This window comes from Streptomyces violaceorubidus (genome assembly GCF_000717995.1).
GTDB classification, from domain to species: domain Bacteria; phylum Actinomycetota; class Actinomycetes; order Streptomycetales; family Streptomycetaceae; genus Streptomyces; species Streptomyces violaceorubidus.
Genome location: NZ_JODM01000010.1, coordinates 57039 through 113767 on the forward strand (window position 1 = coordinate 57039; position 56729 = coordinate 113767).

The 56729-nt window shown below is 70.1% G+C and carries 53 protein-coding genes, 1 tRNA gene and 1 pseudogene (2 of these 55 cut by a window edge); 29 read left to right on the forward strand and 26 right to left on the reverse strand.

Annotated features, from left to right (window positions below):
* The 3 genes from IE94_RS0115240 to IE94_RS0115255 all read right to left on the reverse strand — a co-directional run.
* A protein-coding gene (locus tag IE94_RS0115240) for a hypothetical protein (protein ID WP_051777513.1) crosses the window boundary here: on the reverse strand, window positions 1-82 show its 5' portion. It extends 626 nt beyond the left edge of the window; only the first 82 of its 708 coding nucleotides appear in the window; the start codon lies at window positions 80-82; its stop codon lies beyond the left edge, outside the window.
* 220 nt (window positions 83-302) lie between these two features.
* Window positions 303-1120, reverse strand: a protein-coding gene (locus IE94_RS38075; RefSeq protein WP_425337967.1) for an IS5 family transposase whose coding sequence is annotated in 2 segments (ribosomal slippage) — window positions 303-788 and window positions 791-1120 — 816 coding nt in all. Because the reading frame shifts where the segments join, the coding sequence is not laid out codon by codon here.
* 60 nt (window positions 1121-1180) lie between these two features.
* Window positions 1181-1969 carry a DUF1883 domain-containing protein gene (locus tag IE94_RS0115255; RefSeq protein ID WP_030183884.1) on the reverse strand — a complete coding sequence of 263 codons (789 nt, stop codon included), beginning with the start codon at window positions 1967-1969 and terminating at the stop codon, window positions 1181-1183.
* 897 nt (window positions 1970-2866) lie between these two features.
* Here IE94_RS0115255 and IE94_RS0115260 point away from each other — a divergent pair.
* A complete protein-coding gene (locus IE94_RS0115260) occupies window positions 2867-3280 on the forward strand; it encodes a hypothetical protein (RefSeq protein ID WP_030183887.1) in 414 nt (137 codons plus the stop codon).
* Window positions 3281-4148: 868 nt separating this feature from the next.
* Window positions 4149-6014 carry an ATP-dependent nuclease gene (locus IE94_RS0115265; protein WP_030183890.1) on the forward strand — a complete coding sequence of 622 codons (1866 nt, stop codon included), beginning with the start codon at window positions 4149-4151 and terminating at the stop codon, window positions 6012-6014.
* Between the two features lie 355 nt (window positions 6015-6369).
* Here IE94_RS0115265 and IE94_RS0115270 read toward each other — a convergent pair whose 3' ends face one another.
* Window positions 6370-7953, reverse strand: a complete 1584-nt coding sequence (locus IE94_RS0115270; RefSeq protein ID WP_245235261.1) for a restriction endonuclease — start codon at window positions 7951-7953, stop codon at window positions 6370-6372.
* A gap of 186 nt (window positions 7954-8139) precedes the next feature.
* Entirely contained in the window at window positions 8140-8397 is a 258-nt protein-coding gene (locus IE94_RS0115275) for a peptide deformylase (RefSeq protein ID WP_245235262.1), read from the reverse strand.
* Between the two features lie 129 nt (window positions 8398-8526).
* Here IE94_RS0115275 and IE94_RS41060 point away from each other — a divergent pair, with 129 nt between their 5' ends.
* Complete coding sequence (locus tag IE94_RS41060) at window positions 8527-8667, forward strand: hypothetical protein (RefSeq protein ID WP_245235263.1); 141 nt, start codon at window positions 8527-8529, stop codon at window positions 8665-8667.
* A 20-nt stretch (window positions 8668-8687) separates the two neighbouring features.
* Here the strand turns inward: IE94_RS41060 and IE94_RS0115285 are convergent, their stop codons facing one another.
* The 5 genes from IE94_RS0115285 to IE94_RS0115305 form a co-directional block, all read right to left on the reverse strand.
* Window positions 8688-9521 carry a hypothetical protein gene (locus IE94_RS0115285; protein WP_030183898.1) on the reverse strand — a complete coding sequence of 278 codons (834 nt, stop codon included), beginning with the start codon at window positions 9519-9521 and terminating at the stop codon, window positions 8688-8690.
* Window positions 9522-9609: 88 nt separating this feature from the next.
* Window positions 9610-10299 carry a DUF488 family protein, N3 subclade gene (locus IE94_RS0115290; protein WP_030183903.1) on the reverse strand — a complete coding sequence of 230 codons (690 nt, stop codon included), beginning with the start codon at window positions 10297-10299 and terminating at the stop codon, window positions 9610-9612.
* A 243-nt stretch (window positions 10300-10542) separates the two neighbouring features.
* A tRNA-Pro gene (locus IE94_RS0115295) sits at window positions 10543-10616 on the reverse strand.
* Window positions 10617-10683: 67 nt separating this feature from the next.
* Window positions 10684-11433, reverse strand: coding sequence for a Pr6Pr family membrane protein (locus tag IE94_RS0115300; protein WP_030183905.1), 750 nt, complete (start codon window positions 11431-11433; stop codon window positions 10684-10686).
* Between the two features lie 167 nt (window positions 11434-11600).
* Entirely contained in the window at window positions 11601-12530 is a 930-nt protein-coding gene (locus IE94_RS0115305) for a metallophosphoesterase (protein ID WP_030183909.1), read from the reverse strand.
* A 289-nt stretch (window positions 12531-12819) separates the two neighbouring features.
* Between IE94_RS0115305 and IE94_RS0115310 the strand changes: the two genes are divergently transcribed.
* From IE94_RS0115310 to IE94_RS0115325, 4 genes are all read left to right on the forward strand, one after another.
* Window positions 12820-13284 (forward strand): GatB/YqeY domain-containing protein, encoded by a 465-nt coding sequence (locus tag IE94_RS0115310; protein WP_030183917.1) that lies wholly within the window; start codon window positions 12820-12822, stop codon window positions 13282-13284.
* A 417-nt stretch (window positions 13285-13701) separates the two neighbouring features.
* A complete protein-coding gene (locus IE94_RS0115315) occupies window positions 13702-15942 on the forward strand; it encodes a glycoside hydrolase domain-containing protein (RefSeq protein WP_030183922.1) in 2241 nt (746 codons plus the stop codon).
* A 5-nt stretch (window positions 15943-15947) separates the two neighbouring features.
* Complete coding sequence (locus IE94_RS0115320; protein ID WP_030183926.1) at window positions 15948-16427, forward strand: hypothetical protein; 480 nt, start codon at window positions 15948-15950, stop codon at window positions 16425-16427.
* Between the two features lie 4 nt (window positions 16428-16431).
* Window positions 16432-17184 carry a hypothetical protein gene (locus IE94_RS0115325; protein ID WP_030183929.1) on the forward strand — a complete coding sequence of 251 codons (753 nt, stop codon included), beginning with the start codon at window positions 16432-16434 and terminating at the stop codon, window positions 17182-17184.
* 16 nt (window positions 17185-17200) lie between these two features.
* Here the strand turns inward: IE94_RS0115325 and IE94_RS0115330 are convergent, their stop codons facing one another.
* A complete protein-coding gene (locus IE94_RS0115330) occupies window positions 17201-17422 on the reverse strand; it encodes a helix-turn-helix domain-containing protein (protein ID WP_245235264.1) in 222 nt (73 codons plus the stop codon).
* On the opposite strand from IE94_RS0115330, the gene IE94_RS40370 reads away from it, so the two are divergent.
* Window positions 17369-17575 (forward strand): hypothetical protein, encoded by a 207-nt coding sequence (locus tag IE94_RS40370; protein WP_167343960.1) that lies wholly within the window; start codon window positions 17369-17371, stop codon window positions 17573-17575. The genes IE94_RS0115330 and IE94_RS40370 overlap by 54 nt on opposite strands.
* Before the next feature lie 88 nt (window positions 17576-17663).
* Here the strand turns inward: IE94_RS40370 and IE94_RS0115335 are convergent, their stop codons facing one another.
* Both IE94_RS0115335 and IE94_RS0115340 read right to left on the reverse strand, forming a co-directional pair.
* A complete protein-coding gene (locus IE94_RS0115335) occupies window positions 17664-18170 on the reverse strand; it encodes a hypothetical protein (protein WP_030183934.1) in 507 nt (168 codons plus the stop codon).
* A 201-nt stretch (window positions 18171-18371) separates the two neighbouring features.
* Window positions 18372-20621 carry a transglycosylase domain-containing protein gene (locus IE94_RS0115340; RefSeq protein WP_030183936.1) on the reverse strand — a complete coding sequence of 750 codons (2250 nt, stop codon included), beginning with the start codon at window positions 20619-20621 and terminating at the stop codon, window positions 18372-18374.
* Window positions 20622-21081: 460 nt separating this feature from the next.
* Here IE94_RS0115340 and wblA point away from each other — a divergent pair, with 460 nt between their 5' ends.
* The gene (gene wblA / locus IE94_RS0115345; protein ID WP_011029097.1) at window positions 21082-21420 is read left to right on the forward strand and encodes a transcriptional regulator WblA; all 339 of its coding nucleotides are present in this window, start codon (window positions 21082-21084) and stop codon (window positions 21418-21420) included.
* Between the two features lie 32 nt (window positions 21421-21452).
* On the opposite strand, the gene bagB is transcribed toward wblA, so the two are convergent.
* Complete coding sequence (gene bagB / locus IE94_RS0115350; protein ID WP_030183938.1) at window positions 21453-22814, reverse strand: ATPase BagB; 1362 nt, start codon at window positions 22812-22814, stop codon at window positions 21453-21455.
* A complete protein-coding gene (gene bagA / locus IE94_RS0115355; RefSeq protein ID WP_030183940.1) occupies window positions 22811-23788 on the reverse strand; it encodes an ATPase BagA in 978 nt (325 codons plus the stop codon). The genes bagB and bagA overlap by 4 nt, the downstream gene beginning before the upstream one ends.
* A 129-nt stretch (window positions 23789-23917) precedes the next feature.
* Between bagA and sp36 the strand changes: the two genes are divergently transcribed.
* From sp36 to IE94_RS0115380, 5 genes are all read left to right on the forward strand, one after another.
* On the forward strand, window positions 23918-24079 hold the full coding sequence (sp36, locus tag IE94_RS39200) for a Sp36 family protein (RefSeq protein WP_003975360.1): 162 nt from the start codon (window positions 23918-23920) through the stop codon (window positions 24077-24079).
* Window positions 24076-24543, forward strand: a complete 468-nt coding sequence (locus IE94_RS0115365) for a RidA family protein (RefSeq protein ID WP_030183941.1) — start codon at window positions 24076-24078, stop codon at window positions 24541-24543. The genes sp36 and IE94_RS0115365 overlap by 4 nt, the downstream gene beginning before the upstream one ends.
* A gap of 252 nt (window positions 24544-24795) precedes the next feature.
* A complete protein-coding gene (locus tag IE94_RS0115370; protein WP_030183943.1) occupies window positions 24796-25827 on the forward strand; it encodes an alpha/beta fold hydrolase in 1032 nt (343 codons plus the stop codon).
* A 59-nt stretch (window positions 25828-25886) separates the two neighbouring features.
* Window positions 25887-26825, forward strand: a complete 939-nt coding sequence (locus tag IE94_RS0115375; protein WP_030183945.1) for an NUDIX hydrolase — start codon at window positions 25887-25889, stop codon at window positions 26823-26825.
* The gene (locus IE94_RS0115380; RefSeq protein WP_030183948.1) at window positions 26822-27664 is read left to right on the forward strand and encodes an MBL fold metallo-hydrolase; all 843 of its coding nucleotides are present in this window, start codon (window positions 26822-26824) and stop codon (window positions 27662-27664) included. Before IE94_RS0115375 ends, IE94_RS0115380 begins: the two co-directional genes overlap by 4 nt.
* Before the next feature lie 10 nt (window positions 27665-27674).
* On the opposite strand, the gene IE94_RS0115385 is transcribed toward IE94_RS0115380, so the two are convergent.
* Complete coding sequence (locus IE94_RS0115385) at window positions 27675-28349, reverse strand: Crp/Fnr family transcriptional regulator (protein WP_003975365.1); 675 nt, start codon at window positions 28347-28349, stop codon at window positions 27675-27677.
* Between the two features lie 369 nt (window positions 28350-28718).
* On the opposite strand from IE94_RS0115385, the gene nth reads away from it, so the two are divergent.
* The 3 genes from nth to IE94_RS0115400 are packed head-to-tail and all read left to right on the forward strand — an operon-like array spanning window position 28719 to window position 31809.
* Entirely contained in the window at window positions 28719-29762 is a 1044-nt protein-coding gene (nth, locus tag IE94_RS0115390; RefSeq protein WP_030183951.1) for an endonuclease III, read from the forward strand.
* Window positions 29763-29814: 52 nt separating this feature from the next.
* A complete protein-coding gene (locus IE94_RS0115395; protein ID WP_030183953.1) occupies window positions 29815-30558 on the forward strand; it encodes an NUDIX hydrolase in 744 nt (247 codons plus the stop codon).
* 45 nt (window positions 30559-30603) lie between these two features.
* Window positions 30604-31809 carry a MarP family serine protease gene (locus IE94_RS0115400; protein ID WP_030183955.1) on the forward strand — a complete coding sequence of 402 codons (1206 nt, stop codon included), beginning with the start codon at window positions 30604-30606 and terminating at the stop codon, window positions 31807-31809.
* Between the two features lie 21 nt (window positions 31810-31830).
* On the opposite strand, the gene IE94_RS41065 is transcribed toward IE94_RS0115400, so the two are convergent.
* The 6 genes from IE94_RS41065 to IE94_RS0115425 form a co-directional block, all read right to left on the reverse strand.
* Entirely contained in the window at window positions 31831-32016 is a 186-nt protein-coding gene (locus IE94_RS41065; protein ID WP_078606495.1) for a hypothetical protein, read from the reverse strand.
* A 182-nt stretch (window positions 32017-32198) separates the two neighbouring features.
* Window positions 32199-33167: an alpha/beta fold hydrolase gene (locus IE94_RS0115405; protein ID WP_030183958.1), complete on the reverse strand. Its 969-nt coding sequence runs from the start codon at window positions 33165-33167 to the stop codon at window positions 32199-32201.
* A complete protein-coding gene (locus IE94_RS0115410) occupies window positions 33164-33652 on the reverse strand; it encodes a phage holin family protein (protein WP_030183961.1) in 489 nt (162 codons plus the stop codon). Before IE94_RS0115410 ends, IE94_RS0115405 begins: the two co-directional genes overlap by 4 nt.
* A gap of 64 nt (window positions 33653-33716) precedes the next feature.
* A complete protein-coding gene (gene nhaA, locus IE94_RS0115415) occupies window positions 33717-35141 on the reverse strand; it encodes a Na+/H+ antiporter NhaA (protein WP_030183963.1) in 1425 nt (474 codons plus the stop codon).
* A 176-nt stretch (window positions 35142-35317) separates the two neighbouring features.
* Window positions 35318-37273: an acetate--CoA ligase gene (gene acs, locus IE94_RS0115420; protein WP_030183965.1), complete on the reverse strand. Its 1956-nt coding sequence runs from the start codon at window positions 37271-37273 to the stop codon at window positions 35318-35320.
* 259 nt (window positions 37274-37532) lie between these two features.
* Window positions 37533-40019: a SulP family inorganic anion transporter gene (locus IE94_RS0115425; RefSeq protein WP_030183969.1), complete on the reverse strand. Its 2487-nt coding sequence runs from the start codon at window positions 40017-40019 to the stop codon at window positions 37533-37535.
* Between the two features lie 255 nt (window positions 40020-40274).
* Between IE94_RS0115425 and IE94_RS0115430 the strand changes: the two genes are divergently transcribed.
* Window positions 40275-41570, forward strand: a complete 1296-nt coding sequence (locus tag IE94_RS0115430; RefSeq protein WP_030183971.1) for a polysaccharide deacetylase family protein — start codon at window positions 40275-40277, stop codon at window positions 41568-41570.
* Window positions 41571-41646: 76 nt separating this feature from the next.
* On the opposite strand, the gene IE94_RS0115435 is transcribed toward IE94_RS0115430, so the two are convergent.
* Window positions 41647-42627, reverse strand: a complete 981-nt coding sequence (locus IE94_RS0115435; RefSeq protein WP_030183973.1) for an ATP-binding protein — start codon at window positions 42625-42627, stop codon at window positions 41647-41649.
* A gap of 111 nt (window positions 42628-42738) precedes the next feature.
* Here IE94_RS0115435 and IE94_RS0115440 point away from each other — a divergent pair, with 111 nt between their 5' ends.
* Window positions 42739-43563 carry a Fic family protein gene (locus IE94_RS0115440; protein WP_030183976.1) on the forward strand — a complete coding sequence of 275 codons (825 nt, stop codon included), beginning with the start codon at window positions 42739-42741 and terminating at the stop codon, window positions 43561-43563.
* Between the two features lie 356 nt (window positions 43564-43919).
* Here the strand turns inward: IE94_RS0115440 and IE94_RS0115445 are convergent, their stop codons facing one another.
* Window positions 43920-44777: an HAD family hydrolase gene (locus tag IE94_RS0115445; protein ID WP_030183980.1), complete on the reverse strand. Its 858-nt coding sequence runs from the start codon at window positions 44775-44777 to the stop codon at window positions 43920-43922.
* Between the two features lie 614 nt (window positions 44778-45391).
* On the opposite strand from IE94_RS0115445, the gene ssd reads away from it, so the two are divergent.
* The 7 genes and pseudogenes from ssd to IE94_RS40620 form a co-directional block, all read left to right on the forward strand.
* On the forward strand, window positions 45392-46603 hold the full coding sequence (gene ssd, locus IE94_RS0115450; protein ID WP_030183983.1) for a septum site-determining protein Ssd: 1212 nt from the start codon (window positions 45392-45394) through the stop codon (window positions 46601-46603).
* 386 nt (window positions 46604-46989) lie between these two features.
* Window positions 46990-48165 (forward strand): TadA family conjugal transfer-associated ATPase, encoded by a 1176-nt coding sequence (locus tag IE94_RS35645; RefSeq protein ID WP_037922713.1) that lies wholly within the window; start codon window positions 46990-46992, stop codon window positions 48163-48165.
* Window positions 48166-48197: 32 nt separating this feature from the next.
* The gene (locus IE94_RS0115460; RefSeq protein WP_030183988.1) at window positions 48198-49142 is read left to right on the forward strand and encodes a type II secretion system F family protein; all 945 of its coding nucleotides are present in this window, start codon (window positions 48198-48200) and stop codon (window positions 49140-49142) included.
* Window positions 49139-49933 (forward strand): type II secretion system F family protein, encoded by a 795-nt coding sequence (locus tag IE94_RS0115465; protein WP_030183990.1) that lies wholly within the window; start codon window positions 49139-49141, stop codon window positions 49931-49933. The genes IE94_RS0115460 and IE94_RS0115465 overlap by 4 nt, the downstream gene beginning before the upstream one ends.
* 105 nt (window positions 49934-50038) lie before the next feature.
* Window positions 50039-50278 carry a DUF4244 domain-containing protein gene (locus tag IE94_RS0115470; RefSeq protein WP_030183992.1) on the forward strand — a complete coding sequence of 80 codons (240 nt, stop codon included), beginning with the start codon at window positions 50039-50041 and terminating at the stop codon, window positions 50276-50278.
* Window positions 50265-50693 (forward strand): TadE family type IV pilus minor pilin, encoded by a 429-nt coding sequence (locus IE94_RS0115475; protein WP_078606497.1) that lies wholly within the window; start codon window positions 50265-50267, stop codon window positions 50691-50693. The genes IE94_RS0115470 and IE94_RS0115475 overlap by 14 nt, the downstream gene beginning before the upstream one ends.
* A gap of 179 nt (window positions 50694-50872) precedes the next feature.
* Window positions 50873-51250, forward strand: a pseudogene (locus IE94_RS40620) (Rv3654c family TadE-like protein); the annotation flags it as partial.
* A gap of 79 nt (window positions 51251-51329) precedes the next feature.
* On the opposite strand, the gene IE94_RS0115480 reads toward IE94_RS40620, so the two are convergent.
* Entirely contained in the window at window positions 51330-53831 is a 2502-nt protein-coding gene (locus IE94_RS0115480) for a DEAD/DEAH box helicase (protein WP_063829712.1), read from the reverse strand.
* A gap of 82 nt (window positions 53832-53913) precedes the next feature.
* On the opposite strand from IE94_RS0115480, the gene bldG reads away from it, so the two are divergent.
* Window positions 53914-54255: an anti-sigma factor antagonist BldG gene (bldG, locus tag IE94_RS0115485; RefSeq protein ID WP_003975386.1), complete on the forward strand. Its 342-nt coding sequence runs from the start codon at window positions 53914-53916 to the stop codon at window positions 54253-54255.
* A gap of 110 nt (window positions 54256-54365) precedes the next feature.
* Window positions 54366-54797: an ATP-binding protein gene (locus IE94_RS0115490; RefSeq protein ID WP_030184005.1), complete on the forward strand. Its 432-nt coding sequence runs from the start codon at window positions 54366-54368 to the stop codon at window positions 54795-54797.
* Window positions 54798-54915: 118 nt separating this feature from the next.
* Here IE94_RS0115490 and IE94_RS39915 read toward each other — a convergent pair whose 3' ends face one another.
* Complete coding sequence (locus IE94_RS39915; RefSeq protein WP_157849359.1) at window positions 54916-55059, reverse strand: hypothetical protein; 144 nt, start codon at window positions 55057-55059, stop codon at window positions 54916-54918.
* Between the two features lie 124 nt (window positions 55060-55183).
* Here IE94_RS39915 and IE94_RS0115495 point away from each other — a divergent pair, with 124 nt between their 5' ends.
* Window positions 55184-56729 carry the 5' portion of a sodium-translocating pyrophosphatase gene (locus IE94_RS0115495; protein ID WP_030184006.1) on the forward strand. 860 nt of this gene lie beyond the right edge of the window, so only the first 1546 of its 2406 coding nucleotides appear in the window; its start codon is at window positions 55184-55186; its stop codon lies off the right edge, out of view.

The window sequence follows — 56729 nt, forward strand, 5'->3', positions numbered from 1 at the left end:
GCCCGCCGGTCTGGCTGATCGAGTACGCGGCGATACCGATCACACTGCCCGTGACGCCGGCTAACACCGCTCGCAAAGCCATGCGCACCGCGTTGCTGCTCCCACGTCCACTCCACCTGGCCACCGGCCCCCCCCTTGTCGCGCTGCCGCTCTGTCGTGTCCGGCGGCCCCCGAACCTGAACGGCGGCCACCTCCTGCCCCCCGGAGTTCGTCGGGCTCTGCTCCGGCGAACGTGGTCACGCCACTCTAGAGGGGGCACCGCGGTAGCTGACTCGGCGACAGCAGTTTGGGCCTAAGAGGTCCTAACAAAGGCGTCGAACGTGGCGGTGGGTGATGAGGCAGGTGGCGAGGCCGAGGAAGGCCTCGTGGATGTCGTCTCGTTGTTCCCCGCGGATGCGCAGGCGGCGGAAGCCGTGGGGCCAGGTGATGGTGCGTTCGACGGCCCAGCGGAAGATGCCCAGGCCGGAACCGTGCGGCTGGCCGCGTTCGGCGATCACGGGCCGGATACCGCGCTGCCACAGCAGGCGCCGGTACTTGTCGTGGTCGTAGCCGCGTTCCGCGAAGAGCATGTCCGGTCGTCGCCGTGGCCTGGCGACGAGGCCGGCGACCGGTGGGACCTTGTCGAGCAGGGGCAGGAGCTGGGTGACGTCGTTGCGGTTTCCACCGGTCAGCGACACCGCGAGCGGGATGCCCTGGCCGTCGGTGAAGACGTGGTGCTTGCTGCCCGGCCGTGCGCGGTCGACCGGGCTGGGACCGCTTTTGGGCCCCGCCGGGCCGCCCGCACATGGGAGGAGTCGATCACCGCCCTCGACCAGTCCAGCTGCTTTGCCGACCGCAGCTTCTTCAGCAGCACCAGGTGCAGCTTCTCCCACACACCGGCCTCGTTCCGGGCCGCCAGGCGCCGCCAGCAGGTCATCCCCGAGCCGAAGCTCAGCTCCTGCGGCAGGTACTCCCACTGGATGCCCGTGTGCAGCACAAACAGGATCCCGCACAACGCCTGGCGGTCCGGCACCCGCGGACTGCCCGCCACCAGCTTCGGACCCGGCTTCGGCAGCAACGGCTCGATGAGCGACCACAGTTCGTCCGACACGATCCACGGCCGCGACTGACGCTTCCCCACGACCCGACCGACGAGCAGACAAGCGGATGGTTACTTGATCAACAACTTCTGTTAGGACGTCTAAGCGGCATCTTCCTCTCGCACCACGTCAGCGATCTGCTGGGCGATTTCTTCGATGGAGTATTCGCTGGTGCTCATCGCGACCTTGTCCGCGAGGGAGGGGCTGTAGCGCCGAACGTCTTCAGCACTCAGGTTGTGCCAGATCGGCAGGAGGGACTGTTCCCCGGCAACATTGCGGGTGACGAGCCCGTCGAGCTCGTGGTTGGGCCAGCCTTTGGTGATGAAAGACGTCGAGAGAACGACGACGCCGAATCGGCTTGCCCCGATCCCTTCGTCGATCTTGCGCCGAAGGCTGTGACCGATCCGCAACTGGGCTTCGTCGAGCCATACCGCCACGCCCAACTTGGTCAGCGCGTCCCGGAGAGGGCGGGCAACGGCTGCCTTGTCCTCCGAAGCGTGAGAGATGAAGACGTCCCAGGTCTGACCGCCTAGCACATCGCCAGGAGGTTCCTCCGGCTCATGGACCGCCACGGACCGTGCCGGGTTGCGCTGAGGATCACGGACCGGAGGGAGGAAACCCCGCGGGGGCGGCTCCACCCGGACAGACGCGTCGATGCGGCCGGCGTACCCGCCGAGGTCGATGGCAACGACCCAGTGTCCGTTGCTGGGGATGGTGACCTGGAACGGGGATCGCGTGACACGACCACCCAGGTACCGGTACCGCCTCCCCGACTTGTAGTTGCTGTACTCGCTGCGCGTCATCACCTGGACGTTGGCTTGCTTGCGCAGGGTCACGACGACCGTGGAGCCCTTCTTGATGCTGCCGAGGTCTTTGTAGAGGTGTTGCACGAGCTCTCCTAGGGGACGCGCGGTACAGCACGTCTCAGCCTAAGGACGGGCACTGACAGTCCGGGGCTCGCGAACAGGAGCTGGGTTGCACGGCTCCGTCGTCTCGCACTCGCTACCCACTGGTGCTGCCCGCGCTCTCGGTGCGGCTTCAGATGGGAGCCGCCCTGGGGCCGGAGTCCGGACTTGCTCCCAAGATGGCCCCACAGACCACTCAGGGGCTTGACCCGCTAAGCGGATCAAGCCCCTGACCTGGTAAATCTCTGTCGGGGTGGCGGGATTTGAACCCACGACCTCTTCGTCCCGAATGAGGTTCGGGCAAGATCGAGACCGGCAGTGATGGGTATCTGTGCTGGTCAGCGGCTTGGTGTGAAGTGGCCCCGCGTGGCCTCGGTGGGCCTCCGTTGGAAGATCATCTCCCAGATTTCTCCCAATGGGGAACGGCTACCCGCGGGATCGGCGCGGACCTGTGTGGTTGCCGCAGCAAGTTTGCGTGTCAGGTGAGCCTCTTGCGGGCGCGCCGGGTGTACGTCGTCGTCCCGTTCCACCGGGACTCGCGCCCCGCCGCCCTGTTCTCGCGCACGTGACGTCCGGCATGCGCCGGTGCCTCGGGGCTGCCCAGCACGCTTTCCGAATGTTCGTACGGGGGGTCGGCGACACCCGGGGGCGTCCTGAACTGCAGTGGAGCACGTGGATCGGGGTGGGGCGAACTGCGCCGAACGTCGGTGAATGCAGCCAGAACTGCGACCAGGCGGTCGGCGCCTCGCTGACTGAGGAGCGCCCCAGATTCGTGGCCTCGGTTGCCCCAGATCGTGTATGCGCATTGTCCCCTCGGAGTGTCAGTGGTGCCCGGTAGGTTCTGCTGGTGCACGTCACCACGAACGGGGAGATATATCGATCATGTACGACGCCGAATTAATGGCCGTGGCCACGGGTGCGGCCAGCACGCTCGTTGCGGCCATAGCCGCGTCGGGCGCCGAGAAGATGCGCCTGAAGGTGGCCTATTTCTTCCGCCGTGCCACCACGGAACAACAGAGATCGGCTGCTCAGGCAGTGGATAACACCGCTACCCAGCTCACTTCGCCCTCTCCAGAGACCCAGGCGCTCGCAGCGACCGCCTGGGCGCATCTCATCGCCCAGTACCTTGCCGAGCACCGAGATGCCCTGAGCGAGGTGGACGAACTCGCGGGGCCCACCCCGCCGGCCTCGAAGGTCTGGAACCAGCACAACACCGGCACTGGAACGTTCATCGGTGGTGACGTCCATGGTGGCCTGACCTTCAACTACGGCGGGGCGTCAGATGGCGGACGCTGAGCACCGGGATCAGCACAACCACGGGTCTGGCACGTTTGTAGGCGGCGACGTCCACGGTGGCCTTTGGCAGGTCTTTCTCCCGCCGTACGGGAAGAAGGCGTCCGACGATGCCACGCCGACGAAGCGACAGTCAGAGCAGGACCACGACGGTGGGGATGACTATGAGGGCGTTCTGGAGTCTCTGATCGGGGCTGCATGGATTGCCGCTTCGGCTGGTCTGGCTGTCGTCTATGCGGTCATGGGCTGGCCTTGGACCGACCACGATCCGGATCCGGGCGTCGCTGCGCGGATTGGAGGAGGGCTCGTCGCCTTCTACATCTGCTTGGCCGCGGCGGCTGCCTTCTTCGCCCGTCTCGCTCAGGTCTTCGAGCTCTGGTCGGAACAATGTGCCATCACGGCTGCTCAAAGCCGAGGTCGGTTGGTTGCCAGGCCCCCTGCGTCCATGTCCAGGGCTACAGCTGGCTTGACGGCAGCGGCAGCTGTCGCAGCCGAACTGCTCGCGTCCTTGTACGGCTGGTCCTCTATCGGGGGCGAAGTATCGCAACGCGCGCATCTGGCCCGTCTCAACGCCACTGCAAATGCGGAGTCGGCTCGTGCTGCGGCGAAGACGCGCAGGGCATAGGCATGTGCGCCGCCGACCGGCCATCCCCGGTGCGTGCCGGGTTCGGTTGCGCGACCAACTGGGGGGTGCCCAGATGCGGATGATGCCTGCACGTCTGTACGGGCGCCTGCCCTGATACGGGCCGTATAGCAGATGTCTCGTGTATCCAATTATGAAAAGAAACTGACCACACATCACATCTGGCGCTAGCGTCACAGATGTCCCTGTGGGCCTAGCGGCCCCGTACCCTTGCATCCCAGGACGCTCGTGAAGATCAAGCGCATATGTATCGAGAACTTCTGCTGCCTGCGCACGCTGGACGTCTCCTTCGATGGCATCACCTCTCTCATTGGCCCCACGGGCGTTGGTAAGTCGACTGTGCTGCGCGCTCTTGACTGGTTCTTTAACGGAGACAAGGGCGGAGAGATTGCGGAAGAGGACGTTCACTCGGCGGCGGAGGGCAAGCGGATCCGTGTGGAAGTGGAGTTCGACGGGCTGACGGCTTTCGACCGCGCCGCGTTGGGCTACTACGCGCCCGACGACGTTGAGACGGTACGGATCTGGCGTACCTGGGAGGACGGGGACGATCGGATCACTGGGAAGGCCCTGGCCTACCAGCCGTTCGACGAGATCAGGCGGCATGAGGGGAAACGGGAGAAGCACAACGCGTACAAGGCTCTGCGGGAGAGCGACGCCGGACTTGACCTGCCCGCCACAAAGAGCTGGGACGATGCAGACGCCGCGATGCGCGTCTGGGAGTCGAAGAACCGCGGTCGGCTCGCTGAGACGGACGTCGAGGGCACACAGTTCTTCGGGTTCGCCGGCCAGGGGCTGCTTGCCAAGCTGATCGACTTCGTGTTCATCTCCGCCGACCTCCGCGCATACGAGGAGGCGGACGACGGCAAGGCCACGGCGGTGGGTCGGATCCTTGAGCACGCGGTGGACCGATCCGAGGCCGACGCTCGGTTCACATCGATCGAGGACGCCGCCCAGACGGCTCGCGAGAAGGTGCACGAGGAGGTGTACGGGCCGATGCTGAAGAGGCTGTCGGGTTCGCTGTCCGACGAAGTCGCCAAATTCAGCACGGGGCGGCACATCGTCGTGAAGCCTGTTGCACAGACTCCGAAGCCGGCCAAGACGACTTTTGCGGTCAGCATCAGGGACGGCGCGGCTATGACCTCGGTGCGTCGCCAGGGGCACGGCTTCCAGCGAGCCCTGATCATCGCCGCGTTGAAGTACCTTGCGGAAACTCGTCGGCCTGAGGACGGGACCCGGTCGCTGTGTCTGGCGATCGAAGAGCCGGAGCTTTTTCAGCATCCCGCGCAGACAAAGGTCTTCGCCCAGGTTCTGCGCGGCCTCGTCTCTTCGGCAGCGGACCGAACTCAGGTGATGTACGCGACTCACAGCCCGGTGTTCATCGACCCGCGCAACTATAAGCAGATCCGTCGACTGGTCAGGGTGGGCAGTGGGCAACACCCCGATGTCAGCGTGCGACAGCTCTCCGAACAGGATTTGATTCAGTCCCTCATCGGCCGAGTATCAGACAGGTCCATCCGGCGTCATGCGACCACGCGTTACGTCAAGGACCTAGCGGAGGGGCTTTTCGTCGCGGCTGCTGTGCTCGTCGAAGGGGAGGCAGACGAGGCGGTCATCCTCGGGTTTGCCGAGCAGCAGGGCCTCAGTTTGGGCGCGAACGGCATTAGCGTGATCAACGTGGAAGGCAAGGACAATCTCATCCTCGCCCACGCCATCCTGAGGGGGTTCGGCGTCAACTGCTACGTCGTCTTCGATGGCGACGCGGGCCCCAAGGCGTTGGTCGGAAAGGCAGAGGCAGTCCGCGCGGCGGGCGAGAAGAACATGAACATCCTTGGCTATCTCGGCGCTTCAGCGAACGCTCGGCCAGCTACCGCATGCGAGGCGACTCATACGGTGTTCGAGGATGACCTGGAGACGTATCTCGCTGAGCACTGGCCGGCGTGGACTGAGCGTCGAAAGGAGTTGGCGAAGCAGGGCGATGGCTACGTGGCCGACTGCAAGCACGCTCCGACGTACGCCGAGGCCGCTCGTACTGCCAGCGGGGAGCCGAAGCTCCTGTACTCGCTTCTGGAGAACGTGATGGCGCTGGCCAGTTAAGAGGTCGTTGCATTTGGCAGGATCGATATCCTGTGCGAATGGAGAGCGCGGTTGAGACCGCTTGCCGCATCTGTGGGCTGGATGACGGGAATGCTCTACGAGCACGGGTTCCCTCGGCATGTCGTCTGCGAGTGCTGCTACAACGAGTCCGGCATCGGTGATGACACCGTGACGCAAGTTCGCGAGCTGCGCGCTGGGTGGGCACGGTGCCCCATGGCGCAAGCCGCAGCGGAAACCGGCAGACTGCGATCTGCTGGGTCAATTGGCCAACATCCCGCAGCCATGGCGCTGACCCGCCCCGGTACCAACCGTCACCTCACTCGGTGACGGTTGGTGCCGGGCCGGGGTGCCTGCTTCACGTCGGCCGGCGCTTCGGCGGGACCGCCCCTGGGATCACGTCAAGGCTCAAGTGCTCCTTGAACAGATGGACTAGGTTGGCGCCGTCGAGCAGTTCGAGACGTCCGTGCTCATTGGCGAACGCCTCGCTGGCCCGACCGAACCATGAGGTCGTCACCAGGATGCCCTTGGCAGCGCGTTTGTGTTCCACGACGCCGGCCAGGGCAGAGACGGTCTCGAACGGCACCACGTTCTTGGTGCGTTTCGCCTGGATGATGCACAGGCCCTTCATCACCGGGTCGGTGTTCATCGCGATGGCGTCGACACCCTCGTCCTTGGAAGGTTGGGTGTTCACGCTGTCCAGACCGATGGCTTCGAACAGCTGCCGGATCAAGTGCTCGAACTCCGTGGGCGTCAGGTCCATGAGCACCGGGCGGCTGTCCAGCCCTGCCACGACGTCCAAGCTGTCCATGAGCCGGAACTTGCTGAGGTCGAACGTGACCAGAGGTCGCACGGGTTCCAATTCGTACGGGTTCGGCGAGATCAGTGAGCGCAGCCGCTTCAGGCAGGCCCGAGGGTCCACCTGTGTCAGGACCAGCTGCGCGAATTCCTCCCGGTCCGTCTGGAGGGTGATCAGGCAGGGATGTACTTCGCGCCCGGTGGCCCGGTCGATGGTGGCCACATGCCCGTTGAGGGCGATCGATTTGACGGTGCCCTCAGTGTCAGCGGCGAACAGCTCGTGCACTGTGCGCAGCGCGGTCTGGGCAAGGACAGAAGCGTAGAGCTCCTTGCGCTCCTTGTCGGGACGGGGCACGGGATTGATCTCGTCGCGCGACTTCACGTAGCGATATGCGCGGGCCGCGGGAACGACGTCCTCCAGCGGGAGGTCGATCTCGACGAGCAGGTCACCGGTGTCTGCCTGATACGAAACCCGGTGTGCCTTGGGGAAGCCATGTGGGTACGTGGAGGCGGCGAGTGCCTGGTCGATGAACCACTCCACGGCCTCGACGTCCCGCTCGCGGTAAGCAGCCCGGCGTTCCTCGACGCGGGCGTTCCACTCCTCGACTCGGGTGGCCTTCTGCTGGTTCTGCTCCGCGTGCCTGGTGCGGAGCTTGTCCAGCTTCTCGACGCGCTTCGTCTCGTCCCGCGCATGGTCGCGCAGTGCCTTGTCGAACCGCACGCGAGCCGATTCGACTTCGGCGTCGTATCCCTTGCGCCCGAAGCCGAGCGCGCCGAGGAATCCGCGTGGCGGTTCCGGTTCGTACTCCTCCCAGCGGGGCTGCGGGGCAGCCTTGGTCCGACCCTTGGGAGGGCTGAAAACTGTCGGCGTGAACTCCTGCTTGAGCCGGTCGAAGGTCAAAGGGCTGCCGCCCAGCACAGCTGTTCGCAGAAGATTCGCCAACTGCTCGGTGTCGTTCTCGACCACGTAGGTGCGGTCAGCAGCCTCCTGCGCGCGGGCCGTCTCGTGCGCGAGCTTCTCCTCGCGCGCCTTGCGTTTGGCCTCGGCCTCGGCGGCCCTGCGTACCTTCTCGGCCTCCCTGGCCTGCCGCGCGCGTTCCCTGGCATAGGGATCGTTCCCGCCCGCCACATTTCTGCCTGCCACTGCGCCCCCAGGTCAGTGCATGATCCTTCTGTCGAACCTCCGCAGTATTGCCTACCCATCCGACAGCGTCAGGAGGCTCTAAAAGTCTGGTGACGCTGTCGCTGGAGAACCAGCCGGCCGACGGCCGGGCTCTGCCTGGCACCGGAACAGGGTGTTCCGGAGGATGGATCGCCGATCAGCCGGAGGTCAGGACCGCTCGTATGCCCACGCCTGACCAGTCTGGCGGTACTCCTCGACCGGGATCGGGACGACCCCGTCCTTCATGCGGGCTGTGTAGACGAGGCCGTCGAGGTGGTCGATCTCGTGGTGGATGAGGCGGGCGAGGCCGCGCTCGTAGACGGTGGTGACGGTCTCGCCGGTGAGGGTCGTGGTCTCGACGGTGATCGTCAACGGTCGGCTCGCCTCGTCGAAGACCAGGTGCCCTTCGAATTCAGCGCCAGCCACGAGCATGCGCTGATGTGGCGACGTTTCGGAGTCAGACCTGCCACCGGGGCCCCCGATCCCTGTGCCACGGACGCGAAGTACTGCATCTACAGCGAGGCGTTCGGCGCGTATGTCTACACACCCGCGTGGGTGAAGAAGATCGTCAGGGAGATCGGCACGATCGAGAAGTACCGTTCGGTCTTCGGTAGGGAGCCTCGCATGAAGAGGGTTACCCAGTTTCCGAAGCAGCCGAAAGCGAGCAGCCCGCAGCAGCACAGCAAGTCCGCCTGAGTACGCAGCAGGAGCGTTACTCACTCGCCGAACAGACCGTCCTGCACGTACTCGACGACCTTCCGCTCCGGGTAGAAGACGGCCAGCAGCATGAACGTCTTGGGATGGGCCGCGATGTTCCCGACGAAGAAGTGAACGGCTCTGTTCGGGGCACACATCCGCGTGTACCAGCGCTCGCGGAGCGCATCACGGACCCCGTGCTCGCCGTACTTACGCAGGAACTTGCGGTACGACTGACCTGCCTCCCAGTCCTTCAACCCCATGTCGTGTGTCGGGCAGTCGCCATCGGCGCAGCGAAGGCTGTAGCGGAGGTCGAGCGGTACCCACTCCAGCGGGTTCAGCTCCTGCTCGAACAAGTCGAGTTGGTCGGCCAGCGCGGCCTTGGAGACAGACCATGGCTCGGCAGCCTCCAGCCGGAAGCGGGTGATCTCGGCGGGGCGAAAGACACCGAGAGACGTTCCTCGTTTCTCCTGATCCCTCTTGATGGCGCAGAGCGACGGGGCGACCAGGGGCTCCACGTGCCGATATCGCTTCTGCCAGCCGCCGTCGGGCGGTACCTCGCCCACAATCTCCAACGTGTCGAGATACGGACGGAGACTCTCTGGGCGGGAGTCACGCTCAAGGCGGTGTGGCTCGACGTCGACTTCGATGATCGAGTACTTGGAGAACTGCGCCTCTTCGCTGAGGAGCCGGAAGGGCACAGGGAAAAGCCGCACGTGCTGCGGCTCGCCTTGATCGAGGCGTATGCCGGCCACACAGCTTGTCTCGCGGTATTTGCTGGACAGCTCCGGGTACGTCTTGACCGTGATCATGATCCGTGCGCGCTGACGCTTCCCGAATGCCGACGACGCCATGGTGTGCCCCCTCCATCGATCTCCCCGATCTGATTGGACGAGAGGCATGCACCGCTGGCAAGGGCACCTGCGAAAGCCGAGGACGAAGTCAGGCCAAGGGATTCACTGGCACTTGGACCCGGTTGCGGACTGTCTCCAAGACGACCTGCCGGTGACAGCGACTCTCGTCCTTCTCGAAGCACAGCACCGCGACCCGCGACGCTCGGGCGTGTTCTGCGAGGCGGTCAAGGTCGGCCTGGGCCTGTTCGGATCGCAGTAGGCCACGGAAGCGCGCGCACCCCATTGCCACACGGCCGTCCCAGAAGGGCTCCCGATTGTCCTTCGGATTGCCCAGGCCACGAAGGTGCGTGTACTCGATGCCGGCTTCGGCCAGAGCCTCCCCGAGACGGGTCTTATTGAAGCCCTTCTTGCGGCTGATCGGGGTGAGCCGTACGTCCGCTACGACACCGATGTGACTGTCGACGAGAGAGGCGACGAATGAGTCGATGTCTCGACCTTCGTATCCGGCTGACCAGAGACCGGGGGTAACAGGCGGGGCTTGAGTGACCCGAAAAAGATCATCGAGGGAGACGGAAAGAGCCTCAGCCACCGCGCCGACGGTGAAGAAACCTGGCTGGATCGCTCCCTCACTCTCAAGTCGGCGCAGCGTCACGGCGGCGATGCCTGCCTCTTTAGCCAGCCGTTCACGCGTCCACCCACGGTCCTCCCGCAAAGCCCGCACTCGCTGGGCCAGCGCATGGGCGGGGTCGTGGGGAGGTGCTGAGCGATGACCTGCCATGGACGGTGTTCCTAACGACCGTTGGGGCGGCCCGCCGCGGCGTTCCTGGTCAGCTACGAGCCCTGGATTCGCGAACGCGCAGGTCTGAGGACGCTTGAGTGTCACCCATCCTGCGGCACTGGAGACTGGTCCTGGGAGAAGCCGACCAAGATCTTCTCCCAGATTTCTCCCAAACGATCTCCAGGAACCACTCAGGGGCCTGACCCGCCATGCGGATCAGGCCCCTGACCTGGTACTTCACTGTCGGGGTGGCGGGATTTGAACCCACGACCTCTTCGTCCCGAACGAAGCGCGCTACCAAGCTGCGCCACACCCCGATCGTCGCTGCTCGTCGCGGCGACGTCGTTTACTTTAGCCCACCGGTGGCTGGAGACGAAATCCGGTTTACCGGGGGCGGCGGAGCGGGTCGGGCCGGATGTGGTCCAGGGCGACGAGGAGTACGCCCAGGGCGTAGAGGGCGAGGCCGACCAGGAGGGCGTTGCCGAGGACGATCTTGTACCCGTGCTGGTCGACGTCGAGGAAGGGGTAGAGGTAGCGGTCCTGGGAGCCGGGGAGGAGCAGCTCGCCGCGGGCCAGCGAGAAGGCCAGGTAGGCCAGGGGGTACAGGAGCCAGACGGGGGCGTGGCGCAGGTGCAGGTGGCCGGAGGGGGTGAGCAGGAGCCAGTCCAGGGCCGCGGCCACCGGCAGGGCCGTGTGGAGGATGTGGGTCGCGGCGGTCTGCCAGGCCGTGCCGGTGCCGTCGGGTGCCGCGAAGGGGCTCGACGCGTGGGTCAGGAGCAGGTGGTGGACCAGGCTCGCGGCGACGACGTAGAACAGGGCCGCTCCCGTGAGGGCACCCGGGAGCGGGTGGTGGGCGGACCAGGCGCACCGGGCGGAGGCGAGCATGACCAGGGCCAGCAGTATGCCGCTCTGGATCGTGAAGTGGCTCAGGGCCGTCGTGGGCGACCCGCCGGCGAGCAGCTCGATCGTCACGCCGGTCACGGCCAGCGCGGCGATCAGGCCGCGGAAGACGGCGACGAGGCGACGGCGGGCCGGGATCAGTACGGCGCGGGCCGGTACGACGGTGGGCGGGAGGACGACGTGGCCCGGGATCGGGGGGAGGTCCGGGATGTCCCTGGGTATCGGGGCTGTCATGGCCTCAACGTAGGCAGACCGGACATAGCGGGCTATGTGAGTGGGCCGTGTGGGTTACCCCCCGGGCAGCCCCGGCTCCCCGGCTCCCTCGGTTCCTGGCTCCTCCCCGGCTCCCCGGATCCCCCGGATCCCCGGATCCCCGGATCCACCCCCCGCCGGGAATCGGGTCAGCCCTCCCGCCCCACCAGCGTCAGCAGCGTCGCCTCCGGTGGGCAGGCGAAGCGGAACGGGGTGTAGCGGTTCGCTCCGCAGCCGGCCGAGACGTGGAGGTAGGCCGTGTGGCCCTGGGACGTGTGCGTGGACAGGCCCTTCACGCGGTCGGTGTCCAGGTCGCAGTTGGTGACCAGGGCGCCGTAGAAGGGGATGCACAGCTGGCCGCCGTGGGTGTGCCCGGCCAGGATCAAGGGGTAGCCGTCCGCCGCGTAGGCGTCCAGGACGCGCAGGTACGGGGCGTGGACCACGCCCATCGAGAAGTCGGCCGTGCCGGACGGACCGCCGGCCACCTCCGCGTACCGGTCCCGCTTGATGTGCGGGTCGTCCAGTCCCGTCAGCTCGACCGACACGCCCTCGATCTTGAGCGAGCCCCGGGTGTTCGTGAGGTTCTGCCAGCCCGCGGCGTCGAAACCGTCGCGCAGGTCCTCCCACGGGTTGTGCAGGGCTCCGACGACCGGCGGGTTGCCGTTGAGGCCGTGGCGGCCCTGGACCTTCTCGAGCAGGTACCGGGCGGGGTTGCGCGGCCGGGGACCGTAGTAGTCGTTGGAGCCGAAGACGTAGGCGCCCGGGAACTCCATCAGGGGGCCCAGGGCGTCCAGGACCTCGGGGACACCCTCCGGGTCGGACAGGTTGTCGCCGGTGTTGATCACGAAGTCGGGGCGCAGCCCGGCCAGCGAGCGCAGCCAGCGCTGCTTCCTGCGCTGACCGCCGACCATGTGGATGTCGGAGACCTGGAGCACGCGCAGGGGGCGCATCCCGGAGGGGAGGACGGGGACCGTCACCCGTCGGAGGCGGAAGGAGCGGGGCTCGATCCCCGCCGCGTAGATCAGCCCGGCGGTGCCAACCGCCGTGATTCCCAGGGGTACTCCGTATCGCGCGCGCATACCTCCATCGTGTCAGAAGCGGTGAGTGAACCGACGAGGGGAATCGGTGGACGGAATCGGTGGACGGAATCGGCGAGGGGAATCGGTGCGGGGCATGGGTGCGGGGAATCGGTGGGCGTAAGCGGTGGGCGGAAGCGGCAGGGGGATGCGGCAGGGGGATGCGGCAGGCGTGAACGGCGGGTGGAAGCAGTCGTGAGAAGGCAGTGCCGGGACGCCGTCCGCGCTCCCCTGCGCCGGGGGCGCGCAAATCGGCGGGCGCCGTCCCCCGCGTACCTGCGACAATCAGGTCATGACCACGCTCAAGTCGAAGCTGCACGACGACCTCAACTCCGCGATCAAGGAGCGCGACGAGCTCCGCTCCGCGACGCTCCGGCTGACGCTGGCCGCGATCACCAAGGAGGAGGTCGCGGGGAAGGAGAAGCGGGAGCTCTCCGACGACGAGGTGCAGAAGGTGATCACCCGCGAGGCGAAGAAGCGCCGGGAGGCCGCCGAGGCCTTCGCCCAGGGCGGTCGCGCCGAGCAGGCCGAGCGGGAGAAGGCGGAGGGCGAGGTGCTCGCCGCCTACCTGCCGAAGCAGCTCTCCGACGACGAGCTGAACGCGATCGTCGCGCAGGCCGTCGAGGAGGCGAAGGCGGCCGGGGCCGAGGGCCCGCGCGCCATGGGCGCCGTGATGAAGATCGTGAACCCGAAGGTGGCCGGGCAGGCCGAGGGCGGCCGGGTCGCCGCCGCGGTGAAGAAGCTCCTGGCGGGCTGAGTACGCACGACGACCGACGGCCGGGAAGCATCCGCATCCCGGCCGTCCTGTGTTCTCCCCATCAACAACAAAACAACCGAAAGCTGGATTTCGACCCTTCCGTGACGCGGGCAGGGAAAGCGTAGGAGCAACCGCTCGCGCGCGGTTTTTTCTTTCCCTGAAGCCTTTGTGCCGGTCTGTTCACGGCGAAATTCGGCCTTCGTGTTCCCGCAGTGCCCGAGTCCTTCTCGCGGCCGCACCGATGATCTAGGTTCCTACTGGTCAAGAGCAGTCCGGAGGGCTGCTGGGGTGGGAAATGTCGTTCTCGGGGGGGGAATCAGGGCATGCCCGACCCCATGAATGCCGCGGCAACAGCGACGCGGTGTGCGCCGACCTCTTCCGCCCCGCCTTCGAATTCCGGCGGCAGGAAGGGACCCCATGGCTGACGAGATGGTGCTCCGCGCCCAGAGATTCATCAACACCACCTACGGGAACGGCGCCACCCTCGGCATTTCCAAACTGGAGGAGAACGGTCGCACGGGTTGGACCGTGATGTATGCCCTGACTCGGGCACTGCAGTACGAGATGGGTATCCCGTCGCTGTCGGACAACTTCGGTCCGACCACCCTCGCCACCATCGGTGAGAAGTACGGCAAGCTCGACGATACCACCATCCCGTCGGCGAACTTCTGCCGGATCATCCAGTCGGCGCTCTACTGCAAGGGCTACGACGGCGGTGACATCGACGGTACCTACAACGACCGCGTCAAGGCGGCCGTGGCGAAGCTGAACGCGAACATGGGCGTCGGCGGCACCTATCCCGGCAGTTCCCTGTGGCCGAAGGTGGTCAAGGGGCTGATGAACATGGACGCCTACGTCACCGTCAACGACGGGTCGGAGACCATCCGGTCCATCCAGCAGTGGCTCAACGGCCGGTACGTGCTCCGCAAGGACTTCTACATCATTCCCTGCGACGGCCATCACTCCCGTGACGTCGCCAAGTCGATGCTCTTCGCCATCCAGTACGAACTGGGCATGGCCGACGGCGTCGCGAACGGGGTCTTCGGTCCCGGCACGCAGTCCGGCCTGAAGAGCCACACGGTGTCCACCGGCTCCTCCGGGGTCTGGGTGCAGTTGTTCACCGGGGCGATGGTCCTCAACAAGCGCCCGGTGTCCTTCACGAGTTCGTACACGTCCTCGCTGGCCTCCAGCGTCAGTACGTTCCAGTCGTTCATGAAGCTCGCCGTGAACGGCCAGGGCGACTTCGGGACCTGGGCCGCCCTGCTCGTCTCCTACGGCGACCAGAGCCGGGCGGGCGAGGCGTGCGACGGCGTCACGAAGATCACCCCCGCTCGGGCCCAGGCCCTGAAGGCCGCCGGCTACAAGTACGTCGGGCGGTACCTCTACAACCCGTCCACCACGTCGCTCCCGGAGAAGGAGATCCAGCCGGGCGAGCTGGCGACCATCAAGGAGTACGGGCTGCGCTGCTTCCCCATCTACCAGACGTGGGCGCGCTCGGTCGACTACTACAGCGTCGAGCAGGGCGTCACCGACTGCATGACCGCTTCGTTCAAGGCGGAGGAACACGGGTTCAAGCCCGGCACGCGCATCTACTTCGCCGTCGACTACGACGCGGTGGACGAAGAGGTCACCTCGTACATCCTGCCGTACTTCCAAAGCGTCAGGGACGAGATGAACCGGCTGGGCAGTCCCTACAAGATCGGGGTCTACGGGCCGCGCAACGCCTGTTCCCGGATATCCGCGGCAGGTTACGCGGACGCCAGTTTCGTGTCGGACATGTCGTCCGGCTTCTCCGGCAACCTCGGATATCCGATGCCCGAGAACTGGTCCTTCGACCAGATCGTCACCAAGACGATCGGTTCCGGTGACGGCCAGATCGAGATCGACAACAACATCGCCTCGGGCCGCGACACCGGACAGGGCGACTTCTACCCCGCCGCCTCCGAGAAGCTCGACATCGGCTTCGACATCGATCTCCTGCCCGCCCTGCTGCAGGAGATCCAGGCGTACATGGCGAGCATCGGCAAGCCCGGCGGGGAGCGCATCTACACCCTGCGGGAATGCCTCGAAACGATCATCAGCCACGACGCGGCGATCACATCCGGGGCCCGCAGGTACCGGATGCGCAAGGCGCTCATCCAGACCTCGGCGTTCTGGGAGTTCTGCCACTACAGCATCAAGGACCTCACCGAGGACGCCGGTGTGACGCTCTACCACACCGGGATCATCCCCGACTGGGCCAAGGACCTCCCCAAGATCGAGCAGCTGGTCGACAGCAGCACCGGCATCGCCAAGATCTCCGGTCGCACCTGCATCCTGGCGCGCAACAACTCGATCCGCGCGGGGCTGCTGGAGGGCACCATCCTCGACGCGACCTCCGACGACGACCGCTGGGCCATGTGGCAGAAGGTCAACCAGGACAACGTGTTCAACCTGAGCACCGTGCCGCACATGCACATCTGGGGCGCCGACGGAAAGGCGGGCGATCACGCCGAGACCCCGATCCGCCGCCCCGCGCTCGACTACACCGAGACCGAGATCTACGAGGTGCTGCGCCGCTACCAGGGCTTCGGCACCGAGGCGGAGGCCCACGCGCAGGAACGCATGCCGCTCTACGCGATCTTCGAGAAGTACAACCTCGCCATCCGCGGGGTCTGACGCGCGTGATCACGGCAGCCGATCCCTGGCAGGGCCACGACGACACCGTTCTCTTCACGACGCTCCTCACGGCGACACCGGCGCTGATCGCTCTCCTGGCGTACCTGGGCTCCCGGTTCACCGCGCGGGCCCGCCTCCACCGCACCGCGGCCGGGGTGACGCGGGACGTCTGCCTGACGGCGATCGCGGCGGGCCTCGCGGTCTACCTGTGGGGCCTGCTCGACCTGCTGTTCCTGGGGGACCAGGAGCAGGCGCAGGAGTGCGAGCGGCAGCGACCCGAAGGGGCGGTCCTGGTGGGCCGCAGAGGGGACTTCGTCCCGCTGCGGCTCGTCTGCGAGGTCTCGGACGGCCGTGACTACTCCGTCGTCGTCCCCGGCTACGTCAATCCGACCCTCACCGTTCTGCTGGTGCTCGCGCTCCTCGGTGCCGGGGCCTCCGCCTTCCTGCACCACCAGCAGCGCACGCCGACACAGAAGAAAGGATGAGCCGTTGAACAACTCCGGTATTCCCCGCCGCACCACCCTCCTCGCCGCCGCGGGTGCCACCGCCGCCGCGAGCCTCACCACCACCGGCCTGCTCGCCTCCCCGGCCGCTGCCGCCGGGCCGCAGCCGCTCAGGAACGACGCGTTGAAGGAGGCGCTGCGCCGCGCGAGAGCGCGTCATCGCCGGCTGTGTACGGGCCGGCCGTCCGCCAACGGGTGGGAGATGCAGAACGCCGTCGACGCCGACGGTGCCGTCGTCACCTGCTCCGTGCCGGGCACCGGGCTGACCGTCCGGCTGCGCATGGGCGACCCGCAGACGGTGCTGGTCCATGTGATCCGCCGCTTCCACTACGAGGTGGACGCCCTGGGGGCCGGCACGGGGCCCGGAGCCCTTCTGGGGTGGACGACTCCGTCGGCGGTGCGCGACGCCCGGCGGCCCGAGTCGAACCTGGCGTCCGGCACCGCCGTCGTGATCAGACCGGGTTCCTATCCGGCGGGTGTGCGGGACGGTTTCACCGGGGCCCAGGTGCAGACCCTCCGCGACATCCTCGCCGACACCGAGGGCGTCGTCCGGTGGGGCGGCGACGACCGCCGCCCGTACGAAGGGCTGTTCTACCTCGACGTACCGCCGGACGACGCGCGGCTGGGACGCGTCGCCGCGAAGATCCGCTCGTGGAACGAGGTCCCGGGCGCGGGCGCGGGTGTGGTCCCCGACGTGACGGAACCGGCCCGTCGCCGCCGGGCCGAGCGCTACAGCTGACGGACCGGCAGGGCCCTCACGGGTTGCGGGAGGGCGTCCGCTCCAGCGGATGTCCTCCCGTCTCGTACGGCGGACGCAGGGCCGCCCGGAGCAGACCCAGCTCCTGGGCCCGTGCTCCCAGGGCCACGCGCCCGTTGGCCCGCAGCTGCGCCATGAGCCGCTGGACCCTGCGCTGTACCGTGCGGTGTCCTACGCCGAGTCGCCGGGCGATCGAGGCATCGCTGAAGCCCGCATACAAGAGATTCAGAATCTTTCGGTCGTCGTCGCCGACGGCGGAAAGGTCGACGCAATTCTCCGGTCTGGCGGTCAAAAGAACCCCGATGTGATGTGCGGCGGTTATGCGCGCCTCATTTTAAATGAACTTTGCCGCACGGGGAAGATGGATAAATGAAAGATGAGCGACAAAAGGGCGGAACGATGGAATTCCATCGTTCCGCCGCGCGGCTGCGGCGCCGTTGTCACGGCGACCGTGGGCCGGCTCAGTACCAGGGGGTGCAGCTCTGGTCGCCCGACGGGTCCTCCACGCAGGCCCGCATCATGTGGGTCGAGGGGTTGTAGTACATCGGGGTGCGCGTCCAGTAGTAGTTCGTCCCGTCGGGGATCTTGGCGGTCCAGCCCGAGGCGCCGCCCTTCTTCAGGCCGAGCCGCCAGTAGCACTCGGACTGGTCCTTGGTGCAGCGCTGGACGTACACGCTCCAGTCCTGCTCGTTGGAGCCGCTGATGTAGTGCAGCCGGGCCCAGCTGTACTGGTCGCCGTCGGTCTTGCCCCACCGCAGCTCGTACATGAAGGAGCTGCCGAGGTTGTACGGCCCGTACGGGCTGACCGGTCCGGTCTGCCACGACTGGATGTTCGGGTCGTGGCCGTCGCAGCCGAACCCGGAGCACGCCTGGGCGCTCGCCTGTGCCGAGCCGGGGAGCATGAGGACCAGGGTGAGAGCGCTGATCAGTGCGCCGAACGTCGCGCCGATCCGTGTGCGAAGTTTCATTTCCCCTCCGTGGTGCGGCAATGAAAGGCACCCGGTGGCGGGGCCAGACGCGACTATGTCACGGCATCGCGCGAACGGAATGGCTCTCTCGTCGGCTGGCGTAATCACGTCGAATAGGTTTGGAAACAAGGCGAACGGTCCCTCCCCCGTTTCGGGGAAGGGACCGTTTCGTCCTGGCCGTGCGTGTGCCGGTCGGGCGGGTCAGTGTCGCCCGCCCGGCCCGTTGCCCGGGCCCTGGATCAGATTTCCCGGGAAGCCGCCGTCGCCCCCGCCGTTGCCGTTGCCGCCGTCGGTCAGGCCGGCGATGAAGCCGTCGTCGCCGTTGTTCCCGTCGTCGGGCTTCTCCTTGTCGCGGTCCTTGTTCTTGTCCTTGTTCTTGTCCTCGTCCGGGATGTCGACGAGGTTGAACGAGGGGGAGTCCTTGCCCGCCAGGGCGCCGGTCATGGCGTCCTTCCAGATGGGACCGGGGACCGCGCCACCGAAGACCAGATCGTGGTACTGCCCGCCGATCGTGATGTCCTTCATCTGGACCTGCTGCGAGGCGCTGCCCACCCAGACGGCGCCGGACAGGTTCGGCGTGTAGCCGACGAACCAGGCGTTCTTGCGCTCGTCGGTCGTACCCGTCTTGCCGGCGTTGTCACGGTCCGTGAGCCCGGCCGCCTTACCCGTACCGGAGTCGACCACGCCCTGCAGCAGGGTGCTGACCGTGTCCGCGGTCTTCTCGCTCATCGCGCGCGAGCACGTCGACTTCGGGACGTCGAGCGACTGCTGCTTGTCGCCGATCTTCTGGGTGATCGACTCGATCACGATCGGCGTGCAGTACATGCCCCGGGAGGCGAAGGCGGCGTACGCGCTCGCCATCGTCAGCGGGGACACGCCCTTGGACCCGAGGGAGATGGCGGGGACCTCCGGCAGCTTCTCGCCGCTGCCCTGCACCACGTGCAGGGCGTCCGTCATCTTCATCACCGGACACAGCCCGATGTCGGCCACCATCTGGACGAAGTAGGTGTTGACCGAGAGGGCCATCGCCTTCTTCAGCCGGTACGGGCCGACCTCCGACTCGCTCTCGTTGGGGACCTTCTCACCGGCCGTGTTGAGCCAGGGCTTCCCACTGCACGTCTGCACGGGCTCGGGGTAGGGGATCTCGTACGGGGACGGGTACTCCTGCGTGGCCGGGCGCCCTTCCTCGAGCGCGGCCGCCGCGACGAAGGGCTTGAAGGTGGAACCGGTCGGGAAGCCGTAGTTGGAGCCGCCGCTGGCGTGGTCGACCGAGTAGTTGATCTCGGTCTCGTTCTTGCCGTAGCCGTAGGGCTTCGACTGGCCCATCGCGAGGACCTTGCCGGTGCCCGGTTCGACCAGCGTGCTCGCGGCGGCGACCGAGTCCGACTGGTACACGTGGTCCTTGAGCGACTGCTGGACCGACTCCTGGGCCTGCGGGTCGAGCGTCGTGCGGATGGTCAGGCCGCCCTGGTTCCAGACCTTGGCCCGGTCCTTGCGGGTCTTGCCGAAGACCGGTTCGCTCAGGAAGACCTCGCGCACGTAGTCGCAGAAGAAGCCCGCGTTGTCCACAGCCGTGATGCAGCCGTTCTTGGGCCTGCTGACCTTCAGCCCGAGCGGTGCCTTCTTCGCCTTCTCGGCCTGGGCCGGGGAGATGTCGCCGACCTCCGCCATGCGGTTCAGCACGACGTTGCGCCGCTTGGTGGCCTCCGCCTCGTCGTTGACCGGGTCGTACCGGCTGGGCGACTGGACGATGCCGGCCAGGAGGGCGGCCTCCTGGACGGTGAGGTCCTTGGCGTGCTTGGAGAAGTAGCGCTGGGAGGCCGCCTCGACGCCGTAGGCCTGCTGGCCGAAGAACGTGATGTTCAGGTAGTTCTCGAGGATCTTCTTCTTGCCCAGCTCCTCCTCGACCTGGATCGCGAGCTTCAGCTCCTGGATCTTGCGGCCGATGGTCTGCTGGGTGGCCTGGGCGACCTTGGTCGCGTCGTCGCCCGCCTCCTCCACGAAGACGTTCTTGACGTACTGCTGGGTGAGGGTGGAGGCGCCCTCGGAGACCCCGCCGCTGCGCGCGTTCTTGTTGAGGGCGCGCAGGACGCCCTTCAGGTCGATCGCACCGTGCTCGTAGAAGCGGGAGTCCTCGATCGCGACGATCGCCTTCTGCATGTACGGCGAGATGTCCTTGAGGTCGACCACCGTCCGGTCGCGCGAGTAGACCGTGGCGATGGTGCCACCCTCGGCGTCGAGGATGGTGGTGCGTTGGCTCAGCGGGGGAGTCTTCAGGTTGGTCGGGAGGGCGTCGAAGCCCTCCACCGATCCCTTGGCGGCCAGCCCCAGCGCGCCCACGGCGGGCAACGCGATGCCGGCCAGCACTGCTCCCGCGAGCACACTGACACCGAGGAACTTGGCGGCCTGCTGCGTTGGCGACAGACCACCGCCCGAGCGCTTCTTTGGCATGGAGGCAGCCTACGTTCTCATTCGCCGGACACGCGTATATGCCTTGGCCTAAGCTGCACTCAACTGTCACAGCAGTGAGGCCACGTATCAATACGTCCGGCGACCCCGAATCGTTCCGGATCTGCTCGAATTTTTTCCGAGGGGCCCCGCTGGGGGGCGCGTTGGTGTGTACCGGCGCGTGTCACGGCGTGGGGGGTGCGTGTCCGAATCCGCCTTGTGTGTCAATCGGTGTCCGTTGTGGCGCAACAGAGATGACCCTTATGTCGGGATCGTCGCGCATGTCGCCAGCTCACTCCCCCGGGTGATCTGCCGCTTACCCATAGTCCGTTCGGGCCATTCAAGATTGGGCCCGAAGGGGGTGTTGCGCTGTGCCCACCTTCCGTAACGTCCTCAACTGGCTGCGGTGAATATGCCGCTGCCGCCGTGGGGGAGCCTCGATTCGGGAGAGGACGGCGCCGGTATGGGCTGGGTAACCGACTGGAGTGCGCAGGCCGCCTGCCGCACTACCGATCCGGACGAACTGTTCGTTCAGGGAGCAGCGCAGAACAGGGCCAAGGCGGTGTGCACCGGATGCCCGGTGCGGACCGAGTGCCTGGCCGACGCGCTCGACAACCGCGTCGAGTTCGGCGTGTGGGGAGGCATGACGGAGCGGGAACGCCGCGCGCTGCTGCGCAGACGGCCCACCGTGACCTCCTGGCGCCGGCTCCTCGAGACGGCGCGGACGGAGTACGAACGAGGGGTCGGCATCGTGCCCCTCGACGACGACGAGGTGTACGAGAACTACGCGGCCGTGGGCTGACCCCGCCGAGGGCCCCGGACCCCGGGGCCGGATCAGGCGCCCGGCTCGGGCAGCTCGGGCCGGCCGGTGGCCAGGCGTGCCCCGATGTCCCGCAGCCCCGCGAGGTCGTGCACGTCGCCGGGCAGCGCGGCCACCTCGGTGACCGCCACCTCGGGATGACGCGCGGTGAAGCGGTCCCGTGTGCGCTGCTCGCGGGCGAGCAGGTGCATGCGCTCGGCGTGCAGGCGCAGCAGACCGGCGGCGAGGGCGTCGACGGACCGCTCCGGCGCGCCCGCATCGAGAGCCTCGGGAGCGGCGTCGGGGGTCGAGTCGTCGTGGGCGGCGTCGGCCGGTTCTGAACTGCCGTGCGGATCGGGAGAGTTGCCGGGAGAGCTACGAAGTCCAGCTTTCCCGCCGTTCTGATCCACAATGCGGGCGTCCTCAAGATTTTCCGCGGCGGCGAGTGCCCGCTCGGCCGACAGCCGGTCGGCACCGCTGCCGTGGACCCGGTTGAGCACCAGCCCGGCCAGCGGCATGTCCTCGGCGGCCAGCCGCTGCACGAAGTACGCGGCCTCGCGCAGCGCGTCCCGCTCCGGGGCCGCGACCACCAGGAACGCCGTCCCGGACGCCTGGAGCAGCTTGTAAGTCGCGTCCGCGCGCGTGCGGAACCCGCCGAACATTGAGTCCATCGCGGCCACGAAGGTCTGCACGTCCTTGAGGAACGGCCCGCCCAGCACCTTCCCCAGGACACCGGTCATCATCGACATGCCGACGTTCAGGAACTTCATGCCGGCCCGGCCGCCGACCTTCGCCGGGGCCAGCAGGACGCGGATCAGCTTGCCGTCCAGGAAGGAACCGAGGCGCTTGGGGGCGTCCAGGAAGTCCAGCGCCGAACGGGACGGCGGCGTGTCGACGACGATGAGGTCCCACTCGTCCTTCGCCCGCAGCTGCCCCAGCTTCTCCATCGCCATGTACTCCTGCGTGCCCGCGAAGCCGGCCGACAGGGACTGGTAGAAGGGGTTGCCCAGGATCGCCGCCGCCCGGTCGGGATCCGCGTGGGACTCGACGATCTCGTCGAAGGTCCGCTTCATGTCGAGCATCATGGCGTGCAGCTCGCCGCCCGCAGAGTCGTCGACGCCCTTCACCCGGCGCGGGGTGTTGTCGAGGGAGTCGATGCCCATGGACTGCGCGAGCCGCCGGGCCGGGTCGATCGTGAGGACGACCACCTTGCGGCCGCGCTCGGCCGCCCGCAGGCCCAGCGCCGCCGCCGTGGTCGTCTTGCCGACCCCGCCCGAACCGCAGCACACCACGATGCGGTTGCGCGGGTCCTCCAGGAGGCGGTCGACGTCGAGCACGCGCGCGGGGGTCAGACGGCGCGCGCCCTCCTGGTGGCGGGCCGGGTCGTCCGGACTCATGCGATCCCCTGCTTCCGCAGCTCGGTGGCCAGTTCGTACAGGCCCGCCAGGTCCATGCCCTCCGCGAGCAGCGGCAGTTCGTGCATCGGCAGGCCCAGCTCGCCGAGGACCGCCCGCTGCTCCTGCTCCAGCGCGTGCCGCTCGGCGTACTCCCCGGCCTGGGCCAGGAGCGGGTCCACCAGCCGCTCGGCGTGCCCGCCGCGCCGCGCCCCGCCGAGCCCGGCCCCGGACAGCGACCGGGCCAGCGCCGTACGCGGTGTCTCCCGTACGAGCTCCAGGTCGGTGGCGTCCAGGACCTGGGGCCGGACCATGTTGACGACGACCCGGCCCACCGGGAGCCGCGCCGTGCGCAGCTCGGCGATGCCGTCGACGGTCTCCTGGACCGGCATCTCCTCCAGCAGCGTCACCAGGTGCACGGCGGTCTCCCGCGACTTCAGCACCCGCATCACGGCCTGCGCCTGATTGTGTATGGGGCCGACCTTCGCGAGCCCGGCCACCTCGTCGTTGACGTTGAGGAAGCGCGTGATGCGGCCTGTCGGCGGGGCGTCCATGACGACGTAGTCGTACACGAAACGTCCCTTTTTGTCCTTGCGTCGGACCGCCTCGCACGCCTTGCCGGTCAGCAGGACGTCCCGGACCCCCGGCGCGATGGTGGTCGCGAAGTCGATCGCGCCGAGCTTCTTCAGGGCCCGTCCGGCGCTGCCCAGCTTGTAGAACATCTGGAGGTAGTCCAGAAGGGCCAGTTCGGCGTCGATGGCGAGGGCGTACACCTCCCCGCCCCCCGGAGCGACGGCGATCTTCCGCTCCTCATAAGGCAGCGCCTCCGTTTCGAAGAGCTGCGCGATGCCCTGGCGGCCCTCGACCTCGACGAGAAGCGCGCGCTTCCCCTCGGTGGCCAGGGCCAGCGCGAGGGCCGCGGCCACCGTGGTCTTGCCGGTACCGCCCTTGCCGCTGACGACCTGGAGCCTGCTCACGTATTCGAGCGTAACCAGTCCGCGCGCGGAGTACGCCGGAGGCTGTGGACAACGTCGCCGCCGCCGACGCGTGGAGGGGACGGGACAGCGGCTGCGGAGGTGCCCGGGCCAGCGGCTAGAGTCGGCCGCATGACCAAGTGGGAATACGCAACCGTGCCACTGCTCGTCCATGCCACGAAGCAGATTCTGGACACCTGGGGCGAGGACGGCTGGGAGCTCGTCCAGGTCGTGCCCGGGCCGAACAACCCCGAGCAGCTCGTCGCCTACCTGAAGCGGGAGAAGCAGGCATGAGCGCCGTCGAGGCGAAGCTCGCCGAGCTCGGTCTGACGCTGCCCGAGGTCGTCCCGCCGCTGGCCGCCTACCAGGCGGCCGTGCAGTCCGGCCCGTACGTCTACACCTCCGGCCAGCTGCCGATGCTGGGCGGCAAGCTTCCGGTCACCGGCAAGGTCGGCGCCGAGGTCACCCCGGACGAGGCCAAGGAGCTGGCCCGCACCTGCGCGCTGAACGCCCTGGCCGCCGTGAAGTCCGTCGCCGGTGACCTCGACCGCATCGCGCGTGTGGTGAAGGTCGTCGGCTTCGTCGCCTCCGCGGCCGACTTCACCGGACAGCCCGGCGTGATCAACGGCGCCAGCGAACTCCTCGGCGAGGTCCTGGGCGACAAGGGCGTGCACGCCCGCAGCGCGGTCGGCGTGGCGGTCCTCCCGCTGGACGCGCCGGTGGAGGTCGAGATCCAGGTGGAGCTCGTCCAGCCGTAGCGGACCGGGCTTCCGGCACGGTGACGGGGGCTTCCCGGCGTACGCCGACGGAGTGGGCCTCCGGCCGTACGCCGGCGGAGCGGGGGCGGGCACGGGGTGCGGCGCGCGTTGCCAGGTCGGCAACAAAGCTCGCACCCACCGCTCCGGCCCCCGCAGGATCGGTTCCATGCCCCGTACGGGGCGGGCGCCGGCCCCGGTCGGCGGTCCCGGCCCGTACCGGAGCCGTACCGACCGTATGCGCCAGGAGGAGCCATGCCGCAGCCGCCCGTGACCGACCAGCAGGCCGAGCAGCAGGCCGACCGGCCCGTCCACCGGCTGGTGCCCTCGCCCGCAGGCCGGATCCACCTCGTGGAGCAGGGCAGCGGGCCGCTGGTCCTGCTCGTGCACGGCTTCCCGGAGTCCTGGTACTCCTGGCGCCACCAGCTGCCCGCGCTGGCCGCCGCTGGGTTCCGGGCCGTCGCCGTCGACGTGCGCGGCTACGGGCGCTCCTCGCGACCGGACGCCGTCGAGGCGTACCGGATGCTCGACCTGGTCGCGGACAACGTCGCCGTGGTGGAGGCCCTGGGGGAACGTTCCGCCGTGGTCGTCGGCCACGACTGGGGCGCCAACATCGCCGCCCACTCCGCGCTGCTGCGGCCGGACGTCTTCCGCGCGGTGGGCCTGTTGAGCGTGCCGTACACCCCGCCGGGCGGCCCGAGGCCCAGCGACGTCTTCGCCGGCATGAGCGACCCGGCCGGGCCCTTCGCCGGGCAGGAGTTCTACGTCTCCTACTTCCAGGAGCCCGGCCGCGCCGAGGCGGAGATCGAGCCCGACGTACGCGGTTGGCTCGCCGGTCTCTACGCCGCGCTGTCCGCCGACACCATGCCCGGCCCCGAGGAGCCCGACCCGCACTTCGTGGCCCCCGGCGGCAGGATGCGCGACCGGTTCCCGGCCGCCGGGAGGCTGCCCTCCTGGCTGACCGAGCAGGACCTGGACGTCTACGCCGGGGAGTTCGAGCGCACCGGCCTGACCGGCGCCCTGAACCGCTACCGCACCATGGACCGCGACTGGGCCGACCTGGCCGGCCACGCGGGCGCGCCGATCACCCAGCCCTCCCTGTTCCTCGGCGGCGGCCTGGACGCCTCCACGACCTGGCTGACCGACGCGATCGAGGCGTATCCGGTCACCCTGCCCGGCCTGAGCGCCTCGCACGTCCTGGACGGCTGCGGCCACTGGCTCCAGCAGGAGCGCCCCGAGGAGACGAACCGGCTGCTCACCGAGTGGCTGACCGGCCTGCCCTCCTGACGCCCACCGGACCCCGGGGGCCACTCGAACATCCGCCCGTCACCGGATAGCCTCCGGCCATGGCGAATGGTCAGGCGAATGGTCAGTGGTACCCCCCGGAGTGGCCGGACCGCATCCGCGCGCTGGCGGCCGGCACCCTCACCCCGGTCACCCCGAAGCGCGCGGCCACCGTCATGCTCCTCAAGGACACCGGTACCACCGGGTCCGGGCCCGGCTGCGGACCCGTCGTCCACATGCTGCGCCGCCGCACCTCCATGGCGTTCGCGGGGGGCGCGTACGCCTATCCGGGCGGCGGCGTCGACCCGCGCGACGACGACCGCGCCATCGGCTGGGCGGGCCCCACGCGCGCGTGGTGGGCGGACCGGCTCGGCGTCGACGAGGCGGGCGCCCAGGCGATCGTCTGCGCGGCCGTACGGGAGACGTACGAGGAGGCCGGTGTGCTGCTCGCCGGCACCACGGACGACTCGGTGGTCGGCGACACGACGGGCGCGGACTGGGAGGCCGACCGGGCCGCCCTGGTCGACCGTGAGCTGTCCTTCGCGGAGTTCCTGGACCGCAGGGGCCTCGTCCTGCGCTCCGACCTGCTGGGCGCCTGGGCGCGCTGGATCACCCCGGAGTTCGAGTCCCGGCGCTACGACACGTGGTTCTTCGTGGCCGCGCTCCCCGAGGGGCAGCGCACCCGCAACGCGTCCACGGAGGCCGACCGCACGGTGTGGATCACGCCGGCCGACGCGACCGCCGGGTACGACAAGGGCGAGCTGCTGATGATGCCGCCCACCGTCGCGACCCTGCGCGGTCTGGCGGAGTGCGCCACGGCGGCCGAGGCGCTGGCGTCGGCGCCCGGCCGCGACATGACACCGGTACTGGCCCGTGCGCGGCTGTCCGGGGACGAGGTCGTCCTCTCCTGGCCGGGACACGACGAGTTCACCAAGCACGTCCCGAGTGCCGGGGCGACACCGGCGACACCTTCCGACCCGACCGGGGGAGCTCCCGCATGACGGACGCGACAGCACTGCCCGGACAGCCGCGGGGCCAGGTCCTGTCGGGTCCGGCCACCGCGCGCGCGGTGAACGTCCTGGCGCCCAACGCCTCGGCGATGACCCTGGACGGCACCAACACCTGGATCCTCGCCGAACCCGACTCCGACCTGGCCGTCGTCGTGGATCCGGGCCCGCTGGACGACGCCCACCTGCGGCACGTCGTCGACACGGCCGAGCGGGCCGGCAAGCGGGTCGCGCTGACGCTGCTGACGCACGGTCACCCGGACCACGCGGAGGGCGCGGCGCGCTTCGCCGAGCTGACGCGCACGAACGTACGGGCACTGGACCCGGCGCTGCGGCTGGGCGACGAGGGGCTGGCGGCCGGTGACGTGATCGGGGTCGGCGGGCTGGAGCTGAGGGTCGTGGCGACGCCGGGGCACACGGCGGACTCCCTGTGCTTCCATCTCCCGGCCGACCGGGCGGTCCTGACGGGCGACACCGTCCTGGGCCGCGGTACGACGGTGGTGGCCCACCCCGACGGCCGTCTCGGCGACTACCTGGACTCCCTGCGCAGGCTCAGGTCGCTCACGGCCGACGACGGGGTGCACACGGTGCTCCCGGGGCACGGCCCGGTCCTGGAGGACGCCCAGGGCGCCGTGGAGTACTACCTCGCGCATCGCGCCCACCGCCTCGCCCAGGTCGAGACGGCGGTGGAGGACGGCCACCGCACGCCGGGCGAGGTCGTCGCCCGCGTGTACGCGGACGTCGACCGCTCCCTGTGGCCGGCGGCGGAGCTGTCGGTGCGGGCGCAGCTGGAGTACCTGCGCGAGCACGGGCTCATCCAGCCGCCCGAGTAGGGCCCCGGGGTCAGCGGGAGCGCTTGGCCAGCCGCTCCACGTCCAGCAGGATCACCGCGCGGGCCTCCAGCCGGAGCCAGCCGCGCTGGGCGAAGTCGGCGAGGGCCTTGTTGACCGTCTCGCGGGACGCGCCGACCAGCTGGGCCAGCTCCTCCTGCGTCAGGTCGTGCACCACGTGGATGCCCTCCTCGGACTGCACGCCGAAGCGGCGGGAGAGGTCCAGCAGGGCGCGGGCGACGCGGCCGGGGACGTCCGAGAAGACCAGGTCCGACATGGCGTCGTTGGTCTTGCGCAGGCGGCGCGCGACGGCGCGCAGCAGTGCGGTGGCCACCTCGGGCCGGACGTTCAGCCAGGGCTGGAGGTCGCCGTGGCCGAGGGCGAGCAGCTTCACCTCGGTCAGCGCGGTGCCGGTCGCCGTGCGCGGGCCCGGGTCGAAGAGCGACAGCTCGCCGATCAGCTCGCTGGGGCCGACGACGGCCAGCATGTTCTCGCGCCCGTCGGGGGACGTGCGGTGGAGCTTGACCTTGCCTTCCGTGACCACGTAGAGGCGGTCCCCGGGGTCCCCCTCGTGGAACAGGGTGTCGCCGCGGGCGAGGGTCACCTCACTCATGGAGGCGCGGAGCTCCGCGGATTGCTCGTCGTCGAGCGCCGCGAAGAGCGGGTTGCGCCGCAGAACGTCGTCCACGAGTTCTCTCCTTGTCGACCGGCTCAGAGGATCTTGTTCCCCCGGTGTACCAGGGGTCCGTGGTGCCCATTTTGCCGGACAGTCCAAACAGTGTGATCTGTCACAAGGATGCCGCACTGATGTCCCGGGGTACGCGGCAGGGGTCCAATTGGCCGCCGATCTTCGAGGTCCGGGGCGGATGTCGGTGCCGGGTCGTAGGCTGGCCGGGTGTCCAAATCGCCGGTGAGAGCACAGGGCCAGGGGGCTGGGCGGGTGAGTGTACGTCGCGATTCCGCTGTGGGCGAACAGGGTCCCGATGGCGGTAGGAAAACGGCGAAAGCGACAAAGAAGGCAGTGTCTGCCAAGAGGGTGACTGCGGAGAAGGGTGCCGTGAAGAAGAGCGCCGCGAACAAGGAGTCCGCCGCGACCGAGAAGAGCGCCGCGAGCGGGAAGACCCCGGCGAGCGAGAAGTCCCCCGCGAAGAGCAAGACCCCCGCGAGCGAGAAGACCTCCGCGGCCAAGAAGACGGCCTCCGCGAAGAAGGCCGCGCCCCTCAAGAGGCAGGCGCCCGCCAAGAAGCCCGCCGTCGCCCCGAAGAAGGCCGCCGCCGCCGTGAAGGGCGTCGCCCCGGCGAAGACCGTCGCCCCGAAGCCGCCGCGCGGCGAGTCGCGCACCGCGCTGGTCCGCCGCGCCCGCCGTATCGACCGGGAGCTCGCCGAGGTCTACCCGTACGCCCACCCGGAGCTGGACTTCGAGAACCCGTTCCAGCTGGTCGTGGCCACGGTGCTGTCCGCGCAGACCACCGACCTGAGGGTCAACCAGACGACGCCCGCCCTCTTCGCCAAGTACCCGACCCCCGAGGACCTGGCCGCCGCCGTCCCCGAGGAGGTCGAGGAGATCCTGCGTCCGACCGGCTTCTTCCGGGCCAAGACCAAGTCGGTCATAGGACTGTCCAAGGCCCTGACGGAGGACTTCGGGGGCGAGGTCCCCGGACGCCTCGAAGACCTCGTCAAGCTGCCCGGCGTCGGCCGCAAGACCGCCTTCGTTGTACTTGGCAACGCGTTCGGCCGCCCCGGCATCACCGTGGACACGCACTTCCAGCGCCTGGTGCGCCGCTGGCGGTGGACCGAGGAGACCGACCCGGACAAGATCGAGGCCGCCGTCGGCGCGCTCTTCCCGAAGAGCGACTGGACCGACCTCTCCCACCACGTGATCTGGCACGGCCGCCGCATCTGCCACGCCCGCAAGCCCGCCTGCGGCGCCTGCCCCGTCGCCCCGCTGTGCCCGGCCTACGGCGAGGGCGAGACGGATCCGGAGAAGGCGAGGAAGCTGCTGAAGTACGAGAAGGGCGGCTTCCCCGGGCAGCGGCTGAAGCCCCCGCAGGCCTACCTGGACGCGGGCGGCAGGCCGGCACCGCCGCTGGGGGCCGGGTGACGGAACGATCTCGGGGGCGTCGGGCGTTGGAGTCGGCAGGACGGGGGTGGAGATGACACGGGCGAGCGACACGCAGGGCCCCGCCAGGGGTCACGCCGGGAGCGTGATGCTCAGCAAGGAGGGCCTGCCGAGCTGGCTGGACCCGGTGGTGCGGGTCGTCGAGACGGTCCGGCCCACCCAGCTGAGCCGCTTCCTGCCGCCCGCGGACGGCGCCGGACGCCAGTCCGCCGTCCTGATCCTCTTCGGCGACGGCACCCGCGAGGGCGAGGGCGGCCGGCAGGCAGGCCGCGGACCGGAGCTGCTGCTGATGGAGCGGGCCGGTTCCCTGCGCTCCCACCCCGGCCAGCCCGCCTTCCCGGGCGGAGCCCTCGACCCCGAGGACGGCGATCCGCGCGGTGACGGTCCGCTGCGGGCCGCCCTGCGCGAGGCCGAGGAGGAGACCGGGCTCGACCCGTCCGGAGTCCAGCTCTTCGGGGTCCTGCCCAAGCTCTACATCCCGGTGAGCGGCTTCGTCGTCACCCCGGTGCTGGCCTGGTGGCGCCGGCCCACCCCGGTCGGCGTCGTCGACCCGGCCGAGACCGCGCGCGTCTTCACGGTCCCCGTGGCGGATCTCACGGATCCCGCCAACAGGGTGACGACCCTCCACCCCAGCGGTCACCAAGGCCCGGCATTCCTGGTCGAATCGGCGCTCGTGTGGGGCTTCACCGCCGGCATCATCGACCGGTTGCTGCACTTCGCGGGCTGGGAGCGGCCGTGGGACCGGGACAAGCGGGTCCCGCTGGACTGGCGCGCATGACAGGGTGGCCTGCGTACCGCAGACGACAAGGCGAGGCCTGAATCAGTGAACGTGCTGGACATCCTGTTGCTGCTGGCCGCCGTCTGGTTCGCGATCGTCGGCTTCCGCCAGGGGTTCGTCGTCGGCATCCTGTCGGTGATCGGCTTCCTCGGCGGCGGGCTCGTCGCCGTCTACCTGCTGCCGGTGATCTGGGACGCGCTGACGGACGGCGCGCAGGTGAGCACGACCGCCGCCGTCGTCGCGGTCGTCATCGTCATCGTGTGCGCCTCCGTCGGCCAGGCCCTGACGACCCATCTGGGCAACAAACTGCGCCGCTACATCACGTGGTCCCCGGCCCGCGCCCTGGACGCGACCGGCGGTGCCCTGGTCAACGTCCTCGCCATGCTGCTGGTCGCCTGGCTGCTGGGCTCGGCCCTGGCGCGGACCACGATGCCGACGGTCGGCAAGGAGGTCCGGCAGTCGACGCTCCTCGCGGGAGTGCAGGAGGTGCTGCCCGCGGGCGCGGAGAACTGGTTCGACAGCTTCACCTCGGTCCTCGCGGAGAACGGCTTCCCACAGGTCTTCAGCCCGTTCTCCGACGAGTCGATCCCCCCGGTGCAGGCGCCCGACCCGGCGCTGGCGGGCAGCCCGGTCGCCGTCAACGCCAAGCGTTCCATCGTCAAGGTCATGGGCACCGCCCCCGACTGCGGCAAGGTCCTGGAGGGCAGCGGCTTCGTCTTCTCCGACCGCCGCGTCATGACCAACGCCCACGTGGTGGGCGGCGTCGACGAGCCCACGGTGCAGATAGGCGGCGAGGGCCGGAAGTACGACGCGACGGTGGTCCTCTTCGACTGGCAGCGCGACATCGCCGTACTGGACGTGCCGGAACTGGACGCCCCCGCACTGCGGTTCACGGACGAGGACGAGGACGCGCAGCGCGACGACGGCGCGATCGTCGCGGGCTTCCCGGAGAACGGGGCGTACGACGTCCGAGCCGCGCGGGTGCGCGGGCGCATCACGGCCAACGGACCGGACATCTACCACCGCGACACCGTCCGCCGCGACGTCTACTCGCTGTACGCGACCGTCCGTCAGGGCAACTCCGGCGGACCGCTGCTGACGCCGAAGGGCGAGGTGTACGGCGTGGTCTTCGCCAAGTCCCTGGACGACCCCGACACCGGCTACGCGCTCACCGCGGACGAGATCCGCGAGGACATCAGCAGGGGCCGCACCGCCAGTCAGCAGGTGGACAGCGACAGCTGCGCGCTCTAGGACGGCGTCCGGCGGTGTGTCTCAGGTCCGTGGATGGCGCAGGCGTACGGAGACCCAGCGGGCCCGGCGGCGCAGGATGCGCGGAATGCCCACCCGAAGGTCCGCACCCGCGAGTTGCGGGGTGCCGCCGTGTTGGTGGGTACTGCTCACGCCGCTCGTGGAGCGGCCGTCGCGTGCTACGTCACTGTAGTCGTGCGTCCAGCCCATACCGGGACGTGTGCCCCCGCCCGATGGTCGATAACCGTTCCCGGAGCCCCCAATTGGCCTATGCGCCGGGCAAGTGGCCGTTCATAGGACGAACGTTCCGGTTCGGATACCGGGCGCGTCCGTTCGGTCACCGATCGGTCACCGTTCGCTCACCGATCGCCCGCCGAACAGTCACCGAACGGTCACCGATCCGGTTCGGGATCCTTCAGCCAGTTGATCAGTTCGGTCGAGAAAGCGACCGGGTCCTCCTCGTGCGGGAAGTGCCCGAGCCCGTCGAACAGCCGCCAGCGGTAGGGCGCTTCGACGTACTGCCCGGACCCGGCGGCGCTCCGCGTCCGCATCACGGGGTCCAGGGAGCCGTGCAGGTGCAGCGTCGGCACACGCACCGGCCGCTTCATCCGGCGGTAGAACTGGATGCCGTCCGGCCGGGCCAGCGAGCGCACCAGCCAGCGGTACGGCTCGACCGAGCAGTGCGCCGTGGAGGGGATGCACATGGCCCGGCGGTACGCCGTCACCGCCTGGTCCTCCAGCAGCCGCGGTCCGGACCAGTCGTGGAGCAGCCGGCCGACCAGCGCGCCGTCGTCCGCGGTCAGTTGACGCTCCGGCACCCAGGGGCGCTGGAAGCCCCAGATGTAGGAACCCGCCCGGGTCTGGCGGACGTCCCCGAGCATGGCCGAGCGCCAGCGCCGGGGGTGCGGCATCGAGGACACCGCGAGCCGCCGGACGAGCTTGGGCCGCATCGCGGCGGCCGTCCAGGCCAGGTAGCCGCCGAGGTCGTGACCGACCAGCGCGGCGTCCGGCTCGCCCAGTGAGCGGATCACGCCGGTGATGTCGAGGGCGAGGCCCGCGGGGTCGTAGCCGCGCGGGGTGCGGTCGCTGCCGCCGACGCCGCGCAGGTCCATGGCGACCGCGCGGAAACCGGCGTCGGCGAGTGCCGCCAACTGGTGCCGCCAGGCCCACCAGAACTGCGGGAAGCCGTGCAGCAGCAGCACCAGCGGCCCGTCGCCCAGCTCGGCGATGTGGAAGCGGGCGCCGTTGGCGGCGACGTCCCGGTGGGTGACCTCGGCCCCGCCGGGGATGCCGAGGCGTACGACCGAGGTGGGGTGCCGCGCCGAGGGGGAGTGCCCCGAAGGGGTGGTGGAGCCCGTCATGAGGACGAGCGTGCCACAGCCTCGATCGCTTCGGGGGACCGGTCCGCGGGCAGTTCCGGGCGCGGGTGCGGCTTGGCGTTCTGGAGGACGCCGGCGGACTGCTTCACCGAGGCGGCGACCTTCTGCGGGCCCCGGCCCTTCTTGGCCTTCTTCATGAACACGATGCCGATCAGCGCCAGGACGGCCGCGACCAGCACGTTCGCGGCGAAGGACAGCAGGAAGCAGAGGGCCATGTTCCAGCCGCTCCAGGTCCGGATGCCGTAGGCCAGCGCGAAGCTCAGCATCGGCAGCGAGAAGAGCAGGACCAGTCCCGCCGCGGTCAGGGCACCACCGCTGGTCGCCCCGCGCTTGACGTCCGTCTTCAGCTGCGCCTTCGCCAACGCGATCTCGTCGTGCACGAGCGCCGACATTTCGGTGGTCGCCGAGGCGAACAGCTGGCCGATGCTGCGTTCGGCGCCGACCGGGCTGCCGTCGGGTGCGCTCATCGCGGTCTCCCTCTTGTGCTGGCTCTTCTGAGTACGGTTCCGTCTTTTGTACCGTCTCGTCAGATCATGCCGGACGGTCGTCCTCATCGCCTGCCCCGCCCGCCACTTCGGCAAGCCGTGCCGACTCCATCTCCTCGGCGATCCGGCGGTGCTCGGCGGCCTTCCGCTCGTAGACGGCGGCCACCCGCAGGTGGTACGCCGGGTCGTCCTCCTCGTAGATGTCCGGTACCCCGCTGAGGTCGTCGTCGCGCTCCTCCTCGGCGACCATTCCCCGGTACTTCGCGTTCCGGATCTTCAGCAGCACCGTCGCCAGGGCCGCCGCGACCAGCGAGCCGGTCAGGACGGAGGCCTTGACCTGGTCGGTCATCGCCGCGTCGCCCTCGAAGGCCAGCTCCCCGATGAGCAGCGAGACGGTGAACCCGATGCCGGCCAGGGTCGCCACCGCGAACACGTCCGCCCACTGGAGGTCGTCGCTGAGCGAGGCCCTGGTGAAGCGCGAGGTCAGCCAGGTGCCGCCGAAGATGCCCAGCGTCTTGCCGACGACGAGTCCGAGCACGACGCCGAGGGTCTCCGGCTTGGTGAACACGTCGGCCAGTGCCCCGCCGGAGATCGCCACACCCGCGCTGAACAACGCGAACAGCGGAACGGCCAGGCCCGCCGACAGCGGGCGCACCAGGTGCTCGATGCGCTCGCCGGGGGAGTGGTCCTCGCCCTCGCGCCGGTGGCAGCGCAGCATCAGGCCCATCGCGACGCCGGCGATGGTGGCGTGGACGCCGCTGTTGTACATCAGGGCCCAGATCACCAGGCCGAGCGGGACGTACACGTACCAGCCGCGCACGCCCTTGCGCAGCAGCAGCCAGAAGACGACCAGTCCGACGACCGCGCCGCCGAGCGCGGCGAAGTTGAGGCTGTCGGTGAAGAAGACCGCGATGATCAGGATGGCGAACAGGTCGTCGACGACGGCGAGTGTCAGCAGGAAGGCGCGCAGGGCGCTCGGCAGCGAGGTGCCGATGACGGCGAGCACGGCGAGCGCGAAGGCGATGTCGGTGGCCGTCGGCACGGCCCAGCCGGCCAGGGAGCCGCCGCCCGCGGTGTTGGTGACGGTGTAGACGACCGCCGGTACGACCATGCCGCACAGCGCCGCCACCACCGGGAGCGCGGCGGCCTTGGGGTCCTTCAGGTCACCGGCGACCAGTTCGCGTTTGAGTTCGATGCCGGCGACGAAGAAGAAGACCGCCAGGAGCCCGTCGGCGGCCCAGTGCGCCACCGACAGGTTCAGGCCGAGCGCCGAGGGGCCGAAGTGGAAGTGGCTGACGCTCTCGTAGCTGTCGTGCAGCGCGGGTATGTTCGCCCACACCAGGGCGGCGATCGCGGCGACGAGCAGCAGGACGCCGCCGACGGTCTCGGTGCGCAGCGCGTCCGCGAGGTAGGTGCGCTCCGGGAGGGACAGCCTTCCGAAGGCCTTGCGGGGGGTGCGGGGCGCGGTCACGAGGAGAACCTCCGGTGGATGGGCAGCACGGAACACATGCCGACCAGACTTCCCGGCGCACCATGAGGATCTTGATGATTCTTTTACGTCCGTCCAGCTTACCCGTGCCCCGGGTGCCGCACAGGGCGAGGGCACCCGGCGCGCGTCCGGCGCCGGGTGCCCTGGGTGTCCGCCGCTCAGTCCTCGCTGGGCGCCACCGGGAGCTTGGTCTGGATGAGGTCCATGACCGTCGAGTCCGTCAGGGTCGTGACATCCCCGAGCTGCCGGTTCTCCGCGACGTCGCGCAGCAGCCGCCGCATGATCTTGCCGGAGCGGGTCTTGGGCAGCTCCGCCACCGGCAGGATCCGCTTGGGCTTGGCGATCGGGCCGAGCGTGGCACCGACGTGGTTGCGCAGCTCGGTGACCAGGTCCTCGCTCTCCGCGGCCGTGCCGCGAAGGATCACGAAGGCCACGATGGCCTGGCCGGTGGTCTCGTCCGCGGCTCCGACCACGGCCGCCTCGGCGACCGAGGGGTGGGAGACGAGGGCCGACTCGACCTCGGTGGTGGAGATGTTGTGGCCGGAGACGAGCATCACGTCGTCGACGCGGCCGAGCAGCCAGATGTCGCCGTCGTCGTCCCTCTTGGCGCCGTCGCCCGCGAAGTACTTGCCCTCGAAGCGGGACCAGTACGTGTCGATGAACCGCTGGTCGTCGCCCCAGATGGTGCGCAGCATCGACGGCCACGGCTCGGTGAGGACCAGGTAGCCGCCGCCACCGTTCGGCACCTCGTTGGCCTCGTCGTCGACCACGGTGGCGGCGATGCCGGGGAGCGGGCGCTGGGCGGAACCCGGCTTGGTCTCCGTGACGCCCGGCAGCGGCGTGATCATCATCGAGCCGGTCTCGGTCTGCCACCAGGTGTCGACGACCGGGGTCGCGTCCGCGCCGATGTTCTTGCGGTACCAGATCCACGCCTCGGGGTTGATCGGCTCGCCGACCGAGCCGAGCACGCGCAGGGAGGACAGGTCGAACTTCGCGGGGATGTCGTCGCCCCACTTCATGAACGTCCGGATCGCGGTCGGCGCCGTGTACAGGATCGTCACGCCGTACTTCTGGACGATCTCCCAGAACCGGCCCTGGTGCGGCGTGTCCGGCGTGCCCTCGTACATGACCTGCGTGGCGCCGTTGGCGAGCGGGCCGTAGACGATGTAGGAGTGCCCGGTGACCCAGCCGACGTCGGCGGTGCACCAGAAGACGTCGGTCTCCGGCTTGAGGTCGAAGACGGCCCAGTGGGTGTACGCCGTCTGCGTGAGGTAGCCGCCGGAGGTGTGCAGGATGCCCTTGGGCTTACCCGTCGTGCCGGACGTGTACAGGATGAACAGCGGGTGCTCGGCGTCGAACGCCTCGGGCGTGTGCTCGGCGGACTGCCGCTCGACGGTCTCGTGCCACCACTTGTCCCGGGAGTCGTCCCAGGCGACGTCCTGGCCGGTGCGGCGGACGACGAGCACGTGCTCGACGATCCCGGCGCGCTCGACGGCCTCGTCGACGGCCGGCTTGAGCGCGGACGGCTTGCCGCGCCGGTAGCCGCCGTCGGCGGTGATGACGACGCGGGCGTCGGCGTCCTGGATGCGGGTGGCCAGCGCGTCCGAGGAGAAGCCGCCGAAGACGACCGAGTGCGGGGCGCCGACGCGGGCGCAGGCCAGCATCGCGATCGCCGTCTCGGGGATCATCGGCATGTAGATCGCGACCCGGTCGCCCTTGCGCACACCGAGCTCCAGCAGGGCGTTGGCGGCCTTGGAGACCTCGTCCTTGAGCTGCGCGTAGGTCAGGGTGCGGCCGTCGCCGGACTCGCCCTCGAAGTGGATGGCGACGCGGTCGCCGTGGCCGGCCTCCACGTGCCGGTCGACGCAGTTGTAGGCGACGTTCAGCGTGCCGTCCTTGAACCACTTGGCGAACGGCGGGTTCGACCAGTCGAGCGTCTCGGTCGGCTCCTTCGCCCAGGTCAGCCGACGGGCCTGCTCGGCCCAGAAGCCGAGCCTGTCAGCCTTGGCCTGTTCGTACGCCTCCGCCGTGACGTTGGCGTTCGCGGCCAGGTCGGCGGGGGGTGCGAACCTGCGTTCTTCCTTGAGCAGGTTGGCCAAGGATTCGTTGCTCACGACATCTCCCTTTCTCAGGGTTGTCCGTTGTGTCCCAGGCCACAGCTCATCAGACCCGGGGGGCCGATGACAAGGGTCGACGGGCAAATGGTTTAGACCTGTTGTGGTCGCGGTCCGGCCCGGTGTCGCCTTCCTGGTCCGTGGTCATCCGTACCCACGGAAGCCGATGGCGCGGGGTTCAGTGTGTGTAACGCCTCTCACACCGGCCCGCGCCGCGGCTCCGCGGGACCGCCACCCGGACGGTCGTGACGTCGGGAGGTCAGACGGTCGGGTGCGGCTCCCGCACGAGCTCGAACACGCCGCCGTCCGCGTCCTCGGACAGCAGGTACGACTGCGCCTCGCCGACGTGGAAGTACATGCCGTGCAGCTCCAGGTCTCCTGCGCCCAGCGCCCGGGCCACCGACTCGTGGGCGCGCAGATGCTCCAGCTGCTGGACCACGTTGGCCAGGCACAGCCGCTCGGCGGTGTCGGCAGGTGCACGCCCGGCCAGCCGGGGCCGGGCACGGCCGTCCTGGTCCGCTTCCCCGTCCCCGTCCCCGTCCCCGTCCCCGGGCATGCGCTCCAGGCTCGGCAGCCCGTGCCGCAGCCACCGCTGGAGGGGCGTGCGCGCACCCCCGGGGTCGGTGCCGAGCAGTGCCTGCATCGCCCCGCACCCGGAGTGTCCGCACACCGTGATGGACCGCACCTTCAGCACGTCCACCGCGTACTCGATCGCGGCGGCCACCGAATCGTCGCCGCTCTCCTCGCCGGGCAGCGGTACCAGGTTGCCGACGTTGCGCACCACGAAGAGGTCACCGGGGCCGCTGGAGGTGATCATCGAGGTGACCACCCGCGAATCGGCGCAGGTCAGGAACAGCTGGGAGGGCTGCTGCCCCTCCCGGGCCAGCCGGGCCAGCTCGCGGCGCATCAGCGGAGCGGTGTTGCGGTGGAAGGCGCTGATGCCACGCGCGAGTTCGGTCTTGAGGAGGCCGTCGGTCGCACCGGGTGCTCGGGATGGGCCGGTGGCACGGGACGCGTTCGGGTGGGCCGTGGTGGCGGCGGATCCGTCGGGGGAGCTGCCGGAACCGGGTGATCCGCCCGTGGCGGCCTGTCGGTCCGTGCCGGGTGCCGGTGCCTTCGGCTGCGGTGGGTGTTCGCACTGGTGGTTGCGCCAGGGCGTCCAGGGGCGGCAGCGGCAGCCGTCCACTTCGGCCGGTTCGGAGATGCGGGTGCCGGGCCGGCGGCCGGTGATGTCGACCAGGCCGCCGTGCGCGCTGTGCGTCTTCTGCCAGTCCTGGAGCGTCTCGTACGCCGCGTGGTCCATGAAGGACCCGTCCAGCTCGACGACGGCGTGCGCTTCGTGGGGCACCTGGTGCAGGACCCGGCTGAGCCGCGGCACGGCGAGGAAGGTCAACTGCCCCCGCACGTGGACATGGTGGACTCCCTCCAGGTCGTCGTGGGTGATCCGGGTGCGGGTGAGGCGGTGCAGAGCCACGCCGACGGCGACGGCGATGCCCAGCGCGACGCCCTCCAGGACGCCGAGGAACACCACGCCCCCGGTGGTGACCGCGTAGACCAGCACCTCACGGTGGCGGGTCACCGTACGGATGTGGTTCAGCGAGACCATCTTGAGGCCGACGGCCATGACCAGGGCGGCGAGCGAGGCGAGCGGGATGAGCTCCAGGGCCGGGACCATCAGCAGCGCGGCGATCACTACGAGAACGCCGTGCAGCATCGTGGAGTTCCGGCTGACGGCACCCGCCGCCACATTGGCCGAACTGCGCACGGCCACCCCGGCGATGGGCAGCCCCCCGAGTGACCCGGAGACGATGTTGGCGGCGCCCTGGCCGAGCAGTTCGCGGTCGAGGTCGGAACGCCCCACGCGACCGGTCAGCCCGGGCCGGGCGGACACCAGTTTGTCCACGGCGACCGCGCCGAGCAGGGACTGCACGCTGCACACGAGCGTGGTGGTGAGGACGGCGGCGACGAGACCGAGCACCGGTCCTTCGGGCAGCGAGGCCAGGGCGTGGCTGCTCCAGGACGGCAGGTCGACCTTGGGCAGGCTGAGCCCGGTGAGGGCGGCGACCGCGGTGGCGCCCGCGACGGCGATCAGGGCGGCGGGCAGCTTGCCCAGGATCTGCCCCGCCCGGCCGGGGACGCGGGGCCAGAGCAGCAGCAGGGTCAGGGTCAGCACGCTTACGGCCAGGTCGGCGGGGTGCACGTCGGCCAACTGGGCGGGCAGCGCGACCAGGTTGTCGGGCACGGAGCTCTGCGGGGTGCCGCCGAGGACGATGTGCAGCTGTGCGACGGCGATGGTGACGCCGATGCCGGCGAGCATGCCGTGCACGATGGCGGGGCTCACGGCGAGCGCCGTGCGCGCCACGCGCAGGCAGCCGAGCCCCAGTTGGGCGATCCCGGCGAAGACGGTGATGGCGCAGGTCGTACGCCATCCGTAGTGCTGGATGAGGTCGGCGGTGACCACGGTGAGTCCGGCTGCGGGGCCGCTGACCTGGAGCGGGCAGCCTCCGATGCGTCCGGCCACGATCCCGCCCACCGCGGCGGCGACGAGGCCGGCTTGCAGGGGGGCGCCGGTGGCGAGGGCGATGCCCAGGGAGAGGGGCAGGGCGATCAGGAAGACCGCGATGGCGGCCGAGACGTCGGCGCCCGCGACGCGGAAGCGCCGGGGGCCGCCGGGCGGTGGGCTGTGGGGCGGGTGGACGTGCTTGGTCCGGGTCGAATCGGCGCGGGCGGGGACGCAGGCTGACATGTTTCCGTCTCCTGAGGGTCCGTTCGATTACAGCGAGTAAATAGAGAGTAATTCAAAGTAAAGAAGAGGCATAGGTTTTTAGCGCGAATGGAGTAACGCCCCGCGCATTCGGGTGGATCGGTTATTTCATCGGCTTGTCGTACTAATTCCTTCTCATTTCCGTGTCACCTTGACGGCGCTGACGGCACGGCCCGGCTCAGCACCCGACATCGCCTAGTCGGCGTTGGCCCGAGAGAAGGAAGAAGGTGGGCGGACATGGCCGCCACCCGCAGGATGGCCTCCCACAGGATGGCCGCGCGCGCCGTGGTCGCCGCGGTCTGCGCCGCGTCGCTCGCCGGTTGCGCGATCGACAACGGCACCGGTTCCGGCGAAGGGACGCAAGGTCCGGAGAAGGAAAAGGGGAAAGCCGCACCGGCGCCCAAGAATGCGGTCCGGCTGATCGGTGACGGCTCCACCGCGTACACCGGGGCCCAGCCGCACCTGCCCCGGCCCGAACGCCTCAAGCCCGGCCAGAAGCCCCCGCAGTTCGTGGTGTTCTCCTGGGACGGCGCGGGTGAGGACAGCCAGAAGCTGTTCTCCCACTTCCGGGAAGTGGCCAAGGAGAACAACGCCACGATGACGTACTTCCTCAGCGGCGTGTACATGCTGCCGACCGAGAAGCGGGACATGTACAGCCCTCCCCAGCACTCCCCGGGCCGCTCGGACATCGGCTTCAACGACGGGCAGGGCATCGCCGACACCGTGAAGCAGCTGCGACTGGCCTGGCAGGAGGGCAACGAGATCGGCACCCACTTCAACGGGCACTTCTGCGGCGCCGGCGGCGGGGTCGGCGAGTGGTCCGTCGAGGAGTGGAAGGAGGAGATCAGCCAGGCCAAGCAGTTCGTGAAGACCTGGAAGACCAACACCGGGATGAAGAACGCGGCGCCCCTGCCCTTCGACTACGACAAGGAGCTGATCGGCGCCCGCACCCCGTGCCTGGAGGGTCAGAAGAACTTCGTGAAGGCCGCCGGCCAGATGGGCTTCCGCTACGACAGCAGCGGGGTCAACAACCAGGTCTGGCCGTCGAAGAAGGAGGGCCTGTGGGACCTCTCGATGCAGCTCGTGCCGTTCCCCGGCCACTCCTACGAGCAGCTCACCATGGACTACAACTACATGGTCAACCAGTCGGGCACCGCCACCCAGGGCGACCCGGCCAAGCGCGAGTTCTGGGGCGACCAGATGCGTGACAGCCTGCTCAAGGGCTTCGAGCGGGCCTACGACGGGAACCGCGCGCCCCTGATCATCGGCAACCACTTCGAGTCCTGGAACGGCGGCACCTACATGCGCGCCGTCGAGGAGGTCGTCGAGTCGGTGTGCACCGAGGAGGAGGTGCGGTGCGTCTCCTTCCGGCAGCTCGCGGACTGGCTGGACGCCCAGGACCCGAAGGTCCTCAAGAAACTGCGGACCCTCGGCGTCGGTGAGGCACCGGAGAAGGGCTGGGCGTCCTTCCTGTCGGCCGCGCCCGCGCCGGCGCCGAAGGGCGTGCCCGGGGCGCCGGCCGCCAGGCAGTAGCGCCGCCCGCCCTCCGACGTGGACGCGAGGACGGTCACGCGGAGGCGGTCACGAGGAGGTGGCCATGCTGGGGCGGTCACGCGGGGGCGGCGACCTCCTCGCCGAGGACGAAACCGGGGTCGACCTGCGCCGCCAGGTCCTCCCCGGTGCGCTCGTTGCCCCAACTGGCCGCGTTCTTCAGGTGGAAGTGGACCATCTGCCGGGTGTACCGCGCCCAGTCCCGCCGCTCGTACGTCGCGTCGGCGGCCGTGTGCAGCGCCCGCAGCGCCCGGCCGTTGACCTCCTCCAGGAGCTCGAACCGGGGCGGACGGCCCTTCTCCATGGCCCGGACCCAGTCCGAGTGCCCGACGGTGACCAGCAGGTCGTCTCCGACCTGGTCGCGCAGGAATTCGAGGTCGTCCTGGCCCTGCACCTTGTTGCCGACGACCTTCAGGGTGACGCCGAAGTCGCGGGCGTACTCCTTGTACTGGCGGTAGACGGAGACCCCCTTGCGGGTCGGCTCGGCGACGAGGAACGTGATGTCGAAGCGGGTGAACATGCCGGAGGCGAACGAGTCCGAGCCGGCGGTCATGTCCACCACCACGTACTCGTCACGGCCGTCGACCAGGTGGTTCAGACACAGCTCCACCGCTCCGGTCTTGGAGTGGTAGCAGGCGACTCCCAGGTCGGCGTCCGTGAAGGGCCCGGTGACCATCAAACGGACGGTCTCGCCGTCGAGTTCCACCGGCCGGGCGCAGGCGTCGTAGACCGGGTTGTCCTCGCGCACCCGCAGCAGACGCGAGCCCTCGCCGGGCGGCGTCGTCTTGATCATCTTCTCGGCGGAGGCGATCCGCGGATTGGTGCCGCGCAGATGGTCCTTGATCAGCGGAAGGTGCTCGCCCATCGCGGGCAGCCCGGCCGCCTCCGCGTCGTCGAGGCCCAGTGCGGCCCCCAGGTGCTGGTTGATGTCGGCGTCGATCGCGACGACGGGCGCGCCCGTGGCGGCGAGATGGCGGACGAACAGGGAGGACAGGGTGGTCTTGCCGCTGCCGCCCTTCCCGACGAAAGCAATTTTCATGTTCACCAAGCGTAGTGGCTCGATAGCTGTAGGTGGCATGGGAGGTGGGTGGGGGGTGAAGAAGACCACTCATTCGTGGGGCGCGGCGCCGGGTTGCGTAGGGTCTTACTCATGAGTACGACAGGCGCGAACGCCGATCCGCTCGCGGCCCTGGGCGCCCTGCCCGGCGTGGCCGAGTCCGTGGAATCCGTACGCAAGGCCGTGGACCGCGTCTACGGCCACCGGATCATGCGGCGCCGCAGCAACGAGATCACCTCCGAGGCGGCCCTGCGCGGCGCCCGGGGCTCGGCGGCCCTGTCCGGGGCGGACTGGGCCCTGGAGGAGGTGCGCCGACGCAGCGACTTCAGCGGCGACGGCGAGGCGCGCGCGGTGGGCGCCGCGCTGCGACTGACCGCCGAGGCGGGGCAGCTGCTGTCCATCTGGCGCCAGTCGCCCCTGCGGGTGCTGGCCCGGCTGCACCTGGTGGCGGCCGCCACCAAGGCCGACGAGGTGGGACGCCCGCGCCAGAAGGGCGAGCCGGTGGACGAACCGCTCGTCGAGCTGCCGCTGCCCGACGCCGAGGAGGCACACGGCCGCCTGGAGGGCCTGGCCGAGCTGGTCACGGCCGGGGGTTCGGCATCAGCGCTGGTGACAGCCGCGGTGGTGCATGGGGAACTTCTGGCGCTGCGCCCCTTCGCCTCCCACAACGGGCTGGTCGCCCGCGCCGCGGAGCGCATCGTCCTGGTCGGCAGCGGACTGGATCCCAAGTCGGTGTGCCCGGCCGAGGTGGGTCACGCCGAGCTGGGGCGCGCGGCCTACCTCGCGGCGCTCGACGGCTATGTCTCCGGAACCCCGGAGGGCATGGCCGCCTGGATCGCCCACTGCGGCAAGGCCGTCACGCTGGGCGCCCGCGAGTCGACGGCGGTCTGCGAGGCTCTCCAGCGCGGGGCGGCGTAGGTCGGACGGCGCGCCGTCGTCACGCGGGCGGGACAGAAATGCGGCGGTACGAGTGCTCGTACCGCCGCTGGCACGACCGCCGGGTTACCAAGCGTCCTCGGTATGTGCCCATCAGGTCGGGAACTTCGCCCGTCACCTGGTGTGCTGGCCCGTAATCGACGGGTCGACGTCGCGTGGGTGCCCGGTGTCCGTGCTCGGTCCGTGGGGCCAAATGCGTGTTAAGGCGATCCTTTCGGATGTCCTTGGTCTCGCGGGCCGTTGACTCCTTTGTACTCCTGGGCCCCAGTAAGCGGAAGCCCTCACCGCACTTCTTTACTTTTACGCGCATACGCTGCAAACGCGGGTGAAAGGGTCGGTCAGGCCGCTGTGGACCGCCGTCGGCTCGCGTACCAGACGAGGCCCGCGGTCGCCGCCGCGGCGCCTATCGCGGCGGCGGCGACGAGCGCGGGCCGCGGGGGCACCGAGAACCCGCCGAGCCGCTGCTTGAGCCGCACCGGGCGGTGGAAATCGAGAATCGGCCACTCGCGCGCGAGAGCCTCCCGGCGCAGCGCCCGGTCCGGATTGACCGCGTGGGGACGGCCGACGGCCTCCAGCATCGGCAGGTCGGTCGCCGAGTCGCTGTAGGCGTAGCAGCGGGAGAGGTCGTACCCCTCGGAGGCGGCCAGCTCCCGGATCGCCTCCGCCTTGGTCGGGCCGTACGCGTAGTACTCCACCTCTCCGGTGAAGCAGCCGTCGTCACCCACGATCATGCGGGTCGCCACCACCCGGTCCGCGCCGAGCAGCTCACCGATCGGCTCGACGACCTCGGCGCCCGACGTGGAGACGATCACCACGTCGCGCCCGGCGGTGTGGTGCTCCTCGATCAGGGAGGCCGCCTCGTCGTAGATGATCGGGTCGATCAGGTCGTGCAGGGTCTCGGCGACCAACTCCTTGACCAGCTGGACGTTCCACCCGCGGCACAGCGCGGAGAGGTACTCGCGCATCCGCTCCATCTGGTCGTGGTCGGCGCCGCCGGCGAGGAAGACGAACTGGGCATATGCGGTACGCAACACAGCCCTGCGGTTGATCAGTCCGCCTTGGTAGAACGACTTGCTGAACGTGAGCGTGCTCGACTTCGCAATGACCGTCTTGTCCAGGTCGAAGAAGGCCGCCGTGCGGGGCGTGGAGTGAGGCGCGGAGTGGGGCAAGGAGTGGTTTTCCACAAGCCTGAGCATAGGCGCAGCCCATTCGGCGTAAGGTGGGGCGCGTGGGTTTGCCTGAGAAGGCTCTCGGGTACACCATGGAAGTCACGGATCGTTCGCGACCGTGCTAACCCGGTCCGACTCCTCCCCCCCCCGAGTCGGCCGTGGAGACGACCCCCGCTCTCCCCCCCGGCGGGGGTCGTCGCATGTCCGGGTGGGTTTCTCCGCTCTTTCCATGATCTGGGCCCCGCGCCGTGACGGCGCGGGGCCCAAGGTCTGTCGCGGCCGCAATCGACTACGCGGAGTAGTTGCCGGGCTGCTCTGCGGGAGTCGCGCCCGGGGTGGAGTGGGGTCGGACGTGGCTCACCGGTTCGAGTGAGTCGATATTCACAACCGTCGAGTTGTCCACAGTTTTTGACCAAGATCCACACGATTTCCCGGATCGCTGCACCGTGATTCCCATGCGTCCGGGCCGTGCCGAGTTCCATGGCCGGATCTGTTTGCCGGACGCGTGATGCGGGCCGCCCGTGCGGAGACCGGATTCCCGGTTCTTCGGGTGCCCGCGAATCGCGGGGCCACGGGGCCGCGCGAGGGACCACGAGACATCGGGCGCGACCGCGGGAGCCGCGCCGAAGGGGGAAGAGGCCATGACCGGAACCATCACGCACGACCCGCCGCCCACCGCCGGAGGACGGCAGGGCGCACCCCTCATCGTCACAGAGGACACGGAGCTCCTCGACGACCTGCTGCGCCTGTGCGCGGCCGCGGGAGCCACGCCGGAGGTGCACCACTCGGTACCCCTGACGTCTCCTTCGGCCTCTTCCGCCTCTTCCGCCTTTTCGGCCTCTTCGGCACTGGCCGAGACGGCGGCGTCCCCGGCGGCCACGGCGTCCGGGCGGCGGACCGGATGGGAGACCGCGCCACTGGTCCTCGTCGGGGACGACGTCGCGCGGCGCGTGCGGGGAGCGGTGCGGAGAAGGGGAGTGGTCCTCGTGGGCCGCGATCAGGACGACTCCGGGATCTGGCAGCGGGCCGTCGAGATCGGTGCCGACCACGTCCTGATGCTCCCCGACGGTGAGCAGTGGCTGGTCGACCGCATCGCCGACGTCGCCGAGGGCGTCGGTCGTCCGGCCCTCACCGTCGGCGTCATCGGCGGCCGGGGCGGTGCGGGAGCGTCCACGCTGGCCTGCGCGCTCGCCGTCACCTCCGCGCGGGAAGGGCTGCGCAGTCTGCTGGTGGACGCCGATCCGATGGGCGGCGGCCTCGACGTCCTCCTCGGCGGAGAGACGGCCGACGGGCTGAGGTGGCCGGCGTTCGCGGCCTCACGCGGGCGGGTCGGGGGCGGCGCCCTGGAGGAGTCGCTGCCCGAGCTGCATTCGCTGCGGGTGCTGAGCTGGGACCGGGGCGACTGTGTCGCGGTACCGGCACAGGCCGTGCGCGCGGTGCTCGCCGCGGCCCGGCGAAGGGGCGGCACGGTCGTCGTGGACCTGCCGCGCCGCATCGACGACGGCGTCGCCGAGGTCCTCGCGCAGCTCGACATCGGGATCCTCGTGGTCCCCGCCGAGCTGCGGGCCGTCGCGGCGGCGGGCCGGGTGGCGGCCGCGGTCGGCATGGTCCTGCGCGACCTCCGGGTCGCGGTGCGCGGGCCCTACGCCGGCGGGCTCGACGACCGCGAGGTGGCCCGGCTGCTCGATCTGCCCCTGGTCGGTGAGGTGCCGGTCGAGTCCGGGCTCCTGCGGGCCACGGAGAGCAAACGCCCGCCCGGCACACCCTCGCGGGGCCCTCTGGCGCGCTTCTGCCGGGAGTTCTGGGAACGGGCGCTGGTGGAGACGGACGGACGGGGCGGGAGCGGCTCATGAGGAGCGTGACGGGGTCGGTCGTGAGCGGTGGAAGGCGGGTGGAGGCGGACATGGTGGCCGTGGACGAGCGGTGCGTGACTTCGGGAAGGCCCGCAGGGCCGGCCCCGGGGCGGGAAACGGGCGGCCTGAGTCCATGGACGCCCGACGGGCCGACGGCGTTGGCGGTTCCGGGCTGGGCAGTACGGCAGTCCGCCGGATCACCCGGGCGATCCACCGCAGGCGGGGCCGCGCGCGAGACCCCCGGGACACCGCTGGGAACGGCATCCGCCGCCGTTTCGCCGGACTCGGCCTCCGGGCGGGCACGGTCGCTGCTACGGACCCCCGTGCGGGGTTCCGGGCGGTCTCCGATAGCGGTCGCGCAGAAGGGCCCGGGAGCCGCGCCCGGGATGCTCGACGGGGTACGGCGGTGGCTCGCCGAGAGCGGGGCGGAGCCGACGCCCGCACGGGTGGCACAGGCACTGCGGGAGCAGGGACGGGTGCTGGGGGACGCCGAGGTGCTCGGCGCCGCCGAACAGCTCAGGTCGGAGCTGGTGGGCAGCGGGCCGCTCGAGCCGCTGCTCACCGACTCCTCGGTGACCGACGTCCTGGTGTCCGCCCCGGACCGGGTCTGGGTGGACCGGGGCGGTGGCCTGGAGCTGACGCCGGTCTCCTTCCCCGACGCGGCGGCGGTGCGGCGGCTCGCGCAGCGCCTCGCCACCGTCGCCGGGCGGCGGCTCGACGACGCCCGGCCCTGGGTGGACGCCAGACTGCCCGACGGCACCCGGCTGCACGCGGTGCTGCCACCGGTCTCCGTCGATTGCACCTGCCTGTCGCTGCGGGTGGTACGGCCGAGGGCCTTCACCCTCGACGAGCTGACGGCGGCGGGCACCGTGCCGCCCGGCGGTGACCGGGTGCTGCGCGCACTCCTGCGGGCCCGGCTGTCCTTCCTGGTCAGCGGCGGCACCGGCAGCGGCAAGACGACGTTGCTCAGCGCCCTGCTAGGGCTCGTCGGACCGCACGAGCGCATCGTGCTGGCCGAGGACTCCGCGGAGCTCCGGCCCGAGCATCCGCACGTCGTCCGCCTGGAGACCCGACCGGCGAACCAGGAGGGCGCGGGCCTGGTCACCTTGGAGGACCTGGTGCGCCAGGCGTTGCGCATGCGGCCGGACCGGCTGGTCGTGGGCGAGGTGCGCGGCCCCGAAGTGGTCCATCTGCTCGCCGCGTTGAACACGGGGCACGAAGGCGGGTGCGGGACGGTGCACGCCAATGCGGCCGTTGACGTACCGGCCCGGCTGGAGGCGCTCGGCACGGTCGCGGGCCTGGACCGGGCGGCTCTGCACAGCCAGCTCGCGGCGGCCCTCTCGGTGGTCCTCCACCTGGTCCGTGACGGCGCCGGACGGCGCCGGATCGCCGAGGTGCACGTACTGGAGCGTGACCCGTCGGGGCTGGTGCGGACGGTGCCGGCACTGCGATGGGGCGCCGAGGCATTCGTGGCCGAACGCGGCTGGCAGCGGTTGCGGGAGCTGTTGCGCGGCGCGGGGTACGACGAGCGGGCCGTCGGACGGGAGGTGCAGGAGTGCTGAGCGCGACGGGGACAGCCCTGCCGGGGAACGGCGTGCCGGGTGCGGGCGAGCTGCTGTGGGGCGCGGCCCTGGTGTGCCTGGGAGCGGCCGCCTGGTTGGCCGGTGGGTGGCACTCCGGCGTACGGCGGGCGCGGATGGTGCTCGCCCAAGGCCGGACGGGAGGAGCGGGCGGAACGGGAGGAACGGGAGGAACGAGCGGGACTGACGGGACTGCCGGGTCGGGGGGAGTGGGCGGTACCGGACGGGCTCCGGCCCGCCTGATGACCGACGGGCTGCGGCGGGTTCGTGGCCGGCTGAAGCCCGAGTGGTGGGCGCCGGCGGCCGGGCTGGTACTGGCGGTCCTGGGCGATTCGGTGCTGCCGGTCGTCGCGGGGGCGGCCGGCCTGCCGGTACTGCGACGGGTGCGGCTGGCCGCCCGGGAGCGGCGGACCCGGGAGCACCGCCAGGACGCCGTGATCGCCCTGTGCGGGACGCTCGCCGGGGAGTTGCGGGCGGGGCGACAACCGGGCGAGGCCCTCCTGTGCGCGGCGCACGACTCCGGCGGGCTCGGTGACGCGCAGGCGGCGGTGTTGGCGGCGGCCCGGTTCGGTGGAGACGTCCCCGGGGCGCTGTCGGCGGCGGCCGGGCAGCCCGGCGCCGAGGGACTGCGCGGACTCGCGGCGTGCTGGCGGGTCGCGGTCGACCAGGGGGCGGGACTCGCGGCCGGGCTCGACCGGCTGGAAGGCGCACTGCGCGCCGAGCGGGACCAGCGCTCCGACCTGCGCGCCCAACTGGCGGGCGCTCGGGCCACGGCCGTGATGCTTGCCGGCCTGCCGGCCCTTGGCCTGCTGCTGGGTGTCGCCCTCGGGTCCGACCCGCTGCACGTGCTGCTGCACACCGCGGCCGGGATGGGCTGTCTGGTGGCCGGTGTGGTTCTGGAGGGCCTGGGCGTGTGGTGGGTGGCGCGGATCGTGCGCGGAGCGGAGGCGGCGTCGTGAGCGGCGAGCTTGTCCACAGGCTGGGGGCAGTGGTGGGGACGGTGCTGGTCGCCGGCTGGCTGACGCGCGCTCTCGGAGCCGCCCGGCGGGAGCGCGCGGTGCGCAGACGGCTCACCGGCCTGCTGGCACCGGCACCGGCCCGTCCCGCCGTGCGCCGCGCCGAGCTGCTGAGCACCGTCCGCCCATGGCTGCCGCTGGTCGGCACGGTGGCCGCCGGTTGGGCCGTGGTCGGCGGTGCGGTCGGGGTCCTGGTGGGGCTGGTCGGCGCGGGTGCGCTGTGGCGTTGGAGTTCCCGGCGTTCGGCGGCCGGTACGTCGGCGGAGGCCGCTGCCGCGGAGGCCGCCCGTCAACTGCCGTTGGCGGCCGATCTGCTGGCGGCCTGCGTCGCGGCGGGCGCGAGCCCGGTCACCGCGGCACGGGCGGTTGGCGATGCCCTGGGCGGGCCGGTCGGGGACGCGCTGGGACGCGGTGCGGCGGAGGTGCGTCTGGGCGGCGAACCGGACGGCGCCTGGCGGGGGTTGGCCGCCGTCGCGGGGGCCGTTCCCCTGGCGCGGCTGCTGGAGCGGGCCGAGGTGTCCGGTCTGCCCGCGGCAGGTCCGGCCGCGAGGCTCGCCGCCCAGGCCCGTGCCGACTGGGCCCGCACCACGACGGCTCGGGCTCGTCGAGCGGCCGTCATGGTCACCGCGCCGGTGGGGCTGTGCTTTCTGCCCGCGTTCATCGCGGTGGGCGTGCTGCCGGTGGTCATCGGGCTGGCCGGCGGGGCGCTGGGCCGTGGGGGAGGCGGTGGCTGAGGGAGGGGCGACAGGGCCGGTGACAGGGCCGGCGAGTGGGTGTCCGGGCGCACGGGCGACGGACGGGCAAGTGATTCAACGGATGCGAAACTCAAGGGGGTTGCGATGTATCAGGTGGTACGGGCACGGCTGTGTGCCCTGGTGTGCGGAGTGGGTACGGCGCTGCGGAGGCGGGCCGGGCGGCAGGCCCTCCGGCGGGACGCCGGAATGGTCACTTCCGAGTACGCGATGGGGATCGTCGCGGCGGTGGCCTTCGCCGTCGTCCTCTACAAGGTCGTGACGAGCGGCGCGGTCAGCGCGGAGTTGCAGGGCATCGTGAAGGGGGCACTCGATGCCCGGATGTGAGCGGTCGGCGAGGACGAAGGCACGGGACCGTGGCAGCGGACCGGACAGCGGCTTCGTGACCGCGGAGGCGGCCGTGGTGCTGCCCGTGCTGGTGGTGTTCACGATGGCGCTGGTGTGGGGCCTGCTCGTGGTGGCCGCCCAGATCCAGTGCGTGGACGCGGCCCGGACGGGCGCCCGCGCGGCGGCACGACAGGACCCGGTCGACGCGGTCGTGGAGGTCGCCCGGGAGGCGGCCCCGAGCGGGGCGCGGGTCACGGTCAGCCAGGAGGCGGGGCTGGTCCGGGTGGTCGTGGTGGCCGAACCTCCGGCTCTGCACGGACTGCCGTTCGAGGTCCGGGAGGAGGCCGTGGCTTCGGCGGAGCAGCTGCCGGGGACGGAGCCGGCGGCGGCGGAACCGGTGCGGGCCGAGTCGTGAGCGGAGCCGTGAGGGACGGAGCCCGGCCCCGGTCGGCGGCCGGCCGGGGCGACACCGCAGCGGGGACCGGCACGGACCCCGCGGACAGCCACGACCAGGCCTGCGTGTCCGCGTCGGTGCCCGCTTCCGCCTCCGTGCCTGCCTCGGCATCCGCCTCGGTGCCTGCGGCATCCGCCTCGGTGCCTGCCTCCTCCGCCTCCGACCGGGGCTCGGCGACCGTGTGGGGTGTTGTCGGCATCGCCGTTCTGGGTCTGGTGTTCGGTGTGGTGCTGGCCCTGGGGCAGGCCGTCGTGGCCCGGCACCGCGCCGCCGGGGGCGCCGATCTGGCCGCGCTCGCGGCGGCGGACCACTGGGCACGGGGCGGCACGGCGGCGTGCGAGAGGGCGAGCCGGGTCGCGCGGGCACAGAGTGCGCGGTTGGTGCGGTGCGTGATCACCGGACAGGTCTCGGACGTGACGGCGGCGTCGGGCAGGGGCCCGTTCGCGGCGGAGGTCCGGGCGAGGGCGGGCCCGGCCCCGCCGACGACGCCCGGCCCGGCCCCACCGACGTCATCCGGCCCGGCCCCGCCGACGTCACCCGGGCCAGCCCCGCGGACGTCACCCGGGCCAGCCCTGCCACCTCCGCCCTCCGCACCGCTCAGTCCGTCTCGGTCTCCGTCTCTGCCTCGTCCTGCGCCTCCGCCTGCTCCGCCGCCTCCGCCCCCCGCAGCAGCACCGTGAGGAGCCGTACGGCTCCCCGCTTGTGCAGCGGATCGTTGCCGTTGCCGCACTTGGGGGACTGGATGCACGAGGGGCAGCCCGCGTCGCACTCGCAGGAGGCGATGGCCTCCCGGGTGGCCGTGAGCCAGTCGCGGGCCGTGTGGAAGGCGCGCTCGGCGAAGCCCGCGCCCCCGGGGTGGCCGTCGTACACGAAGACCGTCGGCAGCAGGGTGTCGGGGTGGAGGGGGACGGACACGCCGCCGATGTCCCAGCGGTCGCAGGTCGCGAACAGGGGCAGCATGCCGATCGAGGCGTGTTCGGCGGCGTGCAGGGCCCCGCCGAGGATCTCCGGGTTGATCCGGGCCGCGTCCAGCTGGTCCTCGGTGACCGTCCACCACACCGCGCGCGTGCGCAGCGTCCGGGGAGGCAGGTCGAGCTTCGTCTCGCCCAGCACCTCGCCGGTGATCAGGCGCCGGCGCAGGAAGGAGACCACTTGGTTGGTGACCTCGACCGAGCCGTAGCAGAGCTGCCCGTCGCCCCAGGGGAGCCGGATGTCGGTCTCCAGGACCGAGATCGCCGTCGTGTCGCGGGCCACCGTCGAGTAGGTGGGCGTGGCCTGCTCGACCAGCGCGACGGAGTCCTCCAGGTCGAGGGAGCGCACGAGGTACGTGCGCCCCTGGTGGAGGTGTACGGCGCCCTCGTGGACGGTCGTGTGGGCGGCCCCGGCGTCCACGGTGCCCAGCAGCCGTCCCGTGCCCTCCTCGACCACCTGGACCGGGCGTCCGCCCTCGCCGCGGATGTCCGTCAGGTCGGCGGCCCGCTCCCGGCGTGTCCAGTGCCAGGCCCGGGTCCGTCGGCGCAGCAGCTTCGCCGCCTCCAGTTGGGGCAGCAGCTCCTCGCAGGCGGGGCCGAAGAGTTTCAGGTCCTCCTCCGTCAGGGGCAGTTCCGCCGCTGCCGCGCACAGGTGGGGGGCGAGGACGTACGGGTTGTCGGGGTCGAGGACCGTGGATTCGACCGGCTGGTCGAACAGTGCTTCCGGGTGGTGGACGAGGAAGGTGTCCAGCGGGTCGTCACGGGCGACCAGCACCGCCAGCGCCCCCTGTCCGGAGCGCCCCGCCCGGCCCGCCTGCTGCCACAGCGAGGCCCGCGTGCCCGGGTACCCGGCGATCACCACGGCGTCCAGGCCGGAGATGTCGAGGCCGAGTTCCAGGGCGTTCGTCGCCGCGAGGCCGAGGAGGTCGCCGGAGTGCAGGGCCCGCTCCAGGGCGCGGCGCTCCTCGGGGAGGTAGCCGCCGCGGTACGCCGCCACGCGCCGGACCAGGGAGCGGTCGACCTCGGCCAAACGTTCCTGGGCGATCACGGAGATCAGCTCCGCGCCGCGCCGGGACCGTACGAAGGTGATCGAGCGCATGCCCTGCACGGTGAGGTCGGTGAGCAGGTCGGCGGCTTCGGCGGTGGCCGTGCGGCGGACCGGTGCGCCCTTCTCGCCCTCCAGTTCGGTCAGGGGCGGCTCCCAGAGGGCGAACACCAGTTCACCGCGTGGTGACGCGTCGTCGGCGACCTCGATCACCGGGAGCCCGGTGAGCCGGCGGGCCGCCACCGCGGGCTCGGCGGCGGTGGCGGAGGCGAGCAGGAACACGGGCGACGCGCCGTAGCGGGAACACAGTCTGCGGAGTCTGCGCAGCACCTGGGCGACGTGGGAGCCGAAGACGCCCCGGTAGGTGTGGCACTCGTCGATGACGACGTACTTCAGCGCCTTCAGGAACGACGACCAGCGGGGGTGGGAGGGCAGGATGCCGCGGTGCAGCATGTCCGGGTTGGTCAGGACGTACGTGCCGTACTGGCGGATCCACTCGCGTTCCTCGAACGGAGTGTCGCCGTCGTAGACGGCGGCCCGGACGGATGTGCCGAGAGGTTGTGAAAGTTCCTTCACCGACCGGCACTGGTCGGCCGCCAGTGCCTTGGTGGGGGCCAGGTAGAGGGTGGTGGCGCCGCGCCCGTTGGGCGCCTCGGCGCCGTCCACGAGGCTCGACAGGACCGGCACCAGATAGGCCAGGGACTTGCCCGAGGCGGTGCCCGTGGCGACGACCACCGAGTCGCCGTCCAGGGCGTGCTCGGCCACGCGTGCCTGGTGGGCCCAGGGGTGTTCGATGCCCGCGGCCCGCACCGCGGCCAGCACCTCCGGTCGAATCCGGTCCGGCCAGACGGCATGACGGCCCGCACGTGGGGGCAAGTGCTCCGTATGAGTGATGCGCGCAGCCCGGCTCGGTCCCGCGGCGAGCCGGTCCAGGAGCATGCCTGGTTCCGGCCGGGAGCCGGGCTCCGCCGGGGATCGATCGGGTCGGTGATTCTTGGCCATCGGCACCGAGTCTGTCACTGGCGTGACGGACAATGGGGCCAAGGCGTCGTGCACGCCTGCCGGTAAGTGATTGAATGCCATCGCGGCTGGCGAACCGTCCTGGGGGCTTCAAGCCGAGGTGTCCCGAGGGACGACCGCTCGATAGCAAGGTGCTGGAGGATCCGTGGACCTGTCCCTGTCGACCCGTACCGTCGGCGATCGTACGGTCGTCGAGGTCGGTGGCGAAATTGACGTATACACCGCGCCCAAGCTGCGTGAGCAGCTGGTCGAGCTCGTGAACGACGGGAGTTTCCACCTCGTCGTCGACATGGAGGGCGTGGACTTCCTCGACTCCACCGGGCTCGGCGTGCTGGTGGGTGGACTGAAGCGGGTGCGTGCCCATGAGGGCTCGCTGCGGCTGGTCTGCAACCAGGAGCGCATTCTCAAGATCTTCCGTATCACCGGCCTCACCAAGGTGTTCCCCATTCACACCTCGGTCGAGGAAGCGGTGGCGGCCACCGACTGACGACCGCCTCCGGGGCCTGCGCGGCCCGGGGGAAGCAAGAGAACGAGGGGGGTCCGGGCTGTCGGCGGCCCGGACCCTCGAAAGCACGCCCGTAGTTCCGAGGGGGATGCATGGCCACCGTCGAACTCCGCTTCAGCGCGCTGCCCGAGCACGTCCGCACCGCCCGTCTGGTGGCGGCCGCGGTGGCGCGCAGGGCCGGAGTGGACGAGGCCGTCCTCGACGAGGTCAGGCTCGCCGTCGGCGAGGCCTGCACCCGGGCCGTGGGCCTGCATCAGCACGTCGGCATCACGGCGCCGGTCAAGGTGTCGCTGATCGAGGAGGAGAAGCAGTTCTCCATCGAGGTCGGTGACGAGGCGCCGCACGCGGTTCCCGGGATCAATGCCTCTGGGGACGCCGCCGACGAGCTGGAGGCCGAGGAGGACCAGATGGGCCTCGCGGTCATCAGCGGACTCGTGGACGACGTGGAGGTCACGGCGGGCGAGGACGGCGGGCTGATCCGCATGACCTGGCCGACCGCGCCGGCGGTGCTGCCGCCGGTCTGATCCCTCCCGTGTCACCCGAAGGGCCCCACCTGGTGGGGCCCTTTGTCATGTGCGGACATACATTGGGGACGTGCGGGCGCCAAGTGAATGAATTCACGATCAATCGCACGATAATTGATCACAGGGGATCCCCAAACAGATCAGCAAACAGATCAGCAAACAGATCAGCAAACAGGTCGGCAAACAGATCAGCGAGCAGATCGGCAAGCGGATCCCCAAGCGGATCACCGAATGGATCACGGCAATAATGCCGGAGGGGCATTACTACTTCCCCGCCCCTTGCGGTTGACAGGTCAATTCCATTTGTCGTGCACTGTTTTGATCAGGTTCCGGTACCTACAATCCCGTCCACATCTTGAGCTCAGCCCAAGCGTCAAGGAGGACGAATGGCGGAGCTTTCCACCCCTCATCAGTTGGGCGATCCCTCCCACCTCGCAGCCGCCGTGCTGACCGACGGAAACCGCGTCCTGGTCGCGGTCATCGCGGTCGTCGCCCTGGCCGCGCTGGTGCTCGCCGGTGTCCTGGTGCGCCAGGTGCTCGCGGCGGGCGAGGGAACCGACAGCATGAAGAAGATCGCGGCGGCCGTCCAGGAAGGCGCCAACGCCTACCTGGCCCGGCAGTTGCGCACGCTCGGCGTATTCGCCGTCGTCGTGTTCTTCCTGCTCATGCTGCTGCCCGCGGACGACTGGAATCAACGTGCCGGACGTTCGATCTTCTTCCTGATCGGCGCGGCGTTCTCGGCGGCCACCGGCTATATCGGTATGTGGCTCGCCGTACGCAGCAATGTGCGCGTCGCCGCGGCGGCGCGGGAAGCGACACCGGCCCCCGGCGAACCGGAAAAGGATCTCACTCTCGTCTCGCACAAAGCGACGAAGATCGCTTTTCGTACGGGCGGCGTCGTCGGCATGTTCACGGTGGGGCTCGGCCTGCTGGGCGCCTGCTGCGTGGTGTTGGTGTACGCGGCCGACGCGCCGAAGGTCCTGGAGGGCTTCGGCCTCGGTGCCGCGCTGATCGCGATGTTCATGCGGGTCGGCGGCGGGATCTTCACCAAGGCCGCCGACGTCGGCGCCGACCTGGTCGGAAAGGTCGAGCAGGGCATTCCGGAGGACGATCCGCGCAATGCCGCGACCATCGCCGACAACGTGGGCGACAACGTCGGCGACTGCGCGGGCATGGCGGCCGACCTCTTCGAGTCGTACGCGGTCACCCTGGTGGCGGCGCTGATCCTCGGCAAGGTCGCCTTCGGTGACTCCGGGCTGGCGTTCCCGCTGCTGGTTCCGGCGATCGGCGTGCTCACGGCGATGATCGGCATCTTCGCGGTGGCGCCCCGGCGGTCCGACCGCAGTGGCATGAGCGCGATCAACCGGGGCTTCTTCATCTCCGCGGTGATCTCGCTGGTGCTGGTGGCGGTCGCCGTCTTCGTCTACCTCCCCGGCAGTTACGCCGACCTGGACGGCGTCACCGACGCGGCGATCGCGGGCAGGAGCGGCGACCCGCGGATCCTCGCCCTGGTCGCGGTCGCGATCGGCATCGTCCTCGCGGCGCTGATCCAGCAGCTCACCGGCTACTTCACCGAGACCACCAGGCGCCCCGTCAAGGACATCGGCAAGACCTCGCTCACCGGTCCCGCCACCGTCGTCCTCGCCGGGATCTCGCTCGGCCTCGAATCCGCCGTCTACACCGCCCTGTTGATCGGCCTCGGCGTCTACGGGGCCTTCCTGCTCGGCGGCACGTCGATCATGCTGGCGCTGTTCGCGGTGGCGCTGGCCGGCACCGGCCTGCTCACCACGGTCGGCGTCATCGTCGCCATGGACACCTTCGGGCCGGTCTCCGACAACGCGCAGGGCATCGCGGAGATGTCCGGCGACGTCGAGGGCGCCGGCGCGCAGGTGCTCACCGACCTGGACGCCGTCGGCAACACCACCAAGGCCA

What these genes read in the sequence shown, in the direction of transcription:
- IE94_RS0115335 (WP_030183934.1), bottom strand. Translation starts at nt 18,170, where the DNA reads ATGAAACTTCGCACACGGATCGGCGCGACGTTCGGCGCACTGATCAGC.
- IE94_RS0115340 (WP_030183936.1), bottom strand. Translation starts at nt 20,621, where the DNA reads ATGCCAAAGAAGCGCTCGGGCGGTGGTCTGTCGCCAACGCAGCAGGCC.
- IE94_RS0115475 (WP_078606497.1), top strand. Translation starts at nt 50,265, where the DNA reads ATGCCCGGATGTGAGCGGTCGGCGAGGACGAAGGCACGGGACCGTGGC.
- IE94_RS0115315 (WP_030183922.1), top strand. Translation starts at nt 13,702, where the DNA reads ATGGCTGACGAGATGGTGCTCCGCGCCCAGAGATTCATCAACACCACC.
- bagB (WP_030183938.1), bottom strand. Translation starts at nt 22,814, where the DNA reads ATGAGTCCGGACGACCCGGCCCGCCACCAGGAGGGCGCGCGCCGTCTG.
- wblA (WP_011029097.1), top strand. Translation starts at nt 21,082, where the DNA reads ATGGGCTGGGTAACCGACTGGAGTGCGCAGGCCGCCTGCCGCACTACC.
- IE94_RS0115370 (WP_030183943.1), top strand. Translation starts at nt 24,796, where the DNA reads ATGCCGCAGCCGCCCGTGACCGACCAGCAGGCCGAGCAGCAGGCCGAC.
- IE94_RS0115410 (WP_030183961.1), bottom strand. Translation starts at nt 33,652, where the DNA reads ATGAGCGCACCCGACGGCAGCCCGGTCGGCGCCGAACGCAGCATCGGC.
- IE94_RS0115285 (WP_030183898.1), bottom strand. Translation starts at nt 9,521, where the DNA reads ATGGCGTCGTCGGCATTCGGGAAGCGTCAGCGCGCACGGATCATGATC.
- IE94_RS0115380 (WP_030183948.1), top strand. Translation starts at nt 26,822, where the DNA reads ATGACGGACGCGACAGCACTGCCCGGACAGCCGCGGGGCCAGGTCCTG.
- IE94_RS0115490 (WP_030184005.1), top strand. Translation starts at nt 54,366, where the DNA reads ATGGCCACCGTCGAACTCCGCTTCAGCGCGCTGCCCGAGCACGTCCGC.
- IE94_RS0115310 (WP_030183917.1), top strand. Translation starts at nt 12,820, where the DNA reads ATGACCACGCTCAAGTCGAAGCTGCACGACGACCTCAACTCCGCGATC.
- IE94_RS0115300 (WP_030183905.1), bottom strand. Translation starts at nt 11,433, where the DNA reads ATGACAGCCCCGATACCCAGGGACATCCCGGACCTCCCCCCGATCCCG.
- IE94_RS0115480 (WP_063829712.1), bottom strand. Translation starts at nt 53,831, where the DNA reads ATGGCATTCAATCACTTACCGGCAGGCGTGCACGACGCCTTGGCCCCA.
- IE94_RS0115430 (WP_030183971.1), top strand. Translation starts at nt 40,275, where the DNA reads ATGGCCGCCACCCGCAGGATGGCCTCCCACAGGATGGCCGCGCGCGCC.
- IE94_RS0115375 (WP_030183945.1), top strand. Translation starts at nt 25,887, where the DNA reads ATGGCGAATGGTCAGGCGAATGGTCAGTGGTACCCCCCGGAGTGGCCG.
- IE94_RS0115405 (WP_030183958.1), bottom strand. Translation starts at nt 33,167, where the DNA reads ATGACGGGCTCCACCACCCCTTCGGGGCACTCCCCCTCGGCGCGGCAC.
- IE94_RS0115290 (WP_030183903.1), bottom strand. Translation starts at nt 10,299, where the DNA reads ATGGCAGGTCATCGCTCAGCACCTCCCCACGACCCCGCCCATGCGCTG.
- IE94_RS0115395 (WP_030183953.1), top strand. Translation starts at nt 29,815, where the DNA reads ATGACACGGGCGAGCGACACGCAGGGCCCCGCCAGGGGTCACGCCGGG.
- IE94_RS0115305 (WP_030183909.1), bottom strand. Translation starts at nt 12,530, where the DNA reads ATGCGCGCGCGATACGGAGTACCCCTGGGAATCACGGCGGTTGGCACC.
- sp36 (WP_003975360.1), top strand. Translation starts at nt 23,918, where the DNA reads ATGACCAAGTGGGAATACGCAACCGTGCCACTGCTCGTCCATGCCACG.
- IE94_RS0115260 (WP_030183887.1), top strand. Translation starts at nt 2,867, where the DNA reads ATGTACGACGCCGAATTAATGGCCGTGGCCACGGGTGCGGCCAGCACG.
- IE94_RS0115425 (WP_030183969.1), bottom strand. Translation starts at nt 40,019, where the DNA reads ATGTCAGCCTGCGTCCCCGCCCGCGCCGATTCGACCCGGACCAAGCAC.
- IE94_RS0115445 (WP_030183980.1), bottom strand. Translation starts at nt 44,777, where the DNA reads ATGCTCAGGCTTGTGGAAAACCACTCCTTGCCCCACTCCGCGCCTCAC.
- IE94_RS0115365 (WP_030183941.1), top strand. Translation starts at nt 24,076, where the DNA reads ATGAGCGCCGTCGAGGCGAAGCTCGCCGAGCTCGGTCTGACGCTGCCC.
- IE94_RS41065 (WP_078606495.1), bottom strand. Translation starts at nt 32,016, where the DNA reads ATGGGCTGGACGCACGACTACAGTGACGTAGCACGCGACGGCCGCTCC.
- ssd (WP_030183983.1), top strand. Translation starts at nt 45,392, where the DNA reads ATGACCGGAACCATCACGCACGACCCGCCGCCCACCGCCGGAGGACGG.
- IE94_RS39915 (WP_157849359.1), bottom strand. Translation starts at nt 55,059, where the DNA reads ATGCCCCTCCGGCATTATTGCCGTGATCCATTCGGTGATCCGCTTGGG.
- IE94_RS0115435 (WP_030183973.1), bottom strand. Translation starts at nt 42,627, where the DNA reads ATGAAAATTGCTTTCGTCGGGAAGGGCGGCAGCGGCAAGACCACCCTG.
- IE94_RS0115440 (WP_030183976.1), top strand. Translation starts at nt 42,739, where the DNA reads ATGAGTACGACAGGCGCGAACGCCGATCCGCTCGCGGCCCTGGGCGCC.
- IE94_RS35645 (WP_037922713.1), top strand. Translation starts at nt 46,990, where the DNA reads ATGCTCGACGGGGTACGGCGGTGGCTCGCCGAGAGCGGGGCGGAGCCG.
- IE94_RS0115470 (WP_030183992.1), top strand. Translation starts at nt 50,039, where the DNA reads ATGTATCAGGTGGTACGGGCACGGCTGTGTGCCCTGGTGTGCGGAGTG.